Raw genomic sequence first — 40,713 nt, forward strand, 5'->3', positions numbered from 1 at the left:
CAGCGGGCCTTGGCACACGGATGGGCCACTTCTGGGTCATGGTCAGCTCCTTCTCAGAACCGTCCATCAGCTGAACTTTTACAAGCATATCATTGATCGTATACGATCCGTCCGGAACCACGTCAATGACATAGCCCTCCATGTCCGGCGGAACCATGACCTTGTGTACGATCGCTCTTGTCTCCGGCACCTCTGCAATGATGGTTCCCGGCATCAGCCGTTCGCCCTTTTTCACTGTAATATGTGTATCCCATTTTTTGGAAGTATCCAGCGAGTCCACACTGATGCCCCGGCTGATGGAGTAACCGCTGCGCTCTGCGATCTTGCTTAAGGGTCGCTCAATTCCATCAAAAATATTACTTAGAATACCCGGAGCAAGGGTAACGGACACAGGCGCTCCCGTCCCGGTGACAACCTCTCCCGGCTTTAAGCCGCTGGTCTCCTCATAGACCTGGATCGTTGTCTTTTGTGAGGTAAGTCCGATGACTTCGCCTACCAGATTTTCCTTTCCAACGTACACCATTTCGTTCATCTGGAAACCGGGATCTCCCTCCAGAGAAACCACAGGGCCGTTGATGCCGTAGATCACACCTGTCTTCGTCATTTACTTACCTCCCAAATGAAATGTAAAATCATGTCTGGCTTCCTTTAACTTGGTGTCAAAGGAATGATCGATCAGAACATGCTTGGACGGGACCACAGCCCGGATCCCCCCGCTGAAGGAATACTCGCTGATCTTTACCGTCACGTTATTGTGGAGAGCCAGTCTGCGGGCCTTATCCTCATCAGAGGGATCCATATAAACGATCAGCGCCTCATCTCCTGCGAATTCCTTAGCGCTCCGGATCTGCCGTTCCAGAAGCTCCTGATACTCTCTTGTTTCCATAAAATTCGCCAGCATATCCTTTACTTCCACGAACAGCTTATCCTTAAGCTCCTCCTGTCTGTGGCTTATTTCACGCTTTAAATCCAGCTGTCCGATGGAAAGCTTTTTATTTTTTTCACGCTCCAGCTTTTCCTTCTGGGCCTCCTCCTGCATGGCAGCCCTACGCTCTGCCTCTGCCTTATGCTCCTCAAAGGCCGCGTCCAGAGCCCGGACGCAGTCATCCAGCATACGGGCGCTTTTTTCTCTGGCATCTGTCATGCAGATTTCCTGAAAATGCTTCAGTTTTTCTTCTGTTGTCATGCGATTCACCTGCTTTCTCTGAAAAAATGTGCCTGGGCGGCTGCGCCCTACAGCTTCAGTCCAATGGCTTCGTTTACATAAGAGGTGATAAAGTCCGGCTTGCGGCCGGTACCATGGCGGTCCGGGATCTCCACGATCAATGGAAGCCTGCGTTCCAGCTTTACATTATCGATGATCTCCGGAAATTCCCTGCCGAACTTCTCTGTCAGCAGGATAATGCCTATATCCTTATCGGCCAGGACCTTATCCAGTTCCTGTTTCAGTTCCTCCCTCTCATGTACCACAGCCCCTTCAACACCTGCCAGCCTCATGCCGGTCCAGGTGTCGATGTTGTCGCTGATCAGATACATTTTCATTACAGCTTACCAAGGATCATAAAGGAAATGATCAGACCGTACAGACACACACCTTCGGCAAGACCTACGAAGATTAAGGATTTACCAAGAATCGAGCTGTCCTCACTGATAGCTCCTAACGCTGCGCTGGCTGCAGCAGATACTGCAATACCGCCGCCCAGACAGGAAAGACCAGTTGCAAGAGCTGCAGATAAGTAACCCATACCGGCTGCAGATGACGCTGAACCGGCTGCGGAAGCCGCTTCCTCTGCCGCAAATGCATTTCCGTTAAACATCAGCACAGCCGCGATCACCATGGTGCCGAAGAAAAGAAACAGATTTGCTCCCAGAGCTGTCTTATAGCGTCCTCTTGTCTTCTCTCCTGCCGCAAATGCTCCAAAGGGAACTCCGATACTTAAAATAAGTGCTGCGCTCAATGTGATCTTAACTAATAAACTCATAATTTTGTTCTCCTTATATTGTAATTTTTTACATTTTCCTATCTTCCATAAGGCTCAAATGCCCGTCCGCTGCCCCGGTAGAAACGGCTGAACAGCTCATAATACTCCAGACGAAGCACCTGGATCCCCACGATCAGTCCCTCCATACCGCAGACAAAGAGGTTGCCGCCGATGACGATGCCCCAGTTGGGATCTCCCGCCTCAGCGCCAGCAAGCATCAGCACCACCTGCATCATGGCTGCATGGCTCACTGCAAAGGCGCCCACACGAACAAAAGAAAGTGTGTTGGAAAAATAGCTTAAAAGCACTTCAAAGAGCTCGAAAATACCCTGAGTGATAAACATTCCCACACCGCCGGATATCTTCTCGGATTTTTTTTCCACCATAGCTGTCAGAGGCTCCTTAAAGAATATCACAGCCAGAGGGATCACAAACATAATAACCAGAACAATCGTAGCAGGAAGGGTTTTTCCGCTCATATACAGCACGATCACGCTTGCCAGAGCCGCATAAAAGACAATGCCCGCAGCGCCGTTCGTATCAAACCAGAGTTTTTCCGTATCATGGACTCTGGCGCTGTTTATGATATTGAGGATCATGCACAAAAGAATAATACCCATACCGATCGCAATAGCAACCACAAACACGGTGTTCAGACGGCCGATAAAGGGCAGGTCTGTCATTGCCTCCTGAGGACGCAGCCATATGGCGTCTATGATATCCTCAAAACCGAAGATACTGCCGAAAAGGAAGCCGAAAATCGTTGAGAAGAAGCCGCAGCAGGAAATAATGCCCGCCAGACGCACCTTCTTAAATCGATACAAAAGAAAGCCTCCTATGAGAAGACAGAGTCCCTGTCCCGCATCTCCAAACATAAATCCAAACAGAATGGAATAAGTAATCCCAATGAGGATCGTCGGGTCGATCTCATTGTAGGAAGGAAGTCCATACATCTCCACATACATTTCAAAGGGCTTAAACAGTCCCGGATTCTTCATCTTGGTCGGAGGGGTGCTGGTAATATTTCCCCGGTTGTCCTCTACAATACAGAAGGTATTCTCATCCCCCTCAATTTCCTTTCTGAGGGCTCTGGCGTCGCTTTCGGACATCCAGCCGCAGAGAATATAGAAGTTATTGGAATTGTGCATGGTGCAGGCTGCCAGCTTGCGCACGTCAAAATTGATCCCGAAGCGCTCCAGCCGCATCCATGCTTTTGTAAGCTCTTCCTTTTTATCCTCCAGAATCGTCTTTACCGCCTGTTCTGCCTCTAACTTCTCGGCCTCCAATGCCTGGATCTTTTCTTCCAGAACATGCTCTGCCTCCAGCGGCGTGCCTTCATATTCATCCGGCAGGAACACACGCTCAAAATGCATAGAAGCATAGATCGCGTCGATTTTTTCCGACAGCTTGTCCGGTACAAAATATACAAACCAGACATATTCTGAATCCTCCAGACACTTAAACATAACGGTGTCTATTGTATCATATACATAATTATTGATCTTATCATAATACTCTCTGGTAACGCGTCCGAAGCGGAACTTGATAAACTTAAAGCCCAGGATCTCCCGCAGGCTGTAGTTCAGCTCCGTAAAGGGAGCCACCCGGTCCTTGGACTTTTTCAATGCCTCGATCTGGATCAAAAGCTCCTCTCTGCGGTCTGTCAGTTCCTTTAACTCTTCACTTAAGCGCTCCACAAAAGCGGACGCCTCCTGAATGTCTGGCAGAGTTTCCTCTCCGGACCGTTTTACCTCCGGCAGCTGTCCTCCAAACCGCTGCATCAGGCTTCTGGCCATGGCCAGCTGATCCCTGTACGGATTAACTTCAATATACGGTCTTAAGTTTTTTACCGTTTTCAGCTCAGAAAGAGCATTTTCCAGGTGGATCTCATATCGGGACAGATAGGTATCCGCCACCCGGTCAATATCCTCTCTGGGGCCGGTAATACTTAAGAACTTCATCTTTTCGATCACGTTTTAAAACCCCCTTTATATGCCGGCCGCCACTCCGTAGCGGATCCGCTCAATGGTAGTAATGATTTTCTCAATCTCCCTCTCTTTAAAATACAGGTATGAATTGAGTACAGACGCAGAATAAGGCTCCTTCCTGCTGGTAAGCTCATAAATACGGTCTATCACTTCCCTGCAGGGTTCTTCCAGGCTCTGTCCTTTTTCCAGGTTTCCCAGATCCAGCCGTCCGTACCAGCTGTTTCGGATCAGCGCGTAAACCTGCTCCACATCTTCTGCCTGGGCCATAGCCCGGATCTCTGTTTTTTTCAGATGAAGGCTGATCGGAATGATCATTGCATAAATTTCGCCCTCAGGCAGATGGTAATACTTCTTTGCCCGGCAGATCCACTGCAGGTTCAGCATATCCATCCGGGTACCGAAGCACTGGGTCAGATCCTTTTTTTCCTGTCCAGAAAGATATTTTTCCTTTATTTTCCACACCGTTTTAAAATACAGCATATCCACCGCTGTCTCACACGCCGGAAGAACTGCCTGTCCCTTCTGCCGCAGGCTTTCCAGCGGACTGTAGTAAATCGTACCCTTCAGACCCGAAATCACCTCATCAATAGAACGGCACTGAGAAAGCTGGGCCAGATCCACAGAAGAATGGCGGTCAAAAAACTCCTTAAAACCCGACAGATCCTGAGCGGCCTCACGGCGTCCGGCTCCGTTTCTCAGGCAGGTCTTTACGATCCCTATTTCATAATGCATGAAATACAGGTCTAAAAACCGCCTCTGTTTCATATTGGCAAACTGATACAGACTTGCAAAGTCCTCGTACTGAGCCAGGTTCAAAAGCTGTTCAATCCTCCCCCTGTGGAGTTCTTTATCCTCAACACCGGAAAAAATCTTCTCATACGGCGGCAGGGAGCGAAGAAAACGGACTGCCTCAGGAACGCTTTCCAAAGCGGCCATCTGTTCAAACTGTTCCGGCTTAATACGCCACCGTTCCATAGCCCTTATCTTGGTAGAAATGCCGCTGTAATGAATCAAGCTTCCCATAGGCTCACTCCTTTATCATGCTCCGAAAGAGGCTCTCTGCATACAATTTATGCTGTTTCTCATAAGTTTCCTCCAAACGGGCGATCATGCCCCTGGCATCAGCGGCCTGCTTATCCAGTTCCTCCTGCATCTCCTGCTCCATCTGCTTCTGGATGCATGAAATGCGCGCAGCTGTTTTTTGCTCCAGTTCTCTGTCAAAAGCCGCCGTTTTCTCTTCCATTTCCTTTGCAAGAGCCTTCTTTCGGACTCCTGCATCATCCATTAAAGATCCGGCGGCTTTCTCAATGTCAGATAACCGGTCAATTATTTTGTCCATTTTTACGCCTCCTTTTTATATTCCCTTATAATACTCTTTTTTTCTGAAATTACCAGTGGCATTTTGTAGAATAAATAAATTTTTAACAAAATTTTTTTCAGAACAATACAAAAAAAGATATGCCCTCCCTTTTCCATGAATGACATATCTCCTTTAATTTCAAATTTCTGGAAATTTTCTGCTACTGAGCCTGAACTTCTGCTGCGTCTGTTCCACTGGCGCTTTCTGCATCCTCTTCGGAAGAAGGCTCACTCTCCGAAGCCTTTTTCTCAATGTACTGGCTGGAAACATAAGCCTCCTGTCCGTCATAGTTAATCACAGTCCAGTCATTATTATACCGCTTTACATAATCCACCTCTGTGCCCTGAGAAAGCTGTACCAGAATACGGCTGCTGGTGGACGGCTCTGTACGAACATTTACGCTGTTGCCTGTCACTACATAACGTTCAGCCTCCGGCTGCGTCTCCGGTTCTGTCTCAGGCTCTGTTTCCGGCATACTCTCAACCGTCTGTGAGCTTTCAGTGGGAGCTGCCGTATCTTTAACCTCATCCTTTCCAGGACGGAGCATCTGGATCACTACGATCAGAAGGATCACCACCAGGAGCGGAATCAGAAGACGCCACAGATAAAACAGCGGTGATACTCCCCTGCGTTTTCTCCGTCTGACATTTGGATTTCGCTGTCCGGAGCTGTAACCGGAACGTCCGGTCTGGGTTCTCTGCCCCTGGACAGGCCGGCTGCCTCCCGCACGGTTTCCAGCAGATACAGGCCTCTGGCTTCCCCTCTGTCCAGTACGTTCCCGGCCTCCTCCGGAAGATATTCTCTGGATCCGCCCCCCTCCGGAAGCGCCGCCATCATGAGAAAAAGCATGAACCTCCTGGGTTAAAAGCTGATATGCCTGATTGGCATTATACGCTGTATTGTCATTTTCATGCACCGCCTTATTCCCAAGAATGCGGATGGTATGGTAATTATCTTTTGTCGTCTTATTGATCCAGCCGCCTTCATACAGCTGGTCAATGGTATCTGACAGATCGCCCTCCACCAGACAGGCCTTCTCCGCCATACAGCGAACCATGCACTCTAATGTCTGTCTTGCTTTTACCATCACCAGATTATAATTTTTATTCACAATCAAACGTTCTGCCTCTTTGACCCCCTGCTGGATCTGCTGCCAGCTGGTGGTATGCTCCAGGTTTGACATATCCCTTCCTCCTTTGTATCAGCAGATTTCTACAGAAACTCTCTGTGTTCATATTATACCTTATTTATATTGAAATTGCACTAGGAATTGGAAGGATTTTATGAAGGAACTATATGATCATATCCTAAAAATATACCTTGAAACCGTTTTTCTCGTTTTTGACAGGCTTCCGCCTGCGTTTCACAGTTGCATTTCCCCCATTTGAATGTTAAAATAAGTCCGATCATCCTTACAAAAACCGCAGTCTGCGGATAAAACAACTACACTTCCCTGCGGTTTGACCGCAAAGAAAGACGAGGACATACATCTATGCGTTTAAGACATATTCCCGGGGCAGAGGAAACCATCGCCTCAAGTCCCTATGTGATCCAGGAACCGGCCCTCCACAAAGGAAGCTGGAACCAGGTATTCGGAAATGACCATCCCATCGAAATAGAGGTAGGAATGGGAAAAGGGCGCTTTATCATGGAGCTGGCTCAGAAAAATCCCCATATCAACTACATTGGAATCGAACGGTATTCCAGCGTACTTCTGAGAGGCCTGCAGAAAAGAGCCGGACTGGAACTGGATAACATTTATTTCCTCTGCATTGACGCAAAGGCCATGGCTGACTATTTCGCTCCCGGCGAAGTAAACCGCATCTATCTAAATTTCTCAGATCCGTGGCCTAAGGATCGTCACGCCAGACGCCGCCTTACCTCTCCCGATTTCATGGCTGTCTATGACCAAATTCTTGCCCGCGACGGCGTGATCGAGTTTAAAACAGACAACCGGGGACTTTTCGATTACTCCCTGGAAGCTATCCCCCAGGCTGGCTGGCAGATCAAGGCCCATACCTTCGATCTCCACCACAGTCCCATGAATGAGGGAAATGTAATGACAGAATATGAGGAAAAATTTTCCTCTATGGGAAATCCCATCTGCAAGCTGGTAGCAGCCAGGGAAATCCCGGCATATGATAAAGAATAAAGCAGACTCCAAAAAGCCCCGGCGCCGGATCTTCCTACAGATAAATCCGGATGCCGGGGCATCAATATCGTTTATAGAAAGAAGGTTTATGACTTTTATGCTTCTTCCTCCATGTTTTGTAAAAAAACTCCAGCGCGCCACCTGCGACCGGCGGGATCTGGATCGGCGTTTCCTTCACCTGAGCAAATGCTTTAAGGAAGTGGAAACAGCATTAAACTGCAAAAAGAAAAAATAATCCTACAGCCTGTTCACACTTGTTTTCAGACACAAAAAAAGTCCGACCCCGCAGCTTCCATTATCTGCAAAATCAGACCTTTTAATGCGCCTCCAGGGACTCGAACCCTGGACAAATAGATTAAGAGTCTACTGCTCTACCAGCTGAGCTAGAGGCGCATTTTCCTGAACACAACGAGTATTATAGCTCAGGCTGAGAGAGTTGTCAACTACTTTTTTTATTTTTCGACAGAATAATTTTTCCCGGCTTCTACGCCTCCTGTCTCATTCGCTCTATGATGGCATTGGCCCTGCGGTATACCTCTTCAGGATCTTCTCCTATAAAGAAGGTTCCGTCCTCGTACCGGACTGTTCCGTCAATCATAACCAGCTTTACATTCTGCTTGCTGCCGCTGTAAACCAAATTTTTTACGATATTATTGACAGGCTGCATATTAGGCTGGTGCAGATCGATCAAAACCAGATCCGCCAGTTTTCCTTTTCGGATGCAGTCGCAGTCTGTAAGCCCCATGGCATAAGCGCCGCCCACACAGGCCATCTTGAGCACTTCCTCCGCAGGCATGGCGGAAGCATCCTTTTCGCGAAGCTTTGTAAGGCCTGTAACCAGAAACATTTCACGGAACATATCCAGACAGTTATTGCTGGCAGGTCCGTCTGTTCCGATCGCAAGACGAACTCCCTTTTCAAGCATCCGGTTCAGCCTGGGGATTCCGCTTGCCAGCTTCACATTGGAACCGGGATTGGTAACAATGGTCATGTCATGCTTTTTAAAGATATCCATATCCTCGTCTGTGATGTGGACACAGTGATAACCGCCTCCGCCGTATTCAAACATTCCCAGAGAATCTAAAAATGCAGTCGGCGTCATCCCATAGCGCTCCAGACATCCTTCTGTTTCACCCTTTGTCTCTGAATTGTGGGTAAACACAGGAGCCTTATACTTGTGAGCCAGATCTGCTACCGCCTCCAGAATCTTCCGGCTGGTGGTATACTCTGCATGAAAGCCCAGCTGATAGCTTACCAACGGATCATAGGAATTGAATTTCAGATAATCCTCCTCCAGCCCCTCAGGAGATGACACAAAATCATTCAGCCCGCTTACTAAAACGGTTCTGAAACCACTTTCCACACAGGCTCTTGCCATTTCCTCCGGCCAGGGATACATATCAAAAGCTGCCGTCATGCCGCTGGTCAGATACTCCATTACAGCCAGTCTGGACAGCCAGAATGCATCTCCCGGCTGCAGCTTTGCTTCCATAGGAAATACCTGAGTATGGAGCCAGTCCATAAGCGGCAGGTCATCTGCATAGGAACGCAGAAACGTCATAGCGGAATGAGTATGGGCATTTTTAAAGCCCGGCATGAGAAGATTGCCATTTCCATCGATTTCACGATCCCAGACACGAGGGGTGATAGCATCCGTATTGGCATCTCCCATAAAAGCGGACGGGCCTGCATAGGAAATCCTGTTTCCTTCCACCCAAACCTCTCCTGGCACCACATCCATAGTTCCATCCATTGTCAGAAGACGGATATTGTAAAAGCGTGTATTCATAGCCCTTCTCCTATTTCTTAATTTTTATCAATATTGTATCATATCTTGATTTTCATGTACATAAAAAACTGCCATACCACGTTGCGGTACAGCAGTTTCTGCCTTTCTAAAACTGTTCCTGTGCATCTAATAAATACTGTACATAAAATGCAGCTCCATTAACCAGCGCATCCTCATCCAGATCAAACCGTTCATGATGCAATGAATAAGAGCAGCCTTTTGATTCATTGCGGCATCCCACAAATGCATACACACCGGGGAAGCGTTCCAGAAAATAGGAAAAGTCCTCTCCTCCCGGAGTGCCAGCGTATTTCACCAGCCCCTCTTCTCCCAGAAGCTTTTTTACAGAACCTGCCGCGATCTCACTGCAATGCTCATCGTTGATCGTTGCCGGAATATCACAGTAATAATCGAATTCATAATCTGCCCTGTACGCTTCACAGGTAGACTTTATAATTCTCTCAATCATTCCCGGCAGCTGTTTGCGAAGCTCCGGATTGAAGGTTCTCACAGTTCCGCTTAATTCTGCTGTCTCTGCAAAAATATTGGCCATGGTTCCGGAATGGAAGGTACAGATACTTACTACCACTGTATCCATAGCATTCGTTTCCCTGCTGGCAATGCTCTGAAGAGCATCCACTACTTTTGCACCTACATAAATGGGATCCACTGCATAATGAGGCATTGCTCCATGACCGCTTCTGCCCTTAATTGTGATATTCATAAACGCAGCCGAGGTATATCTGGGACCGGGATCTACAGAAATAGTTCCAGCATCCAAAAATGGGAAAATATGCATTCCACAAACTGTATCCAGATGTCCCACTCTTCCAGTCTCCAACATTTTTAGTGCGCCGTTTGTTTTCTCTTCAGCCGGCTGAAAAATCAGTTTTACTGTACAGTTCAGCTCGTCCCTGTGATCAGACAATACTTTCGCCGCTGTCAAAAGCATACTGATATGCCCGTCATGACCGCAGGCATGCATCACCCCGTCGTTTTCAGAACGGTACGGCAGTTCCTTCACTTCTTTTATGGGAAGCGCATCAATATCACAGCGAAGACCAATCACCGGATGATCCTTTTTTCCCTTTAGTGTCGCTATGGTTCCCGTTCCCACAACCTCTTCATAGGGAATCCCCATTTCATCAAGCTCTCTGCGTATCCGGGCCGCTGTTTCTGTTTCCTGCCAGCTCAGCTCCGGATGGCGGTGAAATTCCCGCCGCATGGCAACAGCATACTCCCGATATTTTTTAACTTCTTCCAATACGTTCACATCAATCCTTCTTTCCTTTTTATAATCTTTTAGAATGGACCATATCCAATCTGTACTGCAATAAACAGGAACACCAGTTGCAGAACCAGGAACATACCATGCAGTGGCAAAATAAATTTATACCAGCTCTTTAAGGGCACTTTTCCCAGAGAAAGATAAATCAGTAGTGTTCCGTTTGTAAACCAGAATGTGTTAGAAATACCATCGCCAAACTGGAAAGCCAGCACGGCAGTCTGACGGGTAATATTCAGCATATCTGCCAGTGGAACCATAATTGGCATAACTGCAGTTGCCTGACCAGAACCTGAAGGAATCAGTGCATTAATAAAGAAGTTTACTACAAACATACCGACTGTACTCACATATGCGGACGCACTTCCCATTAAACTGGAAAGTCCATGTACAAGAGGATCTATCAAACCGCCATTTGTCATAGTCCACTGTACAGCTCTCGCAACACCAATAATCAAAGCTCCAACAAATGCCCCTCTCATACCATCAAGGATCATATTGATGGTGTCTTCCATTTTTACTCTGTTGATCACTGCTACAATAAAGCCGCCAATCATAAAGATCGTTGCCATCTCCGTATAAGACCAGCTCAACTTCAAAATTCCATAAATTGTACACAGAATGGATATTCCCAATACCACGAACGAAACTTTCTTGGGAAAATCAAATTTCAGATTGGGATCGATTGGTATTCTCAGTGAAGACGTATCCACATCTTTCACCAGGCTCTTGGAAGGGTCTGCCTTTACCTTTTTTGCATATCTCATTACCCAGAACAGGCTCAGCGCCCATACGCAGCCCAATGCCGCAAAACGCAGCTCCCAACCAGAAAACATGGGCAGTTCTGCGATTGTATGAGAAATGCCCACTGTATAAACGTTAAAAGGAGCAACCGCAAAACTAATCAGACAGGCAAAGCCTGAAATCGCCATTCCCACCAGGGAATCATATCCCAGTGAAATTGCCAGCGATACAATAATTGGAACAAAGGGAATAATATGCTCACTCCATCCCAAAATACCTCCAAAAATAAAGAACACAATCATTACCACAGCAATAATCATCTGGCTGCTGAGTTTTTCCGATACACGAAGTACACTGTTAATCGCCGCTCCTACTGTATCCGTCCGCTTATAAATTTCTACGATACCGCCGATGATCATAACGCAGAACATCATATTGGCTGTCGCCGTCAATCCTTCCGGAATTGAACGGAACAAATTAAAGAAAGAAATGGGGGTTCTTTCTACAGCATGGTAGCTGTCTGCCATAACACGAGTTACTCCATTTACAGTTTCCCTGTCATATGCCCCTGGTACTACAAAATAAGACGCAATCGCACAAGCCAGAACCATCAATATCAACGGTATAAACGGATTCAAAGCCTTACTTGTTTTCTTTTTATCGTTTTTCATTTGTTTCCCCTTTCCCCGGTCAAAAATATTGAAGAATATTTTCTACCAGGTCCAACATTGTCTTTATATCTTTTACCTCTACATATTCCCTCGTGCTGTGTGAATAATAAATATTCATCCCAATGGGAATCGTCCTGATTCCCAGACGATTGGTGCAGGTCGCATCCAGAATTCCGAAAGAACGGGCTGGTTTCATCTGAAGTCCTGTCATTTCATAAATACGTTCCAAGCGTTTCAGCATGTCTTCATTCCTGCTGTAGTCTGTTTCCGGCAAATCCATTTCTTCCTGTATATTATATCTGCATCCCATCCTTACAGCCGTTTCCCTTATAATTTTCTGAAGAGATTCTCTGGTCCGATCCAGCAATTCCTGCCCAAAACTACGGATTTCCACATCAAATCTTGCATACTTTGGAATTGCATTGGACTGTGAAAGAGAAACAAAATCAAATATGTTAATTGTCTGGTCTTCACTGACCTGACCGGTAGGAATCTGATGAATAATTTCTGCCGCAGTTTTCAACGCATTGATTCCCAACTCCGGATCCCGGATCACGTGGGCCTCCTGTCCAATCAGCTCTACATGAAGATACATCCGCGACGGTGTACGCATCAATACTTCTCCCGTCACATAATGATCAATAACGATAGCTTCTTCACTGTCAATTTTGGAATAATCCGCATACTTTGCACCAAGGAGCCCCAATTCCTGACATACGGTAAACAGCATCTCCACAGGCCGATTTATTTTTCCTGCATGAAGCAACCTACTGACAGCTTCCATCACCACTGCTATAGCCAGTTTGCCGTCTGCACCCAGGACACTATTGCCTCGGCTTTGAATACGACCATTTTCAATATAACTCTCCACATTATTCCCCGGCGCTACTGTATCAAGATGAAATACAAAAAGAAATGGTTTTTTGTCCGGCTTTCCTGGCACTTTCGCCAGAATATTCCATCCATCCGTTACAATTTGATGATCCAATTCCTGTCTTTCGAACGGAATGCCCAGCTCTGCCAGTTCTCTCTCCATATATTCGCAAAAAACCCTTTCATTATGAGTTTCACTGGCGCAATCCACATACTGCATAAACCGCAAAACCGTCTTCTCTATCGTACTTTCCTCCTTCCTAATAATATACTTTCTCCATTTTTCTTCACACTTAAGGTAGTCTTATTTTAACATTTCCACACCGACTTTACTATTGTCCAAACCATGTAATATGTCCCACCTTTTTTATGCATCTGCACAATTTACCCTTCATATATTGCAGATTTTAGGCCACTTTGTTATAATATATGAAAAACCCATTGGAGGAACACTATGATTAATCATAAAATAATCTGCCAGATTATAGAAAAGTTGCAGAATCATTTTCCGTTCCCCATCAGTATATGTGACCTCAGCGGTCGCACAATTGCTTCAACCGAACCATCCTGTATTGGGGAAATGAATCTCCTTGCCATCGAATCCCTGAATCTTAATGCCAAGGTTACAACTTCTCCTGGAACCTATTTTCAAAATGCCAGTACTGCCGTTCCTCTTCGCCTGCAAGGCAGTCGTATTGGTGCTGTTGTTATAGAACGTACCGGTTCCACTAGCCTTCATATGGCAGAACTTCTTGAGAATACCATAGAACTGCTATACGAAGAATTACTTTCCTTCCAAAAACGTCAGAACCAGTCTCAGGAACGAAGCCAGTTTTTATTTGAATGCCTGCATCAGCAGACTCCCTATACAGAAAATTTCATCAAACGCGGTGAATTTTTCGGAATCCAGCTAAAAGGAAAACAGACACTTATTCTGATGGAAAGAAAAACCGGCGACCAGTTTACTTCCATTTCTATGCTCCAGAACCTTCTGGATGAACATGATATCATTCTCCCTCTTTCAGAAAATCAGGTTCTTCTCGTGTTAAAGGAGAATCTTCATTTTGAAAGAAAATATCATCGTGTTCTTTCCGCTTCCGCAGATTGCCACATGGGCGTCTGTTCAGGAGAAATGCATCTAAATACGGCCTATCAGGCCGCTTTAGAAAGTTTGAAGCTGGGAAAAGCTTTATTTCCTGATGAATATCTTCACTCTTATGACAAAATGAAACTGGCCATTGCCTTGTCAAAGACTACTGTTCCAGGATTAGAGCAAGAGTTTCAGCAGCTTTGCAGACATGGGAAAAATGCCCAGCTTGCTGAAACAGCCGTCGCTTACTTTCGCTTAAATGGAGATATACAAAAAATATGCGAACATCTCCATATACATCGAAATAGTATACCATACCGTCTACACCGTATTCAGGAAATCTGCGGACGCAGCCTGACAAATTCTTATGATATGCTGTGCCTTTATGCATCCTATATCTGTTATGTAAAAAAACAAATTCAGGAAAAATCTTGATTTTACAGTATGCCTCTTTATGCTATAATGATTTTTACACTATCAGACAACAGGAGACTGCCAAATGATACATTTTACCATGCAAACACCCTCAATCCCTTCTATAGAAGAAACCCAGGCCATTGTGCAGGAGGTTCACGAAGACCTTCAGCAGTTAAGACCCAACGCAATTTTAGAAACCATACGCTCATGGACTCCAGGACTTTTGGCCTTCAGCTATCGGCTGCTTTATGCTGCCATCATTATCATCATCGGCAACCGGATTGCATTCTATCTGCGCCGTTTTTTAAAGCGCACCTTTGACCGAATGGGGATCGATCTCAGCCTGAGCAAGTTCCTGATTTCCCTTGCAAATGCCATCACCTACGCCATTGTGATCTTTATGGCTCTGGAAAAAATAGGAATTCCTTCCACCTCCATTATCGCGCTCTTAGGCTCCGCCACTCTGGCAATCGGCCTTTCTCTGCAGGAAAGTCTGGGAAACTTCGCCGGAGGCATCCTGATTCTTGTCATGCGGCCCTTTGGCATTCATGACTATATTGTATCAGAAGGCGTGGAGGGAAAGGTTCTTAATATTGGCCTTGTATACACCACTCTGCTCACCATTGACAACCGGCGCATCACCATCCCCAACGGCACCCTGTCAAATGCTGTGATTACCAATGTAACAGCCCAGGAAAAACGGCGGATCGATCTAACCATCGGCATCAGCTATTCCTCCGACTTAAAACAGGCAAAGGCCATTTTGGAACGTATTTACAAAGAAGATCCCCAGATCCTTCAGGATGAACCTATCACTGTCTATGTCGATGAGCTGGCTGAAAGCTCCGTGATTCTCGGTTCCCGCGGCTGGGCCGCCACAGAGGATTACTGGAGCGCCCGCTGGCGGATCATTGAACGGACAAAACTGGAATTTGACGCTGCCGGCATTGAAATTCCTTATAATCAGATGGATGTAAATATTATACAGAAAAAGGAAGGACCGCTCAATAACTGATCATTGAGCGATCCTTTCGCTTATTTATAATAAAATTCAACTATACTTCAGCAATCGAATTCTGCCCCTGCATCAATAGCCGGAAGCTTCTTCGTTTTTTACCAGCTTTACCATACGGCTGGTGCCAAGGCGGTCTGCCCCCAGCTCCAGAAAATGCTCTGCGTCAGCCAGAGTAGAGATGCCTCCTGCTGCCTTGATCTTTACATGCTCTCCCACATGGGCAGCAAAAAGTGCAATGTCCTCAAAGGTAGCTCCTGCCTTTGAAAAGCCCGTAGAGGTCTTGATATAATCAGCGCCGGAGGCTGTAACTACCTGGCACATACGGATCTTTTCTTCCTCTGTCAGCAGACAGGTTTCAATAATCACCTTTAAGATTTTATCCCCGCACACTGCCTTCAATCTACGGATTTCATCCTCGACCTGATCGTAAAGACTATCCTTGACCCATCCGATATTGATCACCATATCAATCTCGTCTGCCCCATTTTCAAGCGCATTTCTAGTTTCAAATTCCTTTGTCTCTGTGGTCATATAGCCGTTTGGAAAGCCAATCACTGTACAAACAGCCATCTTATCTCCCATATATTCCTTTGCCTTTTTTACAAAGCTTGGAGGAATACAGACTGACGCCGTTTGATAAGCAATCGCATCATCGCAGATCTGGCGGATCTCCTCCCAGGTGGCAGTCTGAGTCAGAAGTGTATGATCCACATGGCTCATAATTTCTTTTATTTCCATTTCTATCTCTTCTCTACACATAAATCCTGTATTTTCTATATGAGCCCCTTCTTCTTATCCTGACGGATAATATCTCTCATTGCTTCAATACCTACCTCGATGGCTCTCTCCTCCCAGCCGGAGGGGTAATCTTCCGCATCATTGGAATACTCGCCAAAATTGGTAGCGCTGATCATAACACTGGAGGTTCTAATTCCCAGAGAAGCCCCGATGAGGAAAATCACGGAACACTCCATACTGGTATTGGTAGCGCCTCCTGCCAGATAGGAATCCCATTTTGCCTTTAATTCATGATAAACCGGCTTTGTCTCAGGCTCTGCCTCTGTGTAATAGGAATCCTTTGTAATGGTCACTCCCACATTATATGGATAGCCCAGCTTCTTCGCTGCCTGCTCCAGAGCCTTTAACATCTGGAAATCGGGAACAGCCGGGAATTCAAAGGGAAGGTAGTGGTCTCCCGTTCCCTCCATACGCACAGCGCCGTTGGGAATCACTACATCTCCGATTTTTACCTTTGGAGAGGTGGAAGCCGCTGAACCGATCCGCATCATGGTGTGAGCGCCACAGGAATGAAGCTCCTCAATGGCGATACAGGTAGAGGGGCCGCCGATTCCTGTGCTGGTCACAGTAACAGGCACTCCGTCCAGAGTTCCCGTATAGCTTAAATACTCTCTCTTGTGGGCAACCTTTACAGGATTATCAAAATGCTTTGCAATCAGGGACGCTCTTTCAACACTGCCCGGCAAAAATACATATTTTCCGATCATCTCTGATGTAACGTCTACATGCATGGTTCTTTCTTCTGCCATTTCTAGTTCTTCCCCTGTTTCTTTGCTTCCATTTCCTTTTCAAAACGGTAAATGGCCTCTAAAACGATCTTAATTTCTTCATCCCATCCAACCGTCAGTGCCTCATTCGCAGTCTCATAGATCACTTCCCCGGTAATCAGGTTGCCGGATACGGCGCTGATCATGGCAGCTCTCTTTTTGCGTCTGTGGCATACGGTATAGAGGGCAGAGCTCTCCATTTCCACATTCAGACAGCCCAGAGCGGACAGCTTTTCGATCCATTCCTGTGTCTCCCCATAGAATGCGTCATCGGAAGCATTGATGCCGTAATATACTTTTCCGGAAAGGTCCGGCTCCATCTCCTTTGCCGTATCAATAATCGCCCTTGTCAGATCAAAATCAGGCACTGCCGGGAAGCAGTCCGGCACATAGAACCGGCTGGTTCCCTCATTTTTCATGGATCCGGTAGAAATCATCAGATCACCGATCTTAATCCCATCCTGAAGGGCAGCGCTGCTTCCGATCCGGATCAGACACTCTGCTCCGATGTTCATCAGCTCCTCTGCCGCAATAGTTGCAGAAGGACAGCCCATACCGGTAGAAGTAACGGAAATCTTTACCCCCTTGTAATAGCCGGTAAATGTTCTGTGTTCTCTGTTGTTTGCCACCAGCTCTGCCTGATCCAGATATTTTGCCACTCTGTCAGAACGGGCCGGATCACCCGGAAGGAGTACGTATTTTCCAACATCACCCGGTTTTAAATGAATATGATACTGCTTTTTACCTGCTGTCTTGCTTTCCTTATCAAGTGCCATCAGCCTTTTGCCTCCTCTAATTTTTTTATTTTCCTGCTGGCTGCCGCGGACTTCTGAATAGAGTATACGGTCAGGCCGGCAATCGTTGCCAGATATGGCAGCATCTGAATAAACTCAGACGGAATCTTAAGTACCTGAAGAATATTGGACAGGCCGTCAAAAAAGGCGAAAATCATGGATGAAATCAGCGCTCCCACGGGAGTAGCCTGGCCCATGGAGCAGGCTGCCAGGGCGATAAAGCCGCGTCCTGCTGTCATGTCGCGCACAAACATGGTCAGATAGCCCATGGAGAGATACATTCCTCCAAGGCCTGTCATAAGGCCGCATAATACAATAGCCAGGAACTGAATCTTTATTACATTCTGTCCCACGCTGGATGCCGCGTTTGGATTCTCTCCCACAGCCCTCATGCGAAGTCCGGTTGGCGTCTTATACAGGAAAAACCAGATAACCACCACCATAGCAAGAGCCAGATAGGTAAGGGCATTATGCCCTGATAAAATACCGCCTAAAACCGGGATATCCTTAATAATGGGGATATCCACATTTGGGAAGGAGAAGCTTTTCAGTGAAGAGGAATTTCCCTTTTCTCCGGTAGCCAGCTGCAGTACAAACACCGTAAGGCCGGAAGCCATGGTATTAACCGCAGTACCGCAGAGCACGTTATTAGCCTTTAATACCAGATGGAAATAGGCAAATACAGCACTTACAGCTACGGACGCCAAAAGCCCCGTTAAAAGTCCGATCCAAAGACTTCCTCCAAAAGCGCTTCCCAGCACTCCCGCCAAGGCAGAAATCAGCATGATGCCCTCCAGACCCAAATTTACTACTCCTGCCTTGGTACAGATCACGGCTCCCAGGGAAGCCAGCAGAATCGGAGTTGCAACTCTGATCCACATATACAGAAAATCTGTGCTGAAAATCAATTCGATCAAATTCATGCCTGTGCCGCCTCCTTTTCCTCTGCCTGTGCTGCCTTTACGATCATACGCTGTCTCCATCCCTTTAACAGGGCATCTGCCGCAATAAAGAACATCATAACAGCCTGGATAATATCAACTACCTCCCGTCCCACATCACTGCTACGGGCCATAATATCTGCGCCTACATTCAGGTAGCCGATAAATGCCGCTGCCAGCGGAACTAAAAGAGGATTGCTTCTTGCCAGCAGAGCCACTACGATACCGGTCCAGCCGTAGCCCGGGCTTGTGGTCCATTTAAACCGGTTGTACATTCCCAGAAGTTCTGCGGCACCGCCCATACCGGCAATTGCTCCGGCCAGAACCTGGGCTGCTACCATGATTCCTGTCACCTTAAGGCCCGTATACTTTGCAAACAGAGCATTGTCTCCGGTAATTCTGAGTTTTGTACCGTAAGAGGTACGGTATAGGAAGAACCATACCAGAACGCAGATCACAATACCCAGTACAATACCTGCATGAATTCTGGTTCCCTCCAGTACCACCGGAAGGCGGGAGGTATCTGCAAATTCCAGGGAAGCCAGACTGGAGCTGCTGACCTCACGGAAATGGTAGCTGACCATGTAAATGGCAAAAAACTGAACTACATAGTTAAACATAATGGACGTTACCAGCTCACTCACGTTCCATTTCATTTTCAGGAAAGCCGGAACCATGGCGACTGCCGCTCCGCAGAGTCCGCCAAACAGGATAGCCGCTGCGGAGTGGATACCTGCCGGAAGCTTACATGCAATAGCAACCACCATAGCACCTGTGGTTCCGATAAAGAATGAGCCTTCTGCAATCATGGAAAACTGTCCGGAACCGAAAATAATGATGACCGCAAGCGCCGTAAACATAAGGGGTGCTGCTGCCTCAATGATATTTCCAATCCTTCGCAGGGAGGTAAATGGCCCAATAAAAAAGCTTGTGATAGCTGTCATAGGATCATCGCTGACCATGAACACAATCACCGATACCATGGCGCAGGCAATGAGAATGATCAGGCCCAATTTTACCATATCCACTAATAAGTTAATCCGTTTATTACTGTTCATGCCGTGCCTCCTTAATCTCCTCCTCGGACTGAAGATGGATACCCAGCATATAGACGCCTAACTGCTCCTCTGTCATCTTGGATACATCCTTGATATATGCGGCAATCTTTCCTTCGTACATAACGATCAGGCTGTCAGAAAGACCCAGAACCTCGTTAAGATCAGAGCTTATAACGATAACTCCCTTTCCCTCATCTCTCATCTGCACCAAACGCTGGCGGATAAATTCCGTTGCACCTACGTCTACGCCTCGGGTAGGCTGGTCTGCAACAATAATTTCAGGAGAACCGGAAAGTTCTCTTGCAAGAACCGCCTTCTGGATGTTTCCTCCTGACAGACTGTTGATGGAAACCTCCTGGGATTTGCAGAAAATCAGGTATTCCTTTACCATTTCATCTCCGTATTCCTTTACAGCCTTTGGATTGCGTACCCCATGTTTAAAGAAGCGCTTCCAGCCCAGCTTATCTGCAATCATGTTTTCTGTAATGGAAAGCCTGGGGGCCATTCCCATGGTCATACGGTCTGCAGGAATATGGGCCAGCTTTAGCTTTCGGATCTTTTCAACGGAAAATCCCTTGATGTCCTGGCCATTTACTTCAATGGTGCCGCCGCTGTAGGAGCCCATTCCGGTGAGAGCAGATACCAGCTCATTCTGGCCATTTCCCTCCACTCCAGCGATTCCCAGAATCTCGCCCTTTCTCAGGGTAAAGGAAACATGGCCTACCGCCCGTTTCCCATTTTCATTGATCACTACCAGATCCCTGATTTTCACCAGAGGCGCACCGGGATGAGCCTCTTTCTTTTCCACATTCAGCACCACGTCTCTTCCTACCATAAGGCGCGAGATATCCTGCTCGGAAACCTGGGACACATCATGGACGCCCATTGTCTCACCCCTTCGGATGATGGTAATGCGGCTGCAGATCTGCTTGATCTCCTGCAGCTTGTGGGAAATAAAGATAATCGTATACCCATTATCCTTCAGGTGAAGAAGCTCGTCAAAGAGTTCCTGTGTCTCCTGGGGTGTCAGCACCGCTGTAGGCTCATCCAGAATCAGGATTTTTGCCCCGCGGAACAATGCCTTTAAAATCTCCACCTTCTGCTTCTGGCCTACGGTCAGATCCTCCACACGCCCATCAGGCTCTACAAAGAGATTGTACTTCTTTCCCATCTCCTCTACCTGTTTCCTTGCGAAATTCAGATCCGTCATAATACCTTTTTTCGGTTCCATTCCTAAAATGATATTTTCTGCCACTGTCAGAGAGGGCACCAGCATAAAGTGCTGGTGAACCATTCCGATCCCCAGCTTAATTGCCATCTGCGGAGATGTCATATGAACCTGTTTTCCGTTTACATAGATCTCTCCGGAGGTAGGCTGCTCCTCTCCGAAAAGAATCTTCATCAGAGTCGATTTTCCCGCTCCGTTTTCTCCGGAAAGAGCATGGATCTCCCCCCGTTCTACAGACAGGGTCACATCCTTATTAGCCATAACGCCATTGGGGTATACTTTCACAATATGCGACATCCGCAATGCTTCTTCTGCCATGATCATACCTCTTTATCTTCGTTTTCATACAAAAGCTTGGCAGCCTCCTTCTAGTCACTTTAACTGTGCGCTTCGTCTCTGCATCAAGGCTTCATTTCGTCACGCAGGGCTGCCACTTCCTCTGTTGTCATATCAAAGGCAGTTCCCACTGTGATTTCGCCACCGATGATCTTCTGCTCTGTCTCTTCTATGAATTTCTGAATCTCTTCCGGAACAATGGCCTTGTAGTTGTCATTCTTAGCCAGCCCAACTGCTCCACTGTCCAGTCCCAGGATATAATCCTGATCCAGTGTCTTGGTTCCCTCTTTCCAGTCTTTGATAGAGGTGTAAATAGACTCGCCTACATTCTTTAAGCTGGAAGAAAGCACATTGGCTGCCAGCTCAGGGTCAGACTCCTTTAACTCGCCATACAGATCCTGGTCGCAGGCAATGAGGTACTTGTCAGACTTCTGTGCAGCTGTTACCGCTCCTAAAATAGACTGGGAAGCAGGTGCATATACAATCTGAGCGCCCTGGTTGTACAGCTGTGTGGTCATCTCCATACACTTGGAAACGTCCTCAAAGGAACCAACATAAGAGGTAACTACCTTAATTTCAGGGTCTACATACTTAACACCCTCCAGATAGCCTACCAGGAAATCGTTGATATTGGCTGCATCCATAGATCCTACAAAGCCCAGGACCTTCTGAGAAGCATCGATCTTCGCATCTCCGGATTCCAGCATCTTGGCCGCAAGTGTGCCGGAAAGGAAAGCGGCCTGATTGGAGTAGTAATTAATACCCATCATATTTCCTTCTGTTACCACATCTCTGTCAACAGAAACGTCGAAGATCAGGTAGTTCTTCTCTGGGAATTCAGCTGCGATATCCTGAGCCAGCTCCTTTACAGACCAGGTTCCAGATACGATCATATCCCAGTCCTGCTCAGAAACATCCAGGTAGTTTCCTTCGTAGCTGGTCTCGTCTCTTCCCATCTCGATGGTTTTAACCTCAGCTCCCATCTCGTCAGCCAGCTTCTGCATACCGCTTGCTGCGGAATCGTTAAATCCCTTATCGCCCAGATTTCCGTTACACAGGTAAACTACCTTTAACGGATCATCGGAAGAAGCCTCTGCCTTTTCCTCTGCTTTTCCCTCTTCCTTGCCCTCAGCATCCTCTGCCTTGGTTTCTTCCGTCTTAGCTGCTTCTGTGGCTCCCTGTCCGGAAGCTCCGCATCCTGAAATCATGGAGGCTGCCATCGCGGCCGCCAGTACGGTACTTACGATTCTTTTTTTCATTTCTTTGTCCTCCTTGGATATATGAATGTATCTTCATAGCGCCGATTCTGCTTAAAGCCGGCGTCTATTTCTTACGTTCCAGTACAAAACGGTACCAGTTGCTGTCCATGCGGTACTTGTGATAACTCAAAGGCTCTTCATTCTGAAACAAAACCTCATCCATAATGATTACAATGGGACATTCCGGTTGATCCACCGCAATCTCCGCCCATTCCACAGCGCTCATGGACACCTGGGAACGCTCTGCCTCCTGGTAAAGCTCTCTCACGGCAAATTCCTTCAGCCGTTCCTCATTATCAATGTCAATCCCTCTTTTTTCCAGCTGCATAATAGGGATAATAGCCACCGAAGATGCTACATAAATATCTCCTGCAAAATATCTGATATCCACCACAACCGCCGTGAATGTCTGTCCATGATATCCCAGCAAATCACCTACCAAACGTCCTCCGTTTTGAACATGGAACGTATATTCTGTTTTTGTAATCTGGTCAACGCAGCATTTAAAGCAGGGGTTTGCGATATGCTGAAATCCCTCCCTGTCCCTGGCAAGCTGTCCCGTAATCATGGTTTTTTTTCCTTGCATCTTATAGATATATCCATCTTCTTCCAACTTGCGCACTGCCATCCGCACTGTACTGCGGCTTACATTCCAATAATCTGCCAGAATATTCTCACCAGGAAGGGTGTCTCCTTCTTTGAGTTTTTCTTCCTGAATAAGTTGGTAAATAATATCATAAATCTGAACATAATAGGGTATATTTAGTTCTGCCAGCTTTGGCATCTCCCGGCAATCCATCATTCGCCTTTCTGGTCTTCTCTTATAATAATCTTCATAGCCTCGATAGCGGTACGGATCGCTCTGTCTTCCACATTTACCTTCTCTGAACCCTCTTTGACCTTTCCGCTCTCATAATTGGTAGCGCTGGCCATGACACAGGAGGTACGGATTCCAAGGGAAGCCCCTACTGCAAAAAGAGGCGCGCATTCCATGCTGGTGGAGGATGCTCCTCCCTTCTTATATGCCTCCCATTTATAGATCAGCTCCGGTCCTACAGGCTTTGTCTGGGGGGAGGTCTGGGTATAGAAGGATGCCTTTGTAATGGTTACTCCTACATCATAAGGAAGACCCAGATTAATGGCTGCCTGCTCAATGGCCTTTAACATCTGGAAGTCCGGCACAGACGGAAATTCCACCGGAAGATAATGATGGCTTACACCTTCCATCTTTACAGCTCCGTTGGGAATCACAATATCTCCAATGGACACCTTGGGTGACACGGAAGCGCAGGTTCCCACACGCATCATGGTATCTGCACCGCATTGATACAGTTCCTCTACAGCAATCGCAGCAGAAGGACCTCCAATTCCGGTACTGGTTACCGCTACATCAACACCATTCAGCTGACCCACAAATGTACGAAATTCCCGGTTATAGGCAATCTCCTTTGGATTTTCAAAGTAAGCGGCAATCTTTTCTGTCCGCTCAGGACTGCCTGGAAGGAATACATACCGGCCAATCTGGCCTTTTTCCAACCCAATGTGCATCATTTTCTTACCCATAATGACTCACTCCTTCAATTATTTATTTTTAATTCTTCTTTTTATTATATCGTCCTGGCTCCATATTCTGAAATACACTAAACAGTCTGCGGACTGCCTTTACAGAATCTACCTGAATGCAAATGGCAATCTCTTCTCTGTCCAAAACTGGAACAAAGCCATCATCTGTGGTGATCATGCCAGAAAATTTCTCTGACTGATACTCTACTCCTGCTCTTACCATTTCATATACACCTAATGAAGGGTCTTCCGCGATCAGCATTGCAAGAGGATCATGAACCACACTGGCATGCGCCATTCCCATAGTTACGCGATGAAACTCAAAGTAGAAGCGAAGTGCTTTTTTGATATACTCAGCAATCGGACGGCACTCCTCTAAACAGTATTCGCACAGGTTATCCACATCTGCCTGCGTGATAAAGGTCTTCATCGTCACATCTAAACCTACGACTGTCAGATTAAACCCTGCCTTAAATACCATATCTGCGGCACGCGCATCCCCATGAATATTCGCTTCTGCATACGGACTTACATTTCCTGGAACCTTATAGCACCCTCCCATAGCAACTACTTTTTTTACCTTCTTCGGAAGAGAAGCATCCTTCTCCAAAGCCATCGCCAAATTCGTCATCCGGCCAGTGGTAATAATGATCAGCTCTCCCTTTAACTCCTGTGCCTTTCGAATAATAAAATCACAGGCAGTCTCATTAATTGGTTCCTGTGTGGTTTCTGGAAGCTCTACGTTGCCAATTCCGTTATCTCCATGAATATAGGCTGGAGCAGAACCAAACACACCATCCAATGATTCATTTGCTCCCACTGCTACCGGAACATCATATCCGCATTTCGCCAGCTGAATCAGTCTCAGGCAGTTATCCGCTGACTGCTCTGCACAGTTATTTCCAAAACAAGTCGTAATACCTTCTACATAAAAATTAGGAGATCTAAGAGCATAGAGAATTGCCAGAGAATCATCAATTCCTGTATCCGCATCAATCAAAATATGTTTCATAAGTAATTCGTTCCTTTCCCCTTCGACTTATATTTATATCTTATAACATGGCTGTCAAGTTGTCAACATATTATGCCATATGTTTTGTATAAAATGCATATATTCTTTCATCCCATATCGAAAAAAATATTTGATATTACCTAAAAATTTTTGTATTCATATTTTTTCAAAAAAACCATTGACAAACAATCGCTCATGCCCTATAATGTTCATCGTATCACACAACAACACATAGACATGCGCCTCTAGCTCAGCTGGTAGAGCAGTAGACTCTTAATCTATTTGTCCAGGGTTCGAGTCCCTGGAGGCGCACTGAGAGGTCTGATTTTGCAGATATTAGAGGCTGCGGGGTCGGACTTTTCTATTGCGAACATATAATTTTATACATTTTCCATTTATCAATGGCATGCAAGCCTTCCCGCATCAAAACAGGCGGGAGGGCTTTTTTTGTCCTTACAGGAGGTTTTATTATGGAACAGAATCAACGTTTTTTGCTGGAAAAGCCGGTTTTTCCTCTTCTTGTTTCCATGGCAGTGCCTGTGATGCTGTCCATGCTGATCAATTCTCTCTATAACGTTGTAGACAGTATCTGGGTATCGAGACTGGGCACAGATGCCATCACTGCCGTTTCACTGGCCTTTCCTCTTCAGAATATCATCATGGCTCTTGGAGTGGGCCTGGGCGTAGGTGTCAGCTCCTTAATTTCCATGAGTCTTGGAGCAGGAAACAGGAACAAGGCCGATCATCTGGCATCTGCCGGCCTCTCTCTGGCCCTGATACACTGTCTGTTATTTATTGCTCTGGGCATTTTTATTACAAGACCATTTCTTGGGATGTTTACAGATAATCCCCAAATATTCGAATGGGCCTACAGCTATACGTTCATTGTGCTCTGTCTCTCTTCCGGTCAAGTTCTGCAAATGTACATGGAAAAACTCTTTCAGGGTGTAGGGCGGATGAAAACCACCATGTTTCTCATGGCAAGCGGCTGTCTGATCAACATTGTTTTAGATCCGATCCTTATTTTCGGCTGGTTCGGCGCTCCCGCCATGGGTGTATCCGGCGCTGCCGTTGCAACAGTGATCGGCCAGTTTGGGGCGTTGCTTCTATATATTCTTGTGTATTTAAAAACCAATCTGGGCGTATCCATTCGGCCCAGACTTATGAATCTGAACCGCGAACTGATTCGTTCTATTTATAGTATTGCAATTCCATCCAGTCTGCTTTTAGCCATGCCTTCCCTGTTAACCGGCATTTTAAATGGAATCCTGACTACCTTTGGAAGCGTCTATGTAGCAGCCTTTGGACTGTATTTTAAACTCCAAACCTTTGTAAACCTTCCCTGCAACGGCCTTCTCCAGGGAATGCGTCCCATTATCGGGTATAACTATGGAGCCGAACGCCATGACAGGGTCCGCAGTACCATTCGCTGCAGCCTTGGCCTGGTAACCGTTGTTACACTCACCGGAACAATTGCATCCATTTTCTTTCCCGGCCCGATTCTGCGTATTTTTGATGCAGATCCGGAGCTGATGCAGTATGGGACAGAAGCCCTGCGCATGATCGGCCCCAGTTTTTTGATTTCCTCTGTGGCTTTCATAGCAGCCGGAGTTTTTGAGGCTCTGGGACAGGGACGCCCTTCCCTGATCATCTCCCTTCTGCGCCAGCTTGTAATCATTGTTCCTCTGGGATGGATTCTCTCACGCTTTATGGGACCCGCAGGCATCTGGATCTCCTTCCCCATAGCAGAGCTTATAGCCGCAGTGATTGCCTGGAAAATGATGGGGAAAATTTATGCGGATCATCCTGAAAATACACATTAACTCATTAACATAAACTCTAAAAAACAAACTCCGCACAGCAATTACGATCATAAACCGATCATTTGCAGTGCGGCGTCCTGTTTTTATCTTATACTTTATTCTGTTTCCCATGTCATATCCATCAGATACTCAAATAGAATAAGAACTCTTGCATAAAAATAATTAGCTGTAAGATTCCGATCATCTAATATTTTATCATCCAAAAGTACAAATGATAATTCTGCCATATCAGCAATCATAGAATGGGTTCCTCCCGTAAAAGCCACCACATCAATTCCATGTGCGCAGGCATCCCGGACAGGCTTAATAATCGTGTCTGTTGTGCCGCTTTTGCTAATAGCAATTACCATTCCTGCCGAAAGGGCATTTCCCTCATATACCTCATAATTATTCGATCCAATGGCACAGTAACCCATAACCAGAAGCTTGCGCACAAAAAAATCCCTTAAGGGGGCACAGAATCCGGTACCTGTAATCAAAATGGGATTATGTCTGTGTTTTTTCAGAAGTTCCGGAAAACGATTCATTTTTTCAAATGGTATCTCTCCGATAAAAGCTGTAATATCTGACTCATGATTCTTATTATTTATCTCATTCTGTACCAGAAATCCCAGTCGATATACCATATCCGTATAACCAGTATATCCCATCTTTTTACTCAGACGGATCAGTGCTGCCGGCGAAACGTAATTCCGTGCTGCAAACTCCCTTACGCTGTACTGTATATTCTGGTCTGCCGCCTCTAAAAGCGACTGAAACATCTGCTGTTCACTTTCATTTAAATGATATTGTTCTGCCAGCTTATAAATATCGTGTTTCATCTCTCATTCCCTCTATTTTATCCCAAACCCATATTTTGTGTAATTTTCACTGAAATTATACGATACTCTGTCCATCTGCGCAACCAATTCTCATTACATCCGATTTCATTAATGAAACATGTTTCAATCTATATGAATATGTTTAAAACTATCACAAAATAGTAGATTTTTTTATTCAAAATGATATAATTCAAACATCGAAACGGAATGGCGCCTTCCGACAGAAAACGAATGAAAAAGGAGAATGAATCATGAAAGCAAAAGTTATGAACGCCATGCAGAGCTTTTCCAAAGCTTTGATGGGCCCTGTTCTGTTCTTACCTATTGCCGGTATGCTCCAGGCTCTGTCTTCTGTAATGTGCAACACAGCATTTGTATCAGAGGGGGGTATCTTATATACAGCTGGAAAATTTATCAATGGCGGAGTCAGCGCAGTAATCGGCAATCTTGGAATCCTGTTCTGTGTAGGCGTCTCAATGAGTCTTGCAAAAAAGAAAAAAGCGGATGCCGCATTCGTATCACTTGTCAGTTATCTGATCTGGCTTGCAGCCAACTCTCGCTGGCTCAGTGTTGCGGGACTGATGGCGGAAGGTGATACTGCCAGCGCACTCTACGGTACAGGCCAGACGATCTGTCTTGGCTACCATGTAACAGACATGGGCGTATTCCTGGGCATGATCCTGGGCGTAATCGTAGCCTTAGTCCACAACCGCTTTATTGACACTGAATTTAAGGGTGCCATGGCTATGTATGGAAACAGCAAGTTCGTATTTATCGTGCTTCTTCCCATTGTATTAGTGCTGGCACTGGCAGCTGCCTATATCTGGCCTGTTGCAGCTGCAGCAATCAATGCCCTCACAGGCATTATGGCAGGCGCTGGCGCATTTGGAGTATTCCTGTATGGATTTTTAAACCGTATTCTGATCCCTACCGGCCTCCATCATCTGGTATGGTCTCCCTTCCTCTATTCCGCAATCGGAGACAGCATGATCATTGGCGGAGAGCAGATCGTAGGCGCAAAGCCTGTTTTCCTGGCTCTTCTTAGCGACCCTGCTGTTGCTTCCATGCCCGACTCTGCCCGATTCTTAACCTATGGACTTATGAAGACCTTTGGCGTCATCGGTGTTGCTCTGGCTTTCATCGCTACTGCCAAAAAAGAGAAAAAGGCCGCCACAAAGGCTCAGGTTATCCCGGCCACACTTACTGCCTCTTTAGTAGGCGTAACAGAGCCACTGGAGTTTACCTTCCTGTTTGCAGCTCCCATGCTGTGGGTCATCTACTCTGTCATGGACGGACTGTTCCAGATGATCGTATATCTGTTAAATGTCCGTGTCTGTGCTACCAACGGCATTATCGACTTCCTTGTACTGAACCTTCCGGCAGGAATCGGACGGACACACTGGCCTATGTATGTAGTTGCAGGTCTGATTGAGATCGTTGTAATGTATTTCCTCTTCCGTTTCCTGATCGTGAAATTCAACCTGAAAACACCGGGACGCGAAGACGGCGAGGATGTAATCGACCTGGCTGCCAATGCAGCAGCAGTAAAATCCCAGATCCGCTCCGGAAATAAAGCAGAAGCAAAGAAAGAAGCTGATGCTGAAACCGCAGCCCGCATCATCGAGGGACTGGGCGGACCTGACAATATTGAAAATATCGGAAACTGCATGACCCGTCTGCGCGTAGAGGTAAAAGACGCCTCTGTTGTAAAGGATAAAGAATGGTTTGCCCCAACAGGAGCAGCTGGTCTTGTTGTAAAAGGAAATAATATACAAATTATCTATGGCCCTGTTGTCAGCAAAAAACGTTCCATCGTCGAAAAAGCCCTTGGACGTGAAGAATAACTCACTTGTAATCACTCAGGAGGTATATAATGAAAACATTTAAACTTGTCATCGCCGGAGGCGGCAGCACCTACACTCCGGGAATCGTCAAAAGTCTTCTGGTACAGAAAGACCGTTTTAAACTCAATGAGCTGGTTCTCTATGATAACAATGCCAAACGTCAGGAAGACGTGGGCGTTATCGTCCGCCATGTAGTAGAGATGTTTGATCCGGATGTAAAATTGACTCTTACCACAGACCCGGAAACCGCCATGACAGATGCAGATTTTATCTTTGCACAGATGCGTGTAGGACTGTACGCCATGCGCGAACAGGATGAGAAGATTCCGTTAAGATACGGCGTAGTAGGCCAGGAAACCTGCGGCCCCGGCGGTCTTGCTTACGGCCTGCGTACCATTTACCCTATGGTAGAACTGATTGACTACTGCGAAAAGTATGCAAAGCCTACTTACTGGATCGTTAACTACTCTAATCCGGCTGCGATTGTGGCAAAAGCCACCTTCCGCCTGCGTCCTCATGCCCGCATCCTGAATATCTGCGATATGCCTGTGGCAATCGAGAGAAACATGGCTGAGATTCTGGGCTGTGACCGCCATGATCTGGAAGTAGACTATTTCGGCCTGAACCATTTCGGATGGTTCACCAAAGTGCGCCTCAATGGAACCGACGTAACAGAGGAATTAAAGTCCTATGTGGCAGAAAACGGATATATGCCCAAAAATGAAAAGAGCGATGTAATGCACAGTGATCCCTCCTGGCTTCATACATATGCCAATTCCAGACATATCTGCTCTGCATTCCATGATTATCTGCCAAATACCTATATGCAGTATTATCTTCTGGGCGATGAAGTGGTTGAAAGCAGCAATCCCAACCACACCCGCGCCAACGAGGTAATGGAAGGCCGCGAAAAAAGGATTTTTGATGCAGTAGCAGATTACCGCGCAGGAAAAGAAGTCGATCTGACCAAATTCTTTGGCGGCGTACACGGCGAATTTATCGTAGACGTAGCAATGAGCCTGGCCTTCGACCTGCGCAAGCGCTACCTTGTAATGGTAGAAAACAGGGGGGCGATTGAGAATCTGCCTGACGATGCCATGGTTGAAATTCCTGCCTATATTACAGACCGCGGAGCTGAACCTGTGCGTGTAGGTGAGATTCCTACCTTCTATAAGGGTCTGATCGAGCAGCAGGAAGCAGTTGAAAAGCTGGTAGTTGAGGCAGCCATCGAGCATTCCTACGAAAAAGCATTGATGGCATTTACCCTCTCAAAAACTGTCCCCAGCCTTCTGGTTGCCAAAAAGATCCTGGATGACATGATCGAAGCCAACAAAGAATTCTGGCCTGAGCTTCATTAAATCCTTTATACATTCAAACAAAAGCCATACCAAACCCGCCCGTATCCCGGCAAATGTTTGATATGGCTTTTTTCATAAAGTTTCAACATTGACAACTCTCCTATTACATGATATAAAATAGGTAGTTTATGCGTCTTTTTAATAACGTATGCAGCCCTTAGTGATTTATAAAGGCGCGTTTAAAGGTCGGACTCTGCAGATCGTCAGCAAGCTGCGAAGTCGGGCTTTTTCTTTTATGTGAATCAAAACCATACCCATCCCAAAGGAGGACTTCCCGATATGAAATATCTTCACCGCCTGACCGGCATTCTGATGGCATTCTGCCTGATGATCGTCCTGTTTATCACCTCCATAGAAGCTGTCGTATACTGGACACCCGGATATTTTGAAAAAGAATACACAAAATATGAGGTACTTAAGGATCTTCCTGCCATGACCGTGGAAGATCTGTTAGAAGTAACGGATGAGATGATGGATTATCTGCGGGGAGACCGTGAAGATCTTCATGTGATGACCGTCATGGACGGACAGGAGCGGGAGTTTTTCAATGCCAGAGAAATCGCCCATATGGAGGATGTTCAGGGACTGTTTCTGGCAGCCATCTCCATCCGGAGGGTATGTCTGGTTCTGTGTGCCTCTGCCCTTGTCTTTATGGCAGTTACAAAGGCTGATATGAAACGCCTTCTTCCTCCTTCCGTCTGCCTGGGAACCGGGCTGTTTTTCGGTCTGATCGCGGCCCTGGCTGCCATCATCTCCACCGATTTTACAAAATATTTTATTATGTTCCACCATATTTTCTTTAGCAACGATCTGTGGATCCTGGATCCGTCCACCGATATGCTGATCAATATTGTGCCTGAAGGCTTTTTTATGGACACAGCCGGACGGATTGCATTTACCTTTGGCAGCCTGTCTCTTATCCTGTTTGCAGTCTGTCTGGCTTTAACTCTGAAACACAAGCACCGCCCATAGGAGTGTAACGTATGAAACGACTTTTTCCCTTTTTTATATGCCTTAACCTGATTCTGGGCTTTACGCCTATTACAGCTGCGGCAGCCGTTCCCTGGCCCACCGGCGTTTCCATTGAAGCAGACGGCGGTATCCTGATGGATGCTGACACTGGAAGCATTCTATATGGAAAAAATGAAAATCAGGCCTATTATCCGGCCAGTATCACCAAAATCCTCACAGCGCTGATCGTACTGGAGGAATGTGAGCTGGATGAAATGGTTACTTTCTCCCATGATGACGTGTACAATGTAGAGGCAGGAAGCAGCTCCGCAGGAATTGACGAGGGCGATGTGCTGACCGTCCGCGACTGCCTCTATGCTCTGCTTTTAGCCTCTGCCAATGAGAGCGCCAATGCTCTGGCCTGTCATGTAAGCGGTTCCAGAGAAGCTTTTGCAGAGCTCATGAATCAAAAAGCCAGGAGCCTGGGCTGTACAGGAAGTAATTTTGCCAATCCCAGCGGCTTAAATGACGAAAATCACTACACCACAGCTCACGACATGGCGCTGATCACACAGGAAGCCATCAAAAATCCTGATTTTGTGGAAATCAGTGGCACACGCAGCTACCAGATGGCGCCTACCAAAAAAAATGCTGAGGGCGGCTATGTTGCCAACCACCATAACATGGTAAAACAAAATACATCTGTTACCTATCCGGGAGCCTTTGCCGGAAAAACAGGATACACCTCCCTGGCAGGAAATACCCTGGTAACCTGTGCCGAACGTGACGGTATTACTCTGATTGCTGTTGTTCTGAACGGCCATCAGTCTCATTACCGGGATACAAAAGCTCTTTTCGACTTTGGTTTTTCCAATTTTCAGTCCTTAAAGGCCGCAGACCACGAAACCACCTACCGCTCTCTGGAAAATGACATGACCATTGCAGGAATGACCGCAAAGGACAGCATTTCCCTGTCCCTTGATCCAGACAGCCGGGTAATCCTTCCCAGGGAAGCCGTATTTTCCGATCTGACTCCCAGTCTGTCCTACGAACTCGGCCAGGATGCTCCAAAACATGCCATTGCCCGCATTTCCTATACCTATGAGGATCATGAAACAGGACAGGTATATTTGTGCACAACGGCTCAGGTTAACCGGATAAGTGCGCCGGATACGGTCATTTCTTCAGACGCCGCTCTCTCTGAGTCTTCTGATGCAGCCAATCTTTCGACGGCTCCATCGAAAGCATCGGTTCCATCTGAAACAGAGTCCCCCGATCCTGTCCTACAGATCCAAAGGCGCTCTGCACAGCCGGATGCTGCAGGTACGGAAGACAAAGGCACACTTTTTGGCCTTCCCCTGTGGCTGGCAGTCTCTCTTGCCGGCGGTTTTGCTGTTATTCTCGGCGCAGGAATCTTCCTCTTTCTTCATAACAGGCAGAAAGAACAGGAGGATCTGATGCGCCGCCGGCAGAGACGCTTAGAACGGTTAGAAGATATGGGCTTCTCCTCCTCGGATTTTGATCAGATGCTGTCCAAAAAGAGAAGCTCTATACCCTCCTACCGCCCCCGCAGGCGGATAAAAGGGCGCTCGTTCCGAAAAAACCGCCGCAGATAGCCTGTAAACTTTACTACACTGAGATAAGGACTTCCGACCATGCTTCACTCCCATTCCCCTCTCCCCAGAGAACCATTTCATCTGAAACAGTCTGTTGTGGAAACCGTACGGACCCTTCCTACCACCATCATTTATATGGCAGCAGCAACTCTGGTTTCCAGCCTGATGTTTCATTTCACAGACAATCTGATCAATGTATCCATTGTCTATATCCTTGCTATCATCCTTCATGCCCGCGCTACCAGCTGCTACGGCGCAGGCATTATCGCTTCCCTGTACAGTGTCTTTTGGGTAAATTATGCCTTCTCTGTGCCCTACATGAAGCTGAATTTTACTCTCAGCGGCTATCCCCTTACCTTTTTCGGGATGGCATTTATCTCCTGTTTTACCAGCAGCATCTGCATCATGATTTCCCGCCAGACAAATCTGATCCGTGAGCAGGACAAAAAACTGATGAATGCAGAAAAAGAAACCATGAGGGCTAACCTTCTGAGGGCTGTGTCCCACGATCTGAGAACGCCTCTTACCACAATCATAGGCTCCAGCGTTGCCTGTCTCGAACAGCAAAATACCATGACAGCGGAGGAACAGCGTCAACTGATTTCAAATATTGAAGAGGATGCTCAATGGCTCTTAAATATGGTCGAAAATCTCCTGTCCGTTACCCGGATTCAGGATACGGACGGTGCACCTGCTGTGGTAAAAACTGAAGAGCCCTTGGAGGAAGTCATTTCTGAGGCAGTCCAGCGATTTCGCAAGCGCTTTCCCTTGGCTGTGGTTCATGTAAGTGTTCCCGATGCCCTTATTATGGTTCCCATGGATGCAAAGCTCATTGAACAGGTCATCAATAACCTGCTTGAAAATGCCGCCTTCCACGGAAACAGCCAGGAGCCCATCGAATTGACAGCTGCCATTCATGATAAAATCCTTTCTGTCACGATCAAAGACTATGGAAACGGCATTGATCCCGACCGTTTTCCCACACTCTTTGACGGCGGAGGCGCCTGCTCTAACCCCAAGGGTGACGGCCACAAAGGGATGGGAATCGGACTTTCGATCTGTAAAACCATTATAAATGCACATGGCGGCTCCATTGAGGCTGCCAACCATTCTAAAGGCGCCATGTTTACTTTCACACTACCTGATTGGAGGGAATACTGATATGTCAACAAAAGCAACCATTGTTATCATTGAAGATGAAAAAAATATCTGCAGCTTCATCAGCCGTATATTGGAACCCGAAGGCTACCGTGTTATCACATCTAACACCGGAAGGGACGGACTGCAGCACATCAATTCAAACCATCCTGATCTGATTCTTCTGGATCTTGGACTTCCTGATATGGATGGACTGGATATTATCCAGAATGTGCGTATCTGGAGTACTACCCCTATCATTGTCATTTCTGCCCGTACCATGGAAAACAGCAAAGTAACAGCACTGGATATGGGCGCTGATGACTATTTAACCAAACCCTTTGGAACCGGAGAGCTCTTAGCCAGGATCCGTACTGCCCTGCGCCATGCCCAAAGAAGCCATACTCATACATCCCATCTGTATGAAGTCGGCGATCTCTCGATTGATTTTGAACGCCGTCTGGTAAAAGTAAAGGGTCAGGAAGTACACCTGACCCAGATTGAATATAAGCTGGTTTGTCTGCTGGCTCAAAATGCGGGCCGTGTTATGACCTACGAATCCATTATCACCAAAATATGGGGGCCTTATGCGGACAATGATAATCAAATCCTGCGTGTCAACATGGCCCATATCCGCCGCAAGCTGGAAGAAAATCCCGCAGAACCCCAATACATATTTACAGAAATTGGCGTAGGATACCGGATGCGGGAGGAATAGTCTTTCCGTTTCCGCAAACGTGATAACTATTTTCCTTACTTCTATAAAAAGTCTGCCCATCACTTCTTAGGCAGACTTTTTCTCTTTCTCTTATTATCTTCCCGTTTCTGAACCAGCAGTTCCAGCTCCTCTTCCGAAGCAGCCTTAACCGTCTTTACTCCATAGTAAAGCTCCCGCTCTGACTTCTTTACCCGGATCTTTCCCTTCATATATCCATGCTCCGGGCAAATCCCCATAGCAAAATAAAACCGCTGTCCGTAAGAAAACCAACGGATCTTTTTTCTGAGCATCCGCCGGCATTTGATGCATACCAAATCACTGACCTCCTTATTCTTGATCAGCTCCTCTTTTGTCTCAAACTCTGCAGAAACAAATTTAGAATATTCCGGGAAAGACAGCCGATAGCTCTTTCCAGATTCAGGCAGCTGATAATAGTCCACAGACACATATGGTCCAAACCACTCCATATCTATTTTCCCAAAAATCTCTGCCGTATAGAGGGCGTCATTGAATGCCCGATGAAATCCTCCCTCATCTGCCAAATCCTGCTCGCAAACTGCCTGATCCAAAGCTGCCCTGCTTTTGCCATCTCCATACTCCAGAGAATACAGCTTCTGTATATCGTAATACAACAGCGGTCTCTCAAAGGGAATTTCCATCCCATAGTAGGCAATATTCCGCTCCAGCTCTGTCAGATCCATAGGCCCCCAGGAGCAGAAACGGTATTCCTCCGGTCCGCACCATTCTAAAAACTCCCGGATTACCTGCTCAAAAGGCTGCCCTTCTCTCAGAAGCAGCTCCATCTCCAGCCCCGTTACTTCCTGTATCTTAAAATGAAGCTCCTCATAAACCTGTGGCTTGACCAGGCGGCGAAACTCCCCTATAGGCTTCCGGTTCTGATCCAGCTTCACCGCCCCAATCTCCACAATCTCAAACGGCAGGTACCTGTCTGAGCGCTCCTTCCCCTCGGGACTCTGGTTCCATTCCAGATCAAATACAATATAATTCATTTCCATCATCCTGTCATTTTCTAGTGCGCCTGATGGGACTGTTCAGGCATTTTACTATCTTACCATATGACAGAGGATATGGAAAGGGGGGAAGTTAAAACAAATCCACCCGTTCTGGATCATCAATAATTCTCCACATGGATCTCAAAGTAACCTTGAGGATGATTGCAGGCCGGACATACCTTTGGAGCACTCATTCCAACCATAATATGACCGCAGTTGCGGCATTCCCAAACCTTTACCTCGCTCTTTGCAAATACCTCTGCCAGCTCTACATTTTTAAGCAGTGCTCTGTAACGCTCTTCATGATGTTTCTCAATCTCTGCAACCAGCCGAAATTTAGCGGCCAGCTCCGTAAATCCCTCTTCCTCCGCAGTTTTTGCAAAACCGGCATACATATCTGTCCACTCGTAGTTTTCACCCTCGGCCGCTGATTTTAAATTTTCTGCCGTATCTCCAATACCGTTTAATTCCTTAAACCACAGCTTTGCGTGCTCCCTCTCATTATCTGCTGTTTTCTGGAACAGAGCGGCAATCTGCTCATACCCCTCTTTCTTAGCCACAGAAGCAAAAAAAGTATACTTATTTCTGGCTTCTGATTCTCCTGAAAATGCAGTCCTCAAGTTCTGTTCCGTCTTTGTTCCTGAATACTTATTCATAGCGTTGCTCTCCTTCTTCACAATATTTATGTTCCTATTTTTGCCAGATTCTACTGCATTTATTCCGCATTTTTTATGTTATGATGGATAGCTGAGAGCATGTACAGCAACAAAAAAGGAACCACATTTCTGTGATTCCAAAAGAGGCGACAACCGGAATCGAACCGGTGATAGAGGTGTTGCAGACCTTTGCCTTACCGCTTGGCTATGTCGCCATATTAACTTATATTATTCAATGACCCCAAGGGGATTCGGACCCCTGTTACCGCCGTGAAAGGGCGATGTCTTAACCGCTTGACCATGGGGCCTTAACGCTAATTCACTTGTATATGAAAATAAACTCCCCGAGTAGGACTCGAACCTACGACCCAACGGTTAACAGCCGTTTGCTCTACCGACTGAGCTATCGAGGAATAACTTCTCTCACATATACCTTCAAAACCACATACTGAACAACCAAGCCACAACCGTTTTCCCTAAACCTTCTGGTCAAGCCCTCGACCGATTAGTATCAGTCAGCTCCATGCATTGCTGCACTTCCACCTCTGACCTATCTACCTCGTCGTCTTCAAGGGGTCTTACTCTTGCGATGGGATATCTCATCTTGAGGGGGGCTTCACGCTTAGATGCCTTCAGCGTTTATCCCGTCCAGACTTGGCTACCCTGCCATGGCCTTGGTAGGCCAACAGGTACACCAGCGGTCTGTCCATCCCGGTCCTCTCGTACTAAGGACAGCTCCTCTCAAATATCCTACGCCCGCGCCGGATAGGGACCGAACTGTCTCACGACGTTCTGAACCCAGCTCGCGTACCGCTTTAATGGGCGAACAGCCCAACCCTTGGGACCTGCTACAGCCCCAGGATGCGATGAGCCGACATCGAGGTGCCAAACCACTCCGTCGATGTGAACTCTTGGGAGTGATAAGCCTGTTATCCCCAGGGTAGCTTTTATCCGTTGAGCGATGGCAATCCCACTTTCATACCACCGGATCACTAAGTCCTACTTTCGTACCTGCTCCACCCGTCGGTGTCGCAGTCAAGCTCCCTTATGCCTTTGCACTCTTCTAATGGTTTCCAACCATTATGAGGGAACCTTTGAGCGCCTCCGATACCCTTTCGGAGGCGACCGCCCCAGTCAAACTCCCCGCCTGACATTGTCCCCCAGCCAGGTCATGGCTGCAGGTTAGAAATCCAATACCGCAAGGGTGGTATCCCAACAGCGGCTCCTCACAGACTGGCGTCCATGATTCAAAGCCTCCCACCTATCCTGTACATGCAGTACCGAATCCCAGTATCAAGCTGGAGTAAAGCTCCATGGGGTCTTTCCGTCCTGGCGCGGGTAACCAGCATCTTCACTGGTATTTCAATTTCACCGGGTGCATTGTTGAGACAGCGCTCAAATCATTACGCCTTTCGTGCGGGTCGGAACTTACCCGACAAGGAATTTCGCTACCTTAGGACCGTTATAGTTACGGCCGCCGTTTACTGGGGCTTCAATTCAAAGCTTCGATTGCTCTAACCTCTCCTCTTAACCTTCCAGCACCGGGCAGGCGTCAGCCCATATACCTCACCTTACGGTTTTGCATAGACCTGTGTTTTTGCTAAACAGTTGCTTGAGCCTATTCTCTGCGGCCTGGTTTCCCAGGCACCCTTTCTCCCGAAGTTACAGGGTCATTTTGCCGAGTTCCTTAACAATGCTTCTCCCGCCGGCCTTAGGATTCTCTCCTCATCTACCTGTGTCGGTTTACGGTACGGGCACGTATCACACAATAGCGGCTTTTCTTGACAGCCGGAATCGCACACTTCGCTACTTCTGTTCGCTCCGCATCACAGCTTCGGATTGCCAGACGGATTTGCCTGCCTGACTCCTACCCTGCTTGCCCCGGTCTTCCCATTCCCGGGATGTGCTGTCCTTCTGTGTCCCCACAGTTCTGATGATACGCGGTACAGGAATCTCAACCTGTTGTCCATCGGCTACGCTTTTCAGCCTCGCCTTAGGCCCCGACTTACCCAGAGCAGATCAGCTTTACTCTGGAAACCTTGGATATTCGGCCTGGAGGATTCCCACCTCCATCTCGCTACTCATTCCGGCATTCTCTCTTCTTAAAAGTCCACAGCTCCTTGCCGGTACTGCTTCGCCCCTTTAAGAATGCTCCTCTACCAACGATCTCTCGTTCCTAAGCTTCGGTGTTGTGTTTCAGCCCCGGACATTTTCGGCGCAGGACCTCTCGACCAGTGAGCTATTACGCACTCTTTGAATGTGTGGCTGCTTCTAAGCCAACATCCTGGTTGTCTCTGAAATCCCACATCCTTTTCCACTTAACACACACTTTGGGACCTTAGCTGTAGGTCTGGGCTCTTTCCCTTTCGACTGCCCAACTTATCTCGTGCAGTCTGACTCCCGTACATCATTTATGCGGCATTCGGAGTTTGATATCCCTTGGTAAGCTTTGACGCCCCCTTAGGAATTCAGTGCTCTACCTCCGCTAAACTAATACGAGGCTAGCCCTAAAGCTATTTCGAGGAGAACCAGCTATCTCCGGGTTCGATTGGAATTTCTCCCCTATCCACACCTCATTCCCACCCTTTTCAACGGATGTGGATCCGGTCCTCCACGGAATTTTACTTCCGCTTCAACCTGGACATGGATAGGTCACCCGGTTTCGGGTCTGCCTGCGCTGACTTTACGCCCATTTGAGACTTGGTTTCCCTTCGGCTCCACGGCTTTACCGCTTAACCTTGCCAGCGCCGGCAACTCGCCGGACCGTTCTACAAAAAGTACGCGGTCGCACCTTAACGTGCTCCCACAGCTTGTAAACACAGGGTTTCAGGTTCTCTTTCACTCCCCTCCCGGGGTCCTTTTCACCTTTCCTTCACAGTACTATGCGCTATCGGTCACTAAGGAGTATTTAGCCTTGGAGGGTGGTCCCTCCGACTTCCCGCAGGGTTTCTCGTGTCCCGCGGTACTCTGGATCCTGCCGCTGCCTATCGCTTTCATGTACGAGGCTCTCACTCTCTCTGGCCGGGCTTCCCAGCCCGTTCCATTAACGAATCAGCTCACTTATGCAGTCCGTAACCCCAGCATGCACGCACGCTGGTTTAGGCTCCTCCGGTTTCGCTCGCCGCTACTCCCGGAATCGATGTTTCTTTCTTTTCCTCCGGCTACTTAGATGTTTCAGTTCACCGGGTTCCCTCCGCACAGCTATGGATTCACTGTACGGTGACTGAGGGTTGCTCAGCCGGGTTTCCCCATTCAGATATCTCCGGATCAATGGATATTTGCTCCTCCCCGAAGCTTTTCGCAGCTTATCACGTCTTTCATCGGCTCTTAGTGCCAAGGCATCCACCCTGCGCTCTTTATAGCTTGACCAAACGATGTTCGCCTGCGGGTGCGGGCTACTTATCTTTAGATGCATAGCGTTGCATCCTTTGGTTCTAGGTTTACAAATTTGTTGTTTGTTTCCATGCAATCTCTTGCATGGCCTCGGATGTCTTGATATTCGATTGAATATTCAATTCTTTTTGTTCAATATGCGGTTTTCAAGGTACATGTGCGCCTCGCATTCTCATGCTTGGCGAGTGGAGATGGAGAGATTCGAACTCTTGACCCCCTGCTTGCAAGGCAGGTGCTCTCCCAACTGAGCTACACCCCCAC

At 47.0% G+C, this 40,713-nt stretch carries 35 protein-coding genes, 6 tRNA genes and 1 rRNA gene (1 of these 42 running past the window's edge); 11 read left to right on the plus strand and 31 right to left on the minus strand.

The features are described 5' to 3' along the window. The 8 genes from BN3656_RS05870 to BN3656_RS05905 form a co-directional block, all read right to left on the minus strand. Positions 1–604, minus strand: partial view of a V-type ATP synthase subunit A gene (locus BN3656_RS05870; RefSeq protein WP_066545142.1) — the beginning only. The gene continues 1,163 nt to the left of window position 1, outside the view; 604 of the gene's 1,767 nt are visible here — the first part of the coding sequence; its start codon is at positions 602–604; its stop codon lies beyond the left edge, outside the window. Beyond that, positions 605–1,186: a V-type ATP synthase subunit E gene (locus tag BN3656_RS05875; protein ID WP_066545144.1), complete on the minus strand. Its 582-nt coding sequence runs from the start codon at positions 1,184–1,186 to the stop codon at positions 605–607. Between the two features lie 47 nt (positions 1,187–1,233). Next, positions 1,234–1,542, minus strand: coding sequence for a V-type ATP synthase subunit F (locus BN3656_RS05880; protein ID WP_066545146.1), 309 nt, complete (start codon positions 1,540–1,542; stop codon positions 1,234–1,236). Then, on the minus strand, positions 1,542–1,982 hold the full coding sequence (locus BN3656_RS05885; protein WP_066545147.1) for an ATP synthase subunit C: 441 nt from the start codon (positions 1,980–1,982) through the stop codon (positions 1,542–1,544). The genes BN3656_RS05880 and BN3656_RS05885 overlap by 1 nt, the downstream gene beginning before the upstream one ends. Before the next feature lie 38 nt (positions 1,983–2,020). Then, on the minus strand, positions 2,021–3,955 hold the full coding sequence (locus BN3656_RS05890; protein WP_066545149.1) for a V-type ATPase 116kDa subunit family protein: 1,935 nt from the start codon (positions 3,953–3,955) through the stop codon (positions 2,021–2,023). Positions 3,956–3,970: 15 nt separating this feature from the next. Beyond that, positions 3,971–4,993 carry a V-type ATPase subunit gene (locus BN3656_RS05895; RefSeq protein ID WP_066545151.1) on the minus strand — a complete coding sequence of 341 codons (1,023 nt, stop codon included), beginning with the start codon at positions 4,991–4,993 and terminating at the stop codon, positions 3,971–3,973. Positions 4,994–4,997: 4 nt separating this feature from the next. Next, the gene (locus BN3656_RS05900) at positions 4,998–5,309 is read right to left on the minus strand and encodes an ATPase (RefSeq protein WP_066545157.1); all 312 of its coding nucleotides are present in this window, start codon (positions 5,307–5,309) and stop codon (positions 4,998–5,000) included. Between the two features lie 181 nt (positions 5,310–5,490). Further along, positions 5,491–6,513 carry an SH3 domain-containing protein gene (locus BN3656_RS05905; protein ID WP_066545158.1) on the minus strand — a complete coding sequence of 341 codons (1,023 nt, stop codon included), beginning with the start codon at positions 6,511–6,513 and terminating at the stop codon, positions 5,491–5,493. A 309-nt stretch (positions 6,514–6,822) separates the two neighbouring features. On the opposite strand from BN3656_RS05905, the gene trmB reads away from it, so the two are divergent. Next, the gene (trmB, locus tag BN3656_RS05910; RefSeq protein ID WP_066545159.1) at positions 6,823–7,482 is read left to right on the plus strand and encodes a tRNA (guanosine(46)-N7)-methyltransferase TrmB; all 660 of its coding nucleotides are present in this window, start codon (positions 6,823–6,825) and stop codon (positions 7,480–7,482) included. A 320-nt stretch (positions 7,483–7,802) separates the two neighbouring features. On the opposite strand, the gene BN3656_RS05920 is transcribed toward trmB, so the two are convergent. The 5 genes from BN3656_RS05920 to BN3656_RS05940 all read right to left on the minus strand — a co-directional run bounded on the left by BN3656_RS05920 (position 7,803) and on the right by BN3656_RS05940 (position 13,064). Beyond that, positions 7,803–7,875, minus strand: a tRNA-Lys gene (locus BN3656_RS05920). Between the two features lie 91 nt (positions 7,876–7,966). Beyond that, complete coding sequence (locus tag BN3656_RS05925; RefSeq protein ID WP_066545168.1) at positions 7,967–9,271, minus strand: amidohydrolase; 1,305 nt, start codon at positions 9,269–9,271, stop codon at positions 7,967–7,969. Between the two features lie 106 nt (positions 9,272–9,377). Continuing rightward, complete coding sequence (locus tag BN3656_RS05930; protein WP_066545170.1) at positions 9,378–10,544, minus strand: amidohydrolase; 1,167 nt, start codon at positions 10,542–10,544, stop codon at positions 9,378–9,380. Between the two features lie 29 nt (positions 10,545–10,573). Further along, complete coding sequence (locus tag BN3656_RS05935; protein ID WP_066545174.1) at positions 10,574–11,971, minus strand: YfcC family protein; 1,398 nt, start codon at positions 11,969–11,971, stop codon at positions 10,574–10,576. A 19-nt stretch (positions 11,972–11,990) separates the two neighbouring features. Next, positions 11,991–13,064, minus strand: a complete 1,074-nt coding sequence (locus BN3656_RS05940; RefSeq protein ID WP_066545176.1) for a M20/M25/M40 family metallo-hydrolase — start codon at positions 13,062–13,064, stop codon at positions 11,991–11,993. A gap of 234 nt (positions 13,065–13,298) precedes the next feature. Here BN3656_RS05940 and BN3656_RS05945 point away from each other — a divergent pair, with 234 nt between their 5' ends. After that, a complete protein-coding gene (locus BN3656_RS05945) occupies positions 13,299–14,369 on the plus strand; it encodes a helix-turn-helix domain-containing protein (RefSeq protein ID WP_066545178.1) in 1,071 nt (356 codons plus the stop codon). A gap of 64 nt (positions 14,370–14,433) precedes the next feature. Then, on the plus strand, positions 14,434–15,366 hold the full coding sequence (locus BN3656_RS05950) for a mechanosensitive ion channel domain-containing protein (RefSeq protein ID WP_066545183.1): 933 nt from the start codon (positions 14,434–14,436) through the stop codon (positions 15,364–15,366). 72 nt (positions 15,367–15,438) lie between these two features. Here BN3656_RS05950 and deoC read toward each other — a convergent pair whose 3' ends face one another. From deoC to BN3656_RS06000, 10 genes are all read right to left on the minus strand, one after another. Then, positions 15,439–16,104 carry a deoxyribose-phosphate aldolase gene (deoC, locus tag BN3656_RS05955; RefSeq protein WP_081422862.1) on the minus strand — a complete coding sequence of 222 codons (666 nt, stop codon included), beginning with the start codon at positions 16,102–16,104 and terminating at the stop codon, positions 15,439–15,441. 35 nt (positions 16,105–16,139) lie between these two features. Next, complete coding sequence (locus BN3656_RS05960; protein ID WP_066545185.1) at positions 16,140–16,913, minus strand: nucleoside phosphorylase; 774 nt, start codon at positions 16,911–16,913, stop codon at positions 16,140–16,142. Between the two features lie 2 nt (positions 16,914–16,915). After that, the gene (locus BN3656_RS05965) at positions 16,916–17,707 is read right to left on the minus strand and encodes a nucleoside phosphorylase (RefSeq protein ID WP_066545186.1); all 792 of its coding nucleotides are present in this window, start codon (positions 17,705–17,707) and stop codon (positions 16,916–16,918) included. After that, complete coding sequence (locus BN3656_RS05970; protein ID WP_066545188.1) at positions 17,707–18,648, minus strand: ABC transporter permease; 942 nt, start codon at positions 18,646–18,648, stop codon at positions 17,707–17,709. The genes BN3656_RS05965 and BN3656_RS05970 overlap by 1 nt, the downstream gene beginning before the upstream one ends. Then, on the minus strand, positions 18,645–19,724 hold the full coding sequence (locus tag BN3656_RS05975) for an ABC transporter permease (RefSeq protein WP_066545190.1): 1,080 nt from the start codon (positions 19,722–19,724) through the stop codon (positions 18,645–18,647). Before BN3656_RS05975 ends, BN3656_RS05970 begins: the two co-directional genes overlap by 4 nt. Continuing rightward, entirely contained in the window at positions 19,714–21,270 is a 1,557-nt protein-coding gene (locus BN3656_RS05980) for an ABC transporter ATP-binding protein (RefSeq protein ID WP_066545192.1), read from the minus strand. Before BN3656_RS05980 ends, BN3656_RS05975 begins: the two co-directional genes overlap by 11 nt. An 83-nt stretch (positions 21,271–21,353) precedes the next feature. After that, complete coding sequence (locus BN3656_RS05985) at positions 21,354–22,547, minus strand: BMP family ABC transporter substrate-binding protein (RefSeq protein ID WP_066545194.1); 1,194 nt, start codon at positions 22,545–22,547, stop codon at positions 21,354–21,356. Positions 22,548–22,611: 64 nt separating this feature from the next. Further along, the gene (locus tag BN3656_RS05990; protein ID WP_066545196.1) at positions 22,612–23,349 is read right to left on the minus strand and encodes a GntR family transcriptional regulator; all 738 of its coding nucleotides are present in this window, start codon (positions 23,347–23,349) and stop codon (positions 22,612–22,614) included. Continuing rightward, the gene (locus BN3656_RS05995) at positions 23,346–24,110 is read right to left on the minus strand and encodes a nucleoside phosphorylase (protein ID WP_066545198.1); all 765 of its coding nucleotides are present in this window, start codon (positions 24,108–24,110) and stop codon (positions 23,346–23,348) included. The genes BN3656_RS05990 and BN3656_RS05995 overlap by 4 nt, the downstream gene beginning before the upstream one ends. Before the next feature lie 28 nt (positions 24,111–24,138). Then, a complete protein-coding gene (locus BN3656_RS06000; RefSeq protein WP_066545200.1) occupies positions 24,139–25,122 on the minus strand; it encodes a nucleoside hydrolase in 984 nt (327 codons plus the stop codon). A 239-nt stretch (positions 25,123–25,361) separates the two neighbouring features. Here BN3656_RS06000 and BN3656_RS06005 point away from each other — a divergent pair. Together BN3656_RS06005 and BN3656_RS06010 are read left to right on the plus strand one after the other, a co-directional pair. Beyond that, a tRNA-Lys gene (locus tag BN3656_RS06005) sits at positions 25,362–25,434 on the plus strand. Between the two features lie 158 nt (positions 25,435–25,592). Then, positions 25,593–26,945 carry an MATE family efflux transporter gene (locus tag BN3656_RS06010; RefSeq protein ID WP_066545205.1) on the plus strand — a complete coding sequence of 451 codons (1,353 nt, stop codon included), beginning with the start codon at positions 25,593–25,595 and terminating at the stop codon, positions 26,943–26,945. Positions 26,946–27,040: 95 nt separating this feature from the next. Here the strand turns inward: BN3656_RS06010 and BN3656_RS06015 are convergent, their stop codons facing one another. After that, positions 27,041–27,766: a MurR/RpiR family transcriptional regulator gene (locus tag BN3656_RS06015; RefSeq protein ID WP_066545206.1), complete on the minus strand. Its 726-nt coding sequence runs from the start codon at positions 27,764–27,766 to the stop codon at positions 27,041–27,043. Positions 27,767–28,017: 251 nt separating this feature from the next. Here BN3656_RS06015 and BN3656_RS06020 point away from each other — a divergent pair, with 251 nt between their 5' ends. The 6 genes from BN3656_RS06020 (at position 28,018) to BN3656_RS06045 (ending at position 35,390) form a co-directional block, all read left to right on the plus strand. Then, positions 28,018–29,610, plus strand: a complete 1,593-nt coding sequence (locus tag BN3656_RS06020) for a PTS transporter subunit EIIC (protein ID WP_066545207.1) — start codon at positions 28,018–28,020, stop codon at positions 29,608–29,610. 29 nt (positions 29,611–29,639) lie between these two features. Then, positions 29,640–30,968: a 6-phospho-alpha-glucosidase gene (locus BN3656_RS06025; protein ID WP_066545212.1), complete on the plus strand. Its 1,329-nt coding sequence runs from the start codon at positions 29,640–29,642 to the stop codon at positions 30,966–30,968. 279 nt (positions 30,969–31,247) lie between these two features. Then, positions 31,248–31,940, plus strand: a complete 693-nt coding sequence (locus tag BN3656_RS06030) for a TIGR01906 family membrane protein (RefSeq protein WP_066545214.1) — start codon at positions 31,248–31,250, stop codon at positions 31,938–31,940. 11 nt (positions 31,941–31,951) lie between these two features. Next, positions 31,952–33,535 (plus strand): D-alanyl-D-alanine carboxypeptidase family protein, encoded by a 1,584-nt coding sequence (locus BN3656_RS06035; protein ID WP_066545216.1) that lies wholly within the window; start codon positions 31,952–31,954, stop codon positions 33,533–33,535. A 39-nt stretch (positions 33,536–33,574) separates the two neighbouring features. Next, positions 33,575–34,696 carry a DUF4118 domain-containing protein gene (locus BN3656_RS06040; RefSeq protein ID WP_066545218.1) on the plus strand — a complete coding sequence of 374 codons (1,122 nt, stop codon included), beginning with the start codon at positions 33,575–33,577 and terminating at the stop codon, positions 34,694–34,696. Between the two features lies 1 nt (position 34,697). Further along, the gene (locus BN3656_RS06045; RefSeq protein ID WP_066545220.1) at positions 34,698–35,390 is read left to right on the plus strand and encodes a response regulator; all 693 of its coding nucleotides are present in this window, start codon (positions 34,698–34,700) and stop codon (positions 35,388–35,390) included. Between the two features lie 59 nt (positions 35,391–35,449). Here BN3656_RS06045 and BN3656_RS06050 read toward each other — a convergent pair whose 3' ends face one another. The 7 genes from BN3656_RS06050 to BN3656_RS06080 form a co-directional block, all read right to left on the minus strand. After that, positions 35,450–36,400 carry a 3'-5' exonuclease gene (locus BN3656_RS06050; RefSeq protein WP_066545222.1) on the minus strand — a complete coding sequence of 317 codons (951 nt, stop codon included), beginning with the start codon at positions 36,398–36,400 and terminating at the stop codon, positions 35,450–35,452. A 122-nt stretch (positions 36,401–36,522) separates the two neighbouring features. Then, a complete protein-coding gene (rbr, locus tag BN3656_RS06055) occupies positions 36,523–37,059 on the minus strand; it encodes a rubrerythrin (protein ID WP_066545227.1) in 537 nt (178 codons plus the stop codon). 144 nt (positions 37,060–37,203) lie between these two features. Further along, positions 37,204–37,274: transfer RNA gene (locus tag BN3656_RS06060), tRNA-Cys, on the minus strand. Positions 37,275–37,295: 21 nt separating this feature from the next. After that, positions 37,296–37,367, minus strand: a tRNA-Glu gene (locus BN3656_RS06065). Positions 37,368–37,399: 32 nt separating this feature from the next. Then, a tRNA-Asn gene (locus tag BN3656_RS06070) sits at positions 37,400–37,472 on the minus strand. A gap of 72 nt (positions 37,473–37,544) precedes the next feature. Beyond that, a 23S ribosomal RNA gene (locus BN3656_RS06075) occupies positions 37,545–40,428 on the minus strand. A 210-nt stretch (positions 40,429–40,638) separates the two neighbouring features. Then, positions 40,639–40,711: transfer RNA gene (locus BN3656_RS06080), tRNA-Ala, on the minus strand. Positions 40,712–40,713: the final 2 nt, after the last annotated feature.

This window comes from Clostridium sp. AT4 (assembly GCF_001517625.2).
GTDB lineage: Bacteria > Bacillota > Clostridia > Lachnospirales > Lachnospiraceae > Enterocloster.

What these genes read in the sequence shown, in the direction of transcription:
- BN3656_RS05875 (WP_066545144.1), bottom strand. Translation starts at nt 1,186, where the DNA reads ATGACAACAGAAGAAAAACTGAAGCATTTTCAGGAAATCTGCATGACA.
- BN3656_RS05880 (WP_066545146.1), bottom strand. Translation starts at nt 1,542, where the DNA reads ATGAAAATGTATCTGATCAGCGACAACATCGACACCTGGACCGGCATG.
- BN3656_RS05885 (WP_066545147.1), bottom strand. Translation starts at nt 1,982, where the DNA reads ATGAGTTTATTAGTTAAGATCACATTGAGCGCAGCACTTATTTTAAGT.
- BN3656_RS05895 (WP_066545151.1), bottom strand. Translation starts at nt 4,993, where the DNA reads ATGGGAAGCTTGATTCATTACAGCGGCATTTCTACCAAGATAAGGGCT.
- BN3656_RS05900 (WP_066545157.1), bottom strand. Translation starts at nt 5,309, where the DNA reads ATGGACAAAATAATTGACCGGTTATCTGACATTGAGAAAGCCGCCGGA.
- BN3656_RS05905 (WP_066545158.1), bottom strand. Translation starts at nt 6,513, where the DNA reads ATGTCAAACCTGGAGCATACCACCAGCTGGCAGCAGATCCAGCAGGGG.
- trmB (WP_066545159.1), top strand. Translation starts at nt 6,823, where the DNA reads ATGCGTTTAAGACATATTCCCGGGGCAGAGGAAACCATCGCCTCAAGT.
- BN3656_RS05925 (WP_066545168.1), bottom strand. Translation starts at nt 9,271, where the DNA reads ATGAATACACGCTTTTACAATATCCGTCTTCTGACAATGGATGGAACT.
- BN3656_RS05935 (WP_066545174.1), bottom strand. Translation starts at nt 11,971, where the DNA reads ATGAAAAACGATAAAAAGAAAACAAGTAAGGCTTTGAATCCGTTTATA.
- BN3656_RS05940 (WP_066545176.1), bottom strand. Translation starts at nt 13,064, where the DNA reads ATGCAGTATGTGGATTGCGCCAGTGAAACTCATAATGAAAGGGTTTTT.
- BN3656_RS05945 (WP_066545178.1), top strand. Translation starts at nt 13,299, where the DNA reads ATGATTAATCATAAAATAATCTGCCAGATTATAGAAAAGTTGCAGAAT.
- BN3656_RS05950 (WP_066545183.1), top strand. Translation starts at nt 14,434, where the DNA reads ATGATACATTTTACCATGCAAACACCCTCAATCCCTTCTATAGAAGAA.
- deoC (WP_081422862.1), bottom strand. Translation starts at nt 16,104, where the DNA reads ATGGAAATAAAAGAAATTATGAGCCATGTGGATCATACACTTCTGACT.
- BN3656_RS05960 (WP_066545185.1), bottom strand. Translation starts at nt 16,913, where the DNA reads ATGGCAGAAGAAAGAACCATGCATGTAGACGTTACATCAGAGATGATC.
- BN3656_RS05965 (WP_066545186.1), bottom strand. Translation starts at nt 17,707, where the DNA reads ATGGCACTTGATAAGGAAAGCAAGACAGCAGGTAAAAAGCAGTATCAT.
- BN3656_RS05970 (WP_066545188.1), bottom strand. Translation starts at nt 18,648, where the DNA reads ATGAATTTGATCGAATTGATTTTCAGCACAGATTTTCTGTATATGTGG.
- BN3656_RS05975 (WP_066545190.1), bottom strand. Translation starts at nt 19,724, where the DNA reads ATGAACAGTAATAAACGGATTAACTTATTAGTGGATATGGTAAAATTG.
- BN3656_RS05980 (WP_066545192.1), bottom strand. Translation starts at nt 21,270, where the DNA reads ATGGCAGAAGAAGCATTGCGGATGTCGCATATTGTGAAAGTATACCCC.
- BN3656_RS05985 (WP_066545194.1), bottom strand. Translation starts at nt 22,547, where the DNA reads ATGAAAAAAAGAATCGTAAGTACCGTACTGGCGGCCGCGATGGCAGCC.
- BN3656_RS05990 (WP_066545196.1), bottom strand. Translation starts at nt 23,349, where the DNA reads ATGATGGATTGCCGGGAGATGCCAAAGCTGGCAGAACTAAATATACCC.
- BN3656_RS05995 (WP_066545198.1), bottom strand. Translation starts at nt 24,110, where the DNA reads ATGGGTAAGAAAATGATGCACATTGGGTTGGAAAAAGGCCAGATTGGC.
- BN3656_RS06000 (WP_066545200.1), bottom strand. Translation starts at nt 25,122, where the DNA reads ATGAAACATATTTTGATTGATGCGGATACAGGAATTGATGATTCTCTG.
- BN3656_RS06010 (WP_066545205.1), top strand. Translation starts at nt 25,593, where the DNA reads ATGGAACAGAATCAACGTTTTTTGCTGGAAAAGCCGGTTTTTCCTCTT.
- BN3656_RS06015 (WP_066545206.1), bottom strand. Translation starts at nt 27,766, where the DNA reads ATGAAACACGATATTTATAAGCTGGCAGAACAATATCATTTAAATGAA.
- BN3656_RS06020 (WP_066545207.1), top strand. Translation starts at nt 28,018, where the DNA reads ATGAAAGCAAAAGTTATGAACGCCATGCAGAGCTTTTCCAAAGCTTTG.
- BN3656_RS06025 (WP_066545212.1), top strand. Translation starts at nt 29,640, where the DNA reads ATGAAAACATTTAAACTTGTCATCGCCGGAGGCGGCAGCACCTACACT.
- BN3656_RS06030 (WP_066545214.1), top strand. Translation starts at nt 31,248, where the DNA reads ATGAAATATCTTCACCGCCTGACCGGCATTCTGATGGCATTCTGCCTG.
- BN3656_RS06035 (WP_066545216.1), top strand. Translation starts at nt 31,952, where the DNA reads ATGAAACGACTTTTTCCCTTTTTTATATGCCTTAACCTGATTCTGGGC.
- BN3656_RS06040 (WP_066545218.1), top strand. Translation starts at nt 33,575, where the DNA reads ATGCTTCACTCCCATTCCCCTCTCCCCAGAGAACCATTTCATCTGAAA.
- BN3656_RS06045 (WP_066545220.1), top strand. Translation starts at nt 34,698, where the DNA reads ATGTCAACAAAAGCAACCATTGTTATCATTGAAGATGAAAAAAATATC.
- BN3656_RS06050 (WP_066545222.1), bottom strand. Translation starts at nt 36,400, where the DNA reads ATGAATTATATTGTATTTGATCTGGAATGGAACCAGAGTCCCGAGGGG.
- rbr (WP_066545227.1), bottom strand. Translation starts at nt 37,059, where the DNA reads ATGAATAAGTATTCAGGAACAAAGACGGAACAGAACTTGAGGACTGCA.